Here is a 57,671-nt window from a genome sequence, read left to right as displayed (position 1 = left end):
CGCTCGATTGCATTGGTTTTGTAAGCACCTTCTGTGTAAAGGCTCATCAGCTCTTCCATAGTGAACTGCGAAAGAAACGCCTCCCATTTCTGATCATCATACGGCAGTCCTTTCAAGTCAGCTAGTTTAATGCCGTTATCCTGCCCTAGTTCCGGTGCGTTTGAGTCCGTTTTTGACACTTCTTTATTGGCTTCATCAAGCACAAATTGCGGGGCTTTGTCATTGACTTGTTTATCTGACGGATATGTACCTTCCCAGTCTCCGCGCGATAAATAGGTTTGGTCATTGGCATTGGCATCAAACAAGTTGCGGATTTCAGTACCGGTCTTTTCATCTTCTTTAATGACCAGTTTTTCCGGATTGTCATACGTCATCGTATGCACAATCTGATGAACGTTTTTAGCCAGTTTGATACCATATGTCCCTTTATCAAGTACAAAGGCCTGCTCTTTTACCGCATCATACGACGCCATCTCATTCGTGGCAAAACTCAGCTCGACAATCTGCGATTCTTTTGGCGCAAGCTCTTTCGTTTTGGCGTATGCAGCCAATTCGATGGCCGATTTTTCAATCCCGCCATTATAATAAGGAGCTGAAAAATACAGCTGCAAGACATCCTTGCCCGCAAGCTCTCCGGTGTTGGTTACTTCAACACTGACTGTGATGCGCTCTTTATCAAACTGCTCATCAACAATCCGCCAATCAAAATCAGTGTAGCTCAATCCGTGTCCATAAGGAAACTGAACGGCTTTGCGGTAGCCTTCTTCGTCATTTTCATAGTATGTTTCATAAAAACGATAGCCGACATAGATGCCTTCTTGATAATTGACAAAATGCTTGTCATGATTGGCATACGCATAGCTGCCAAAGTTCTCGGTTGCCGGTGCGGAACTGACTTCGTAAGCATACGTATCCGCCAGACGTCCTGACGGATTCACATTCCCGGCCAGAACATTACCAAGTGCACGCGTGCCGTACGGTCCCGGTGTTCCTACCCAGACGATGGATTTGATTGACGGGAACTTTTCCAAATACCCCAACTCAAGTGTGTTACCGGCATTGATGACGACTGTCACATTGTCAAAATTCTCAGCCACTTTTTTTATCAAGTCTTTTTTATTTTTCGTCAGCTGCAGCTGTTCGTCGGTCATATCGCTGCTTTCGACCCCTGAACTGGCGATTGTCAACAGCGCATGATGCGAATACTCTTGAGCCTGTTTCAGTACATCCTCAGTCAAATAATCCACAGCCGGTTCATCGCTGTCCTTGTCGCCGCTGGCCAACATCTTCACAATTGCCATCAGACCAGTATCGCTTTCACCCGTTGTGTCTTTGACGTCCGGCTGCTCCTGATAAAATTCGTACAGTTTCGGATTGTAAGAAATACCAGCCTCTTTCAAGCCGTCATACAATGAAATAGCACGGGAAGTGTCTGATCCGCCCGAACCGCCCCCGCCGTAGCGGAAATTAAATGAGGATGTGCCAAACACATTGACCTTTTTATCGGCAACCGGTAAAGACTGATCCTCGTTTTTCAACAGGACAATGCCTTCTTCCGCAATTTGTTCCGATAGCCTTTCACCTGCTTCCCGTGCGGCTTTACCTTCTTTCGTCCCCGGTGTAATCTCAATACCTTTGCCTGACATCGTTGATGCCATGTCGCTGACAGTCGGTCCGACTTTGGCAACCACGACTGCCACCAGCAAAACAAATACGGACCAGCCGATTGCTCTGGCAGGACGGTTTTTGATTTTACGGTACATTTTCCGTTCTTTCTTGGCAGCGCTCCTGCCCGGTTTGTCCATTGCTTTTAATTCTTCTTTGAACGCCGCTTGCGCCGCTTTTTTATCAGCTTTGTCAGACGCTTTGGCTTTGGCTCGCTCTGCTTCCGGCAGTTGATTGATTTCTTCTTTGCGTGCGCGCATCTTTTGTTTGTCTAGTTTGACTTGTTCGCTGATTCTGCGTTTCCGTTCTTTCCGTTTTTTTAACCAATCACTCATCATATTGCCCCCTTTTTTTATCCTGTCACCAGTTTAGTACAGCGCTTTCAAAGAGGCGTGGCAGAAATTGCTTAAAATAGGCTGAAAATTGCTTTTATGTTTTGGAGAAATCAAAAACAAAAGCAATTTTCAGCCTGTTAATTTAATTTTATGAACTCTGTAAAATTGATACCAAACAGCGGAACATTCATTTGATACACATAATCCTCCTGCATGTTTGCTTGTTTGACTGACCTGACCGGCTGATTGAATGTATTCAGATAGACCACATCGTCTAAAGACAATATTTGACAGTCGTCGATATCAGTCAGTGTCTTCTTGGCTTTTTTGTGTGCCGGTGTCAATTCTTGCTGAATAATCCGATAATCGCCGGACAAACCTGACATAACAAAGCGGAATGACAAACGCTGTTTAGTGACCGACTGCCGGCTGTTTTGTAAATGACTGTCATTTAGACTAAAAAATGCTGCTGTTTCCGCTTCTGGATAAACAGATAAAATACGGTAATTTCCCTTTTCCTTTGTGATAATGCAAAACTCGTTACGAAACACAATATCGTCATAGAGCTTTGCCAAAAAATGATAACAGTACCAGCTGTCCTGAATCAGTCCCTGATTGTCAATCAGCGCCATCTTCGCTGACAAAGCCTCAGGAAAATAGGTGAACAATTGCGACCCGTCCAGCGACACCGGCAAACTATACCGACTGTTTCCGCCGAATTCATTTAAGAACAGCCACAGCATTCGGTTTACCTGAATCAAACCTTGATACTGCTGAAAATAGTCATCAGTTTCATATTCATTGAACCGTGCCAGTATTTCCGCTTGATGCATGATATTTCTGTTTTGGCTAATGGTTTCGATGTATTTTGGTTCATTCAAGTTTTTCATTGCACGTACCAGTGATATTTGTCTCAGCATACCCCGGTCATCAACTGTGTAGACCTCCCCTACGCCGGAGTCGCTTGCCTCCTGCACATCAAAGGGCTGCATCGGAAAATGAATGAGCAGCTGTCCGGTCTCCTGAAAAACAGGAATACTGTCCCTGACAGGTACACACAGCTCCGCCCCGTTAGTATATTCATAAAAACAGCGGAATTCAATCCGCCAGTTGTCAAGGCGTTCGAAGTTTAGACGCAGGTAACTGGCAAACTGCCGGAGCAAGTCCACAAAATCTCCAGCTGCTGCATCAGTCAGCTGACAATAATCGTCATAGTCAATTGCACCAATCTGAATATAAGGCAGCATACCAGCTGCAAGAACAGCCGCAATTTCTCTACCGATCGGATTGAAATCAACCGTTTGCCGATTCTCTTGATTAATCTTTTTAACCAGCGGCTGTACTGCAACATAGCGGATACCCAGCTCTTTGTTCACACGTTCTAAATAGACCGGCAAATATTCAGGTTGCGTCTTGAGGAAGTAATCCGTTTGGTTAGTTTTCCGAGTGACGTGCTGCATGTCCACAGCTTCAGTGATAACCATCGTGTGACGCGTGTCAAACTCGTCCCGATCCTCTTCCGGCAAATAACTACGGAGCAGTTCATAAAGCCAGTCACTGCCGGTGTCAGTCTGTCGTGCTGCAATGCGGTCCTGCTGGCGGCTCTTGCGGTAAGCACTGGGACTCTCCTGATATTTTTCCTTAAACGCATCACTGAATGCCCGTAAACTGGCAAAACCGTTTTTTAAGGCAATATCTGTCAATGTTTCGTCGGTCTTTTCCAGCAATTCCAAACTGTGCAGCAGGCGGATTTCTTTCAAGTAACTGCCGACCGACAGGCCTATTTGCTGTTTAAACGAGTGTGCCAAGTAAAACTTGCTGACATAAAAACGTTCGGACAAGTCGGACAAACTGATTTTCTCGTGAAAATGGTCATTGATATAAGCAACTATCTGATTGTTTTTTGACGAAATTGGGACACCGTCATCAGCAGCCTGACTCTGATTTGGAATATGACGGAGCAGGAGTCCCTTCAAGCGGGACAGCTCCCCGTCGGCAATTGCCTGATATCCAGTTTCTTTTTTCAGCCACTCAATAATCAGACTGGCCAGACAACGGGCAATCAGCGGGTACGCATCTTGCCGGTACGCCCAAGAAAGCGGCCGGGTCAGTTGAAAAGCGACCGCTTCGTTTTGCAGACTGTTGAAATGCAGACAAACACTCACCACCGTGTTGTCCTTGCTGCCGACCAGCCCGATAATTTCTTTGTGGTTGACAAGATAGATGTCGCCGCTGTTCAACTGCCTGATTTGTCCATTTTGGATAATTTCCAGATGGCCGGCCAACACAAAATAGAGCGTCACATCCTGATTCATAAAAAAATCATGTTGAGTGATACGCTCAATTGTTACTGTGGCACCGTTCAGCTGAAATATTCGTTTGCTCTCCATCGCCGCTTCTATCCTTTTCTGAAATGACTGCCTCAATTTTATCATCGGCTGTTCGACAACGTCAATGTCAAACCGTAATCTCGATTTGGTTGCCCTCAATGCCGACGACGCAGCTCTCATAGTAGCCGTCACCCGTCGTGCGGGGACCGCTGATGACCTCAAATCCGTCTTGCTTTAACATGGTTGTCAGTTCATCGACTTTCTCCTTGCTGCCGACACTAAATGCGATATGAATCAGGCCTGTTCTTGCCAATGTTTTTTCCGCATCTTCCATCGCCGGCCGTGTCATGATTTCCAGCCTCGCGCCATCGTCAAATGAAAGAAAATAAGAGCGGAAGCCTGTCTGTTTATTATGATATTCATCATTTGAGACTGCTCCTAAATACGTCATAAAGAAGGCTCTTGCTCGTTCCAAATCATTGACATACATTGCTACATGTTCGATTTTCATTGCTATCCCTCCGTGATGTCATTTATTTTTGAGTATATTCCCGACAAAGGCTACCGCCTGCGCCACATCTTCGCTGTTCGGATGTCCTTTGGCGATACCGCCGATAAATCTAAAGGGACCATAAGTGTCATACCCTAAACAGCCATACACACCAAGCACTCTACAATTCTTTTGTTCAGCAAGTGCCGAGACCTTGTCCGCATATTTTCCGCTGTCCTTGCCGCATGTGTAAAGAAAAAACACATTTTTCCCCTCTGGCAGCCCTTCTGCAACAAACGCCTCGCTCGCCGCATACAATTTACCGAAGGCAACGCCGGACGCGATGCCGATGGTCTCATACTGCGACAAATCAGCACGCGCAGCAGCTGTCACGTCAATAATTGCTACGTGATGAGCAGCCGCTATCGCATCCACCAGTTTTTTAGTATTACCGTGATGGGTGGATTCATACACAATGATTGTTTTCATGTTTTCCCCCGAAAAAAGTCTTCTACCGTCCGTTTTATGAGAAAATCTGCCACAATTTTTCAAGGTCAAGTGTTTGCCGGCAGCCTGTCATACACAAGTTCTGCAAACTGGCCGTAGCGTTTGACGTCGGACAGGACAAACCGCCTGCTGTATGGGTGCTTCTGAAATAAAGGAATACCATCACCAAGAATGACTGGTGCAATTTGGATATACATCCTGTCGACTAATTGCGCCTCCAGCAGCGGTGCCAGCAACCCGCCGCCGCCGACAAGCCATATCCGCTTATCAGCTGCTATTTTTTGAATAAAGGTCACGACGTCTCCTGAAAACGTCTGTATCCCTTCCGCTTCAAGGTCATTACGGCTGGTGAACACATAGTTCGTAGTCGTCGGGTATATATCCGCTACAGAACCCAGCTTGCTGACCTCGTCAAACGTTCGCCTGCCCATAACTACGATGTCGATAGTCTTGTAAAATGCGTCATACTCTGTTTCTTCCGGAGAACCGGAGGCATGCAGCCATCCCAGTCCATGATTTTTATCAGCCAAATAGCCGTCCAGACTCACACACCCATAAAAAATAACGCTCATACGCTTCTTCCTCTCAAAGATATGACTTGATTTTCATCTACCCACAAAATAACATATTTATCAATAATGAGCAATTTCCTGACCGAATGATATCTGACATCAGCTGCTTATCAATGAACAAAATTGCTTGTCAAGTTTCAATAGATGCTTTTACTGTTTTCTACAAGAAGCGGCCAACTACTACTTACAAGCCTGTCACATCATAATCCATAAACACCCCACATTTTGTTTGTAAAAATGTTGTCCGTTCTTTTTTTGCTCACATGTTTAACATCGGTTTACTGGACAGTTGAAGCAACGAACACAACTCCTATGTATCATTTAGATAACTTTTGTTTTTAAATTATATAACATATCAGTCTTATGATATTTTTCTAAAAAATGTTATTTTTTCTTGACCACAAAAAAAGACCGTGCTATTATCAGGGGACTTAACAAACGCTAATTGTCGCTGCCGGGTGACATTAGGACGTGAAGTACGCTTCGTAGGCAATGCGAAGAAGCGTACTCCATGTCCTATTTTTTTTAGCATACTAAAAACACATTTTCAAAAAGGTGAGGATAACATCATGAGATTAATCAAGCAGTTCATTCGGGAAAATACATTCTTATTTTTTGGGACGTTAACACTTTTAGCAATTCAGTTTGCGACGATATTGTACATTCCCTATCTTGTTGCACATATTATTGATGACGGCATCATCATGAACGATTTTCATGTTGTTCGGAGACTTGGTATTGAAATGCTGATGGTTTCTATAGTCGGCGTTCTAGTTGCATTGGCGTGCAGTTACTACTCGTCTGTCATCGCAACCAAATTTGGGACCTCTTTGCGCTTATCTATTTTTAGAAAGGTGCAGCATTTAGCGGTGACTGACGTTGAAAACTACGGCACATCGGCACTGACATCCAGAATCACGTCTGACGTGGTCAATGTTCAGCAAGTCGTTGTCATGATTTTTCAGATGATTTTACCGGGGCCCATCGTTGGAATTATCTGTATCATCATGTCGTTTATGATTTCCCCCGAAATGGGGTGGATAGCGATGATTGTAGTCGGTTTGTTCATACTAGCCGCTGGTATTGTTACTTGGCTGTCGTTTCCATATTTGCAATCCATTCAGACCTATTTAGACCAAATGATGCTGGTTTTGAGAGAATTCTTTATTGGCGTCCGAATTATCAGAGCGTTTGACAACTCAACCTATGAAGAGAAACGAACAAACAATACATTTAAAGACTACGCAAACAATATGATTCACATTAATAAATTGTTTGCCTACTTAACGCCTGCCGCCTATTCATTGCTGGGATTCTCAATGATAGCTATTTTGTGGTTTGGATTGATAAAAGTCCCCTCCGGCGCTATACCGATTGGTCAGGTGACAGCTGTTATAGAATATACTACGTTGGCAATCCTGACATTTATCATGTCTGCTTTGGTCATCGTCATGTTGCCTAGAGCATATGCCGCTTTATTGCGGATAGAGGACATATTATCTTTCGACGAGACGATCAAAGATGTCAGCAAATCCCCGGATAATATAATTGACAGCGATACAAATAAAGTGATTACATTTGAAAATATCTCTTTTGATTACGATGGCCGGGATAATTATGCAATCAATGACATTTCGTTTTCAATCAGGCGCGGTGAAACTGTCGCTGTCATCGGAGCTACCGGCTCTGGCAAAAGCACGATTGCAAAATTGATTCTTAGACTATTTGACCCAAGTCATGGTACAGTCAAATATTTCGGGACAGATATCCGGCTGCTGTCTCAACATTTTTTGAGAGACAATATCAGTTACGTCCCGCAAAAAGCACTGCTTTTCAGCGGTACGATTGAAGCAAACATCAAATACCATAATCAGGATTTAAGCGATGAAGAGATGGTCCATGCGTCTAAAATCGCTCAGGCTGACGACTTTATCGCTAAACTGGACGACGGCTATAAGTCAACCGTTGCCAGAGGCGGAGCAAATTTCTCCGGCGGACAAAAGCAACGAATCAGCATTGCGCGAGCGTTGAGCAAACCTAGTCAGTTGTATATTTTTGATGATAGTTTTTCCGCCTTGGATTACAAAACAGATGCAACATTAAGAAGTGCCTTAAAGCAGCATTTAAAAGACAAGGCTCTTCTGATTATTGCACAACGAGTCAGTTCTATCATGCACGCTGATAACATTATTGTTATGGACAATGGCAGAATTATCGGGATAGGTCAACACGATGACTTGATTCAAAATAACGACACTTATAAAAAATTTGCTAAATCACAATTTATTATAGAATAGGAGTTTTCTTATATGATTAATATACTGAAGACGAAAACCAAAACTCAAAAAAATCGTGCCACCGAAAAGCCGCACGATATTAAACGGGCATTGTTCCTATTTGTCACGCTACTTCTAAGAACCAAAACTAAAATGATTGTCGTATTAATCATGGCAGCTTTGGGCAGTGTCATGTATACACTCATCCCTTGGTTTATGGGAATCGCCATTGACAATGTAGCAGCGTTAATATCCCAGTTCGGTATCGGAAATTTTACAGTGGGGCAGGTAATCGAAGTCATTACCGAACCGCTCCTTGCGCTGACAGCTGCTTCAGTGATAACGTTCATTGTCTTGTTCATTCAAGAAAGGATTATGGCCCGAGTCAGCGAAGAGAGCGGCACTTATTTACGAGAAATGATTACTGGCAAAATGACTAGATTGCCGTTGAAGTTTTATGACGATGTCAAAGTAGGCGAAATTTTGAGCAGAAATTCAGTTGATATTGAAAGAATTGCTGAAATACTGGTTGTAGGATTTAATCAATTCCTGTCGGCTGTTTTCAATATCATTATCGGCCTGGGATTGATGCTTTGGATCAACCCGAGGTTAACAGTCATTGTGCTGGTTTTAATGATAGTCAGCTCATATTTTACCGTAAAAATTTCTCAGAAAAGCCAAGCCTCTTTTGCTGAGAACTTCGAGACGTTAGGGGTGTTTAATAGTATTGCCGAGGAAATGTTCAGCGGTAATATGCTGATTAAAGTGTTTAATCAGCAAGAAGAATCTTTTGAAAAAATAGTTGAGGCGAATGAAAAGCAACATGAAGCGCATCTTAAAGCAATGTTCATGAATTACGCCATTTATCCGGCAATCCGTTTTCTGAACCAGATTGCATTTATCGTCAGTGCCGTATATGGCGGGTATTTGGCAATTCAAGGCTTTTTATCTGTTGGAGTAGTACAAGCCTATCTGCAGTATGTTTCGCAAGTTTCAGAGCCAATAACGGAAACTTCCTTTATTATTAATTCGTTTCAAGCATCATTGGCATCAATCGAGCGAGTATACCAAATAATCGATATGGATGATGCCGTGCCGGACACAGATCAGCCAGCCAATATTAGCAAACCCAAAGGCAGAATAGTCTTCAAAGACGTTGCTTTCGGATACAATGACTCCCACCTCATCATGAACGCTGTCAATTTTGAGACTAAACCAAAACAGATGATTGCGATTGTTGGACCCACAGGCGCCGGCAAAACGACGTTAATTAATTTGTTAATGAGGTTCTATGAAATCAATTCGGGAACAATCAGCTTCGACGGTATCGATATACGAGATATGACCCGAAAAAAAGTCCGTCAAATGTTTGGGATGGTTTTACAGGACACATGGCTGTTTGAAGGTACAGTTGCAGACAATATCGCCTATGGAAACAAACTGGCAACCCGCGAACAAATTATAAAAGCTTGCAAATTAGCCCAATGTCATCAATTTATTGAAAATATGCCTGACGGGTATGATACGGTCATTTCCAGTGAAGCAAGTATTGTCTCCCAAGGCCAGCAACAACTATTGACAATCGCAAGAACCGCTCTGGCAGACCCGCCTGTGCTAATCCTTGACGAAGCCACATCCAATATTGATACATTGACGGAAGTTAAGATACAAGAAGCTATTGCCAACCTTATGAAAGGACGGACCAGTTTTGTTATTGCTCACCGATTATCTACAATTCGTAACGCTGATTTGATTTTGGTCATGGATAAGGGAAATATTATAGAAACAGGAAACCACGAAGAGTTGATGCAACACGACGGAATGTATGCTGATTTGTATAAGAGTCAATTTTTAACTCACACGGATTCCCAAGTAAGAAGTCCTGCTTTCGCACATTAAAACTAATGCTCGTGAACCAGCTAATAAAAAGCAGAAAAACCGTATGATGTAGAGTTTTTCTGCTTTTTTATAAATAGTTTTTTTCAAATTTCTTTTATATGCGTCAGCCTGACAGCACTTATTTTTTTCTTCTTTTTTTCTTTTTCAATTTAGTTATCTTGTTTTGAATTTTCTTCTGCTGCCTCGCTAACAGTACATCTATATCCACGGTGTCGGATAATACATTTTCCTGCTGGCTATTGGTAAAATTTTCGTATGCAGCAAACTCGCGCAGCTGGTCATAATCAGAAACATCCACACCTTCTTCTTGTGCCCTCATCGCAAATTGCTTGGCCGTACCAAACAGCTCCGGGTTTTGTAAGACATCAAAAAATTCTTCTTTTGCTTCATTGAGTGCTTTTACAATTGTTTTTGCATTCCGGATATATCCCTTACTGCCTAAAAATTCGGTAAATGACACTAACGTCGGAATCACTTGTTTTGCTTCCTTTTCATTTAACAGAACTTTAGTTGGAAAATACCATGATACGATGTCATATGCTGCAGTTGCTGTCCACGATTTCGGTGTTTTAAGGTGATAGTTATACATGCTCTCCGAAAACAAATTGACATAAAAAGCAATGCTTTCATCTGGAGTTTTTGGTTCTAGTTGCACTTGCTGATTTTCTTCAAAGTATTCCTCAAGCCAGCCGTTCACCTGATTGTAAATATATGTCTCTGTTCGTTGTGACCATTCTGCCATGCTAATTTTACACTTCCTTCTTTCTCGGCTTTGCCGTAAATATTTTGCCAATACCTGAAAGATAGTTTGTCCTTTTCAGTACAAGCATACGCGTGCTATTATAACATGAAACATCATTTTGATAAGTACCGTACAAAATTATTTTTTCTTGAATCGCCTGTAAATGATACATCAATACAAGAGTTTTTAACCGGGATTAAAATCGAACCTGCTATACCAGCATATATTGCGTGCACTCAGCCCCTCAGTTACTGGAAATACACTTCCTTCAATGGCATATTAATAAAAACAGGACTTGCCTTACAGCAACAGCAAGTCCTGTTCTATTGATTTTACTATAAAAGTGACACACTGATATGAATGGAAATTAGCAAATCAAATATTTCTACCTAATTCGAATCCGTGCCAAATTGCAGCCCGGATATTGCCGATTGCGGCACCGTCTCCCATGTTGAAGACGTACGGAGAGATACAGCGCAGCTCTTCAAACAGCCCTTGTTTGGAGCGATAGCCGATAGCTGCCACAATATGACGGGTCGGCAGTGTTTCCTCTTTGCCGTCGTTTTCTATCACCAGTCCTGTTTCAGTGATTTCTTTAGCAGACGTTTTGGTCAATAGTTTCACTTCGTGGAATGCAAGCAGGTCGCGAAGCATCCACTCATTCATCGGGGCAAGCGGCTTGCCTGAACGTAAAATATCTTCCTGAACCTCCACAATTGTCACCTTTTTTCCTTGAAGCGACAAATGAAGGGCCAGTTCACAGCCGACCAAGCCGCCGCCTATGATGACACATTCTTCAGAAACAGGACTACGCTGCAGATACACATCCTCAGCCAAACACACATGATTTTTTTCCATTCCCGGCAGACTGAGGGCGATTGGTTCTGACCCCTCTGCGATGAAAATGGCATCTGCTTCCTGTTCGAGGATAAGTACTGCATCTGCCTTCGTGTTCAAATGCACGTCAACATGCAGTTTAGCCATTTGGTGCTTATACCATTCGACTAAATCCAAATCATCTTGCTTAAAGGACGGAATCCCTCCGATTAATAAGGCACCGCCTAAGCTGTCTTTTGCTTCGAACAGCGAGACATCGTGCCCTCTTAATGCACTGACGCGCGCGGCTTCCAAACCGGCAGGTCCGCCTCCGACAATAACTACTTTTTTAGGATGGCAAGCTCGTTCGATTTTTGTAAACGGCTCGCGCCCGCATTGCGGATTCACTGCACATGAGCCTCTGCCGCCTTCAAGCAGCCGACCGAAACAGCCGTCATGACACCCTAAGCAAGGACGAATGTCCATGAAGTCCTCAGTCATGACTTTATTGACATACTCCGGATCTGTCAGCAATTGCCTGCCTAAGCCCACGGCGTCTATTTTCCCGCTTTGAAGCGCATCAGCCGCCATATCCGGATTCTCCATCCGCCCTGCAACAATAACCGGCACTGTGGCAACTTTTTTCAGTTGTTCTGTCAGCGGCAAATACATGCCTTTATCAAAATACATCGGCGGGTGCGCCCAATACCAGGCATCGTATGTCCCTGCATCAGCGTCAAACGCATCATAGCCGGCTTCCTGCAAAATTTTTGCAGCTTCAAGCGATTCTGCGACATCTCTGCCCAGCTCTTCAAATTCCTCTCCCGGAACGGCACCTTGCCTCAACGCTTTGACATAACTTTTTATGCTAAAACGCAAGATTACCGGGAAATCTTTGCCGCATTTTTCTTTTATTGTCTGCAAGATTTCAAGCGGAAAAGTCAGTCGTCCTCTTAAATCTCCGCCATACTTGTCTGTCCGCTGATTAAACAACGACATGGTAAAACAATCCAGTAAGTACCCTTCATGCATGGCATGCACTTCTACACCGTCAAAACCGATTTTTTTAGCCAGCGATGCAGCTTCGCCAAAACTTTCAACAATTTTTTCCACTTCAGCTGTGGTCAATTCCCGGCATTCTTCATCTATCCAGCGGTTCATTATAGGCGATGGGGCAACATAGTCGTTCCCTTGTATAGCAGTTGGCAAAGCACTACGCCCCAACCCTGCTGTCAGTTGAAGAAAAATCTTTGTCCCGTAAGGATGGACTTTATCAACAATTTCTTTGCCTATTTTTTCATAGACATCTTCATTAGTATTAGGGCTTGGGAAAAATGCATCCCTATGCTTTTCAATCTCGCTTTCTACCCAGTTTGCCCCCGTAATAATCAAGCCTACACCGCCCCGAGCCCTTTCAGCAAAATAATCAACCGCATCGGGAGTGTAACTGTTCGTTTCGTCAGTCTGCGACAAAGTTCCCATCGGTGCCATACAAAACTTATTTTTGATTTCCACATTTCCTATCTTAAATGGCTGGAAAAGCGGTTTGTGTTTTAATTTCATGATAACGCTCCTTTTGTATACGCTTTCTTTGAAATCGTCGCCTTCTTTTGATAAAATATTCACAAGAAGTATCAAGCTAGCTTGCTCACATAAAGTATACCTGCCCTTGTCACATAATGATTGAAATCATACGTTAAATGTCTGTTGTTTTTACGCATTTTCATTGGAGTGAAATAAAATGAAACAAAATTTTTCCAAAGAATTTACTAACTCAGCGGATTATATCGCAGATCTGTCCCACCAGCATTACGGATTCAATATTGAACAACAGCGTCCGGGCAATGGTGGCATGCACCGCTCACGGGTCCACGTGATAGGAGACTTGACGATGACTTACAGTGACATCGGACCATCCACCGGAATTTTTGAAAATAGAAATAACCAGCATAAAATTATCGCCTTCCGCTTTATTAAATCCGGTGTCGAACAACATCAATACCGCGGAAAAAAAATCAAACTCTGCAGTAATCACTGCCTGATTTTCGAGTTAGGCCGCTGGTCGGTGTTCAGGCGGGAGACACGCGGGAAAGGAATCAATTTCTTTGTCCCCGTCACACTGGTTAACGAACACTTCCTGCAACATCTTCCTAGTCAACTGCTGCTGCAATGCGAGCACGGATTTGGGAAAATCATTCATGAACATACATTCACCATGGAAAAAGAATTGTTAAGCGAATCAGCCAATGTCAGGGAACAGCTATTTAAAAATTACCTTGACATGATTTATTATTGGCTTGGACAAAAAACTACGGCTTCCTCACGTGTACATAAACCTGATTTGGCAGCTATCCAACACTTTATTGCCAAAAATTTAACGAATCCCGATTTATGTTTACCGGAAATCGCCAGACATTTCAGTATTTCCACCAGAACCATTCAAAAACTATTTGAAAGTGCCAAATGCTCATTCAGTCAATTTCTCAACGAGCTGCGTTTGGAAAGGGCTGCAGAAGATTTACTTACCTCTTCGTTGAATATAACCGACCTTGCATACAAATGGGGATTTTGCGATACATCATACTTTTGCCGGAAATTCAAAGAAAAATACCACATGACACCAACTGATTTTTATCAAACATGGCAAAAGGCTCTTTGCAGGATCAGCAGCAATCCTCTAGTTTGCCCGGTGAAAACCAGTATTGTCTCCCCGTCGAAATCGGCAAACAGCCAACTGATTTAAGCATTCTCATGTGATACCTTCCATTTTTTGTGGCCTTTACCTGCGACGGAACTTGTTTATATGGTACCTGAATCCCAATTTAATTTTTTTACTGTACACAGTTTTTCTGCTTCTTAAGTCCCGACAACCATGGTTCAACGTGCTACTCTTGTGCTTGATGTCTTTATCACCGGCTGTTCATTTCCCTTCAAACCTCACTCCATCATTTACAAATCGAACATATGTTTGTATAATATGTCTGAAGGCATTACAAAAAATTAGTGAAGAAGCATCTCAGCCGATGACTCGCTGCATAAACAGCGTGAAAGAAGGTGAACTCATTGAGCTTTGATTACGCGCTTGAACCGCGCCGCGATATTTTATGCATTGATTTAAAATCATTTTATGCGTCTGTTGAATGTGTTGACCGCGGCTTGCATCCGCTTAGAACGATGCTGGTCGTCATGAGTCATGCCGACAACACGGGAGGTCTGGTACTGGCTTCTTCCCCAGCCGCCAAACAACACTTGGGGGTAAGCAATGTCACGCGGAAATACGATGTGCCGGAACACCCGGATTTGGTGATTGTACCGCCGCGCATGACTGTTTATATCGACAGGAATTTGCTGATCAACAATATTTACAGGCGCTACGTCCCGGATGAATTTTTACATATCTATTCTATTGATGAGAGTTTTTTGGATATAACCGGCAGTCTGACACTGTTCGGCAAAACACCTTATCAGCTGGCCCAAAAAATTCAGGAAGATGTGCAAACTGAAACCGGCTTGTATTGTACCATCGGTATCGGCGACAATCCGCTGCTGGCAAAACTTGCACTGGATAACGCCGCAAAAAACAGTCCGGATATGATTGCAGAGTGGCGTTATGAAAAAGTACCGGAAACTGTCTGGAAAATTAACGACTTGGCAGATATGTGGGGAATCGGTCAGCGGACTAAACGCCGCCTGAATATGATGGGTATAGAATCCGTTTATGACTTGGCGCATTATGACTACTATCGCTTAAGCGAACGGCTTGGCGTGATTGGCACACAACTGTATGCCAATTCATGGGGAATCGACCGCGCCAAATTAAATGAACCATGCAAGCCGCTGGAAAAATCTTACGGCAATTCGCAAGTACTGATGAAAGATTACACATCCCAGCGGGAAATCGAGATTGTCATCCGGGAAATGGCTGAACAAGTCGCGACCCGTATCCGCAGGCACGGCTGTCAAACGCGGTGTGTCAGTCTCAGTATCGGATTCTCCCGTGGTGAAAGCGAACGTGGTTTTTCGCTCCAAATGCAAATCCCGCAGACAAACCACTCAAAAAAACTCGTCCAGCAATGTCTGACGCTATTTCGCAAACGTTACCGAGGTGAAGCTGTCAGAAATATTGCCATCGCATATTCAAAATTGGTTTACACTGAAAATATTCAGTTGGATTTATTTGAAGATGCCCAAGCGCAAATCACCAGCGGCAACCTCGACAAAGCGGTTGATTTTGTGCGAAGTAAATACGGCTTCAAATCTATTTTCCATGCCAGCAGTCTGGAAGATGGAGCGACTGCCATTGCCAGAAGTTCCCTTGTCGGCGGACATGCCGGCGGCAACGACGGCTTGGAATAAATGCTTGAGCACGCCCTCCCCGACAAAAAAACTGCGCAGCAAAGAATGATTGCTGCGCAGTTTTTTATCTATTATCACAAACCGCCAAACGTTTGATGGGCTTCATTCAGCAACCTTTTTTATAAACTCTTTGACAAACAGGGCATCGGCTGGTGTCCCACTGCCCTCAATCCGGCGAATGACGGACAAACCGTATTCAGCTTCGATTTGTTTCCCCGCTCCGCAATAAAACCTGCCGTAGCGTTTATTCCCGTTGACAACGATGCCTTTTATCAAATGAGAATAATCCTTAATAAACTGTTTCGTCGTTTTGGGAATTTTTCCCAATCCGACATTGCGAGTGACCAAAATACACATTGTATCCAGCGTTTCATCCACACTCTGACAGGAATACCCCAAACCTTGTGCAAATTGTTTTCCTAAGCCTGTCCGGCTGTCATAAACTATTTTCATAATGATTCCCCATTTATATATATTATTTTAACAGTCCTTCTCTTTTTACCTGACGAACTGAGCTCTGCATCTTTTAAGATATAACTTGTGACTATCAGCAATCACCTCCTTTTCCAATTGATAATGGTTATCATTTATTTTTATTATATGCGTTTGATGAACATCTGTCTATGCGCAAGCATACAAAAAAACTACCCGTAAAAGTTCAACGGATAGTTTATATTTACATATGTTTTACCGACACAAAAATAGTCTAGCAAGTCGACATTCAGTTCATTCTCTATGGATTGAGTGCCGTTCGTTTTCTCAATCGCTGTCTTTACACGCTTGCTAGACCATATTCAATTAGTAAGGAATCTTTCAAACTCCCTCTCCTCTCTTGTCTCCCGACAAAATTCTCTGCCAGCCGTGATAAGCAATCATGGGCTGTGTTCACTATTCCACTGAATCGTTCGTTCAGTGGTATTAGGGAATTCATGTAACCCCTTACAATATATTTATATCATATCTTTCAGCTTTTTGCAACGGATTTACTTCCTGACTTTTAAAAAAAAAAGCAACAGCCCGACACCTGAAAAGATGTTGGGCTGCCCGGGTACCTCACACATTATTGTATTTTTTTCTGCATATACAGATAAAACGGAATGCCGACCGCCGTTAATATCAAGCCGATCATCGCCAGTTGGAATTGATTGATTAACGTCATAATCACAATGAATACACCACCGACAATTGCAATGGCAGGAATCACAGGATAAACAGGCACTTTGTACGGACGGTGCAAGTCCGGTTCTGTTTTTCTTAAAATAATTACCGCCACAAATACCATGGTGTAAAAAATCCAAATAACAAATATCAGCATATCTGTCAATACATCAAAGCCGCCGACCATCATCATGATGATGGCAATACCAAGCTCCAGAAAGCCGGCAATGTAAGGGACTTTATTTCTGTTAAGTTTGGCCAGTTTGTCTGAAAATGGCAGCTGCCGGCTGATTCCCATCGCATAAGGCAGACGCATACCGGTCAGCGTGTAGCCGTTAATTGTACCGTAAACTGAAACTAAAATACCTATCGTGACGATCCGACCGCCTAAGCCGCCGAAAATTTTCTGTGCTACTTCCATAGCGGCATTTTCATTGCCAGCCAAATCAGGAATCGCCATTGTTCTTAAATAGGCCCAGTTGACGAGTAAATAAACAATCATGATACCGAAAATACCGCCAGCGATGGCACGCGGCAAATCTCTTGAGGGATTTTTCAATTCTCCGGCGATGTTGCCGACATGAATCCAGCCGTCATACGCAAACATCGTAGCCAGCAGTCCCGCACCTAGAGCTGGCGCAAAACCGCCGACTCCGGCACCAGCCTGAACCGGGAACAGACTGACTTCTATCTGTCCTTCCTGAAACAATCCAAAAACCACAATCAAAGCAAGTGGGACCAGTTTGCAGACCAGTGTGATGGACTGGAACATGCCGCCTGCTTTGGAACCTAAAAAATTCAGCAGCATAATTGATGTCGCGGCAGCGATGGCAATTGGTACAATCATCGTGTCGGATAATCCGAATAAATTTTTGAACTGGGTACCGAAAATAATCGAAAGGGCGGCGACATTTGCCGGAAAATAAATAATCGCCTGCGCCCAGCCTAATAAAAAGCTGGCAAATTTTCCGTATGCCCTCTCCACATATCTGAGCATACCGCCTGTCTCAGGTATAGCCGCAGCTAATTCAGCCGCGGTCAATCCCGCACAGACACTGATTAAACCGCCCAGAAGCCATGAAAACATGTGCAAACTGGTGGAACCTGTCACAGAGGCGACACTGGCTGCTTTAAAAAATACCCCGGCACCAATAACAGTTCCCATAACCGTAGATAACGCAGGGAAAAAAGTCATCGTGCGTTTTAATTCACCCTCAGCGGGGCGGACTGAGTCTGTTTCGCTGACTCTCATATTTTTCCTCCTTGTATGCGTGAAACACTTCGGCTCAGCGCATCTTTTATCAATCTTTCCCTACAACAAACAGAGCACAGCCGGCATCCGGATGTATTTTCCGGATGCTGGCTGAAACATGGTGTGTCAAACAAGCGCTGCTGCGATTAAATGGTTGCCATGAGTTTTTCTGTCAATTTGGCAAGCATGTCCCTGGTCATAGCGTCCAAGTCATATTTTGGCGCAAAGCCCCATTCTTCTTTTGCACAGGTGGAGTCAATGGCATTCGGCCAGGAATCGGCGATGCCTTGACGGACCGGGTCGACATTGTAGGACATGGTAAATTCCGGCATGACTTTTTGAATCGATTTTTTTATTTCCTCCGGTTCAAACGACATCGCCGATATATTAAATGCATTGCGGTGAATCAGCTTCTCCGGGTCTGCGTTCATCAATTGGACAATCGCGTCAATGGCATCAGGCATGTACATCATGTCCATCGCCGTGCCTTCTTTGATAAAGCACTCATACGTCTTGTTTTTGATAGCCTCGTAATAAATATCCACTGCGTAATCGGTCGTTCCCCCGCCCGGCAGTGTTTTATAGGAAATCAGTCCCGGGAAGCGGACACCGCGTGTATCCACGCCGAACTTCGTATAATAGTAATCACACAACAATTCACCTGCTACTTTAGTTACTCCGTACATCGTTGTCGGGCGCTGTATGGTATCTTGTGGTGTATTGTCCTTCGGTGTGTTTGGACCAAACGCACCGATTGAGCTTGGTGTAAAGAATTTCAGGTTGTTTTCTCTGGCAACTTCGAGGGCATTGACCAAGCCGCCCATGTTCAGCTCCCAGCCCATTTGCGGTTTTGCTTCTGCCACTGCCGACAGCAAAGCAGCCAAATGAATCAATGTATCCACTTCATAGGACTGTGCCAAGTGATTCATCGCCTCACGGTCCATAACATCCAGCACTTCAAACATACCGCCTTCAACTGTCGGATCTCCTTCAGGCCGGCGAATATCTGTAGCAATGACATTTTCAATTCCAAGGTCCTCTCTGAGACGTGCCACCAATTCTGAACCGATTTGACCTAGACAGCCGGTAACTAATACTTTTTTCATCTGCTTATCTTCCCTTCTTAACTATTGTTAATGAATAATCCCCAAATCTTTGCCGACTTTTTCGTAAACAGCAACTGCTCTATCCAGCATTTCCTTGCTGTGACCTGCCGTCGGCATATTACGCACACGCCCTGTGCCTAACGGTACTGTCGGAAAAACAATCGGCTTGGCGTAAACACCATTTTCAATCAGTTTCTTCGAAAAAGTTTGTGCCAAGTTCTCGTCACCGACGATCACCGGCGTAATCGGAGTTTCTGACACACCGATGTCATACCCGATTTTTTTCAATTCCGTTTTGAAGTAGTCGGCTTTTTCCCACAACTGCTGGACATATTCAGGATGCTCCTGCATCAATTCAATGGCTTTGATACTGGCTGCAGCTGCACCCGGCGTAAGCGACGTCGAAAATAAGAACGGACGCGCTTGCGATTTCATCCATGCAATCAATTCTTTTGACCCCGCTACGTAACCGCCGACAACACCGATTGCTTTAGACAACGTCCCCATTTGAAAATCGATTTTATCCTGCATGCCAAAGTGTTTCACCGTCCCTGCACCTTTACCCATCACACCAGAACCGTGCGCATCATCAACGTACGTAATCAGATTGTATCTTTCGGCAATCGCCACAATTTCCGGAATGTGTGCAACATCGCCGTCCATCGAAAAGACGCCGTCAGTGATATACATGATTTTGTCATACAAGCCGCTGTCGACTGCCTCTTTCGCCTTCGCTTCCAAATCTGTCATATCCTGATGTTTGACGCGAATGATTTTCGCACCTGACAATCGGCAGCCGTCGATAATGGAGGCGTGATTCAATTCATCGGATAGTATCGCGTCCCCTTTTTTCATAACAGCAGAAATGGCGCCCATGTTACAGTTAAACCCGGACTGAAACGCAATGGCATCTTCGGTCCCTTTGAACTCGGCTATTTTTTGTTCCAGTTCACGATGCACCGCCAGTGTGCCGTTAATCGTCCGGACAGCTCCCGCACCAACTCCGTATGTCTGCGCCGCATTGATTTCCGCCTCAATCATGTCTTGTCTGCCGGCAAACCCCAAATAATTATTTGACGCCATATTAATGAGCTTTTTGCCGTCAATGGTGATTTCCGGACCATTCCCCCCATCAATCACATCAATTGTTGTCAGCAGACCTCGTTGTGCCAAATCTTCCAAATTTGTCTGAAGAAACTGTTGCAGTTTTTTTGAAGCCATGATGTTCCCCCCTTATAAAAATAATGGATAACTAATTTATTAAAAAACATCTGTCGTTGATTGTTCAAAAACAAAATGTTATTTATACGATATTCATTCCGCTGCAATAACCAAATGAAAACCCTTATATAAAAATTTTAAACAATCATTTTAGCGCTTTCAATCCGTTATGGAGAAATCTAATAAATAACTAACAAAACAGATGTTTCAAGTTTTTTTTCTCATTTTAAAACGGGGGATTTAACTGCCTTTACATTTGAAGTTTATAGTAACAGCACGTGAATTAATCATCATACTTCGCCGAATCGAATCGAAAAAATTATCTTTTGATATTTTTTTCTAAATAAACTTTTGACTGTTCATTAGTGAGTTTGCGGTGTTCAGATGATAAAATTATCGCTGTTTTCACACTTTATAACGAGAGTTCTCTCATTTTACGTGTAAATGGCAGCTTTTTCTTGTCTGAAGCAGCAATAATCATGAAGAAGTCCACGATATTTTTTTTATTGCCAAAAAATTTTTTTATGGTTTGTTGCAAAATCTTTTTTTTAACGTATAATTTTTATGTACCACTATAAGGAAACCTTGTTTCACTGATGTCACGAATGATATGCCCAGCCAGCGAACTGTTAAACCTGAGAAAGAAGCCATTGCAATTGCGAATGACACGGAATATGGATTAAGCAACAGATCAGCAATCTGAATGCTGCTACTCTCCATTCAATTTAACTGTCAGTTTATCTAAATTCTGTTATACTACTGGATAAGAAGCAGCCGAATAAACCGTTATAACTTGGCTCAGACGAGGAGTGAAAGCATGCGTTTATTTATCGCCATCACGTTTAATCAAGAGACCCGTAAAAAAATTCACACGGTGCAGCAGCGACTCATCCAGCGCGCAACCCGCGTGTCACCTGTCCCTCCGGAACAATTTCACCTGACACTCGTTTTTTTAGGAGAGATTGACAAACAGCAGCTGTCCCCTGTCAAAAAGGTGATAGCTGAGACAGATTTTTCACCAATGAAACTGCTCTTTGACCATGTCGGCCGTTTCCAGCGTAAAAGCGGGGATATTTGGTGGCTGGGCACAGCAGAACATGACACATTAAATAGTTTAAGGGCACATTTGGTTTCCCAGCTGGTTCAAAGAGAACTGCTGGTAAACAAGACGGCCTTCACCCCTCATGTGACTCTGGCCAGACATGTCCTAACAGAAGAAGCTGTATTACCATGCGACCTTTTAACAACCGGTTTTTCAACCGTCATAACGTCAATCAGTTTGATTCATTCTGCCAACATAGCCGGGAAAACAACTTATACAGAAATATTTCGAAAAACACCGTAAAATGCACCTAACACCAACATCAGGGAGGTATGCAACATGAAAAAAACAAATTTTGTCGTTGTGTTCTGGTTGATTCTTGCCATCATTTCTTTTGTCGTCTGCTTAATCAATCTCCAAATCATTTGGGATGCCATCGGCTATCTGATTTTTCCAGATAAAAACGACTTCTACTTCGACAGCAGCTACACCGGCAGACGCTTGATAAACTCTGTACCGATGACAATTATCACTATCATTTCTTTTTATCTCAGTTTAAGACAAGGCTTGAACATATATAAGGAAAACTGATCTGGCGGTTGACTGACTCTTCGGAGTCTTTTTTCGTTTTTTTTTTAAAAGGTAATCGCCTAATGAAAGCATAAGTGTATATTTCAGATTTTCTTTCGTCATCTAAACATGTTTTTTGATAAATTTTGAGTGCAATTTTATCTTTTTGTGCTATAATATAGATATCGGGAAGTGGCTCAGCTTGGTAGAGCGCTTGGTTCGGGACTAAGAGGTCGCAGGTTCAAATCCTGTCTTCCCGATTTTTTTATTGCAAAAAAAAAGTAGTGTCGGCCGTCAACGGCAAACACTACTTTTTTGTATGTTTCTTCAATTATTGATAAATCACTTCGAAATCCTCAAATATAATCTCCATATCCCATGAAAACTCGTATCCGACCCGACTGCCTTCATCTTTAAAAAAAGATATATGGTTTTTTTGCCACGACGCCAGATTTTTGTCTTCCCCTTCTCGTTTGCACATGTCATAGGTCATGTCTTTAAATGCCATTCTGGTTACATTGGTGGTTTGAATCACACAATACGGGTTCCCCTGCCAGTCAGTCACGATGGACAACTCCCCTATTTCCGGAAACGGTTCGTTTGCGAGCGCATATGCTTGTACACTGGAAGCGGTGGCCTTTTTCCGACCTTTTAAAACCAGTTCGAGCAATTCGTTAGCAGATTGTTCGTTACTGCCGAAATAAAATGCTTCGTAGTACACTGTATCACTTTGGCGGTTAGTTTCCACCAAAAATTCCTGCCAAAACTTATCTGTTTTTTGAGTCACTGCCTGCCTTCCTTTGCCTTTTTATGTCAATTTAATATAGCAGACTGACACGGCAAATACAATACTCTGTCAATGATTAAAAAGCTGATCAAGCAACCGCTTGTTTAATAAACGGTGTTTTTTATAAAAAATCCGCTGCTCGCTATCAAATAATTAGCGTTCCGGATGTCTATTAGTGTAAACTATTTTTACGAAAGAATAGTGATCATTAGATTTATGTCTTTCGAAAATCAAATACGAAGGAGTCATACTTATGACTGAAAACTATCAAGATTTGGAAGCCCGCTGTTCTGACAAGTACCGGAGCGACCGTTACCGTTCCCGCCAGTTCATCAGCAACAGATGCACTCTGAATGACTTGCAGGAATTGAAGCAACTGATTGCTGCAAGAGAAATTGAATTGAAACGAATCGTCCCATTGAGCCGTGCGCAATAAAACTCACTTTTAGTGAGTTTTTTTTGATATGATAATATACACACAAAAAAAGACGGCATAAATTTGATTTGCCCGCTTGACCTTGACCTTGCGTCATCCTTTATAGTGAAGGTGTCAGTAAAAAGGAGGAGAAAAAACATGACCTATACAGTCAAACAGCTGGCCGAACTGGCAGGTGTCACCAGCCGGACATTGCGGTATTATGACCAGATCGGTCTGCTCCATCCAATGACCGTCAATTCATCAGGATACCGCATTTATGGCGAAAAAGAAGTAGATATGCTGCAGCAGATTCTTTTCTTCCGGGAATTGGAGGTACCTCTTGATACAATTCGCCAAATACTGTCACAGCCGGACTCCGATTTGCTGACTATGCTTGCAAGCCATCACGCGGCACTCGTCGCCAAGCGCAATCGGCTGAATCGGCTGATAAAGACGGTAGAAAAAACGATAGCCGCACATAAAGGAGAGATTACAATGACGCAAACAGAAAAATTTGATGCCTTCAAACAAGAAATGGTGGCAAAGAACGAAGCAGCTTACGGCCGGCAGATCCGCTCAGACTACGGTGACAAAGCGGCGGACAAAGCCAATGCCGCATTTTTGAACATGACAGAAGCAGCCTATCAAGACCATTTAAAAACTGAAGCCGAACTGTTGGCTCTGCTGGCAGCCTTAGATATCAGCCAGCTGCCTTCTGAAGAAGCTGAAAACATCTTTTTGCTGCATAAAAAATGGCTGACAGCAGCATGGGGAGATTACTCGCCGGAAAAACATCAAGGTATCGCAGCAATGTATGCGGCGTCTGAAGAGTTTACGGACTACTACGATTCCCGCGCCGGAAAAGGTGCCACAGAAAAACTGCAGAAAATCATTACTTTTTACGCAAGTTAGCCGACTCAGTCTGAATGCCGCACTTTTTCTTTTTGCAAAGTCGTATGCATCAGCTATAATAAAACGTAAGAAGGAGCTGATTGCACATGAGTTATGTAAAACAGATAGTCACAGGAGTGATTGAGGAAAATTGCTACCTCATTTATAATGACGAACACCTGCTGATTGTTGACCCGGGAGATGAATTTAATTTAATCAAACAAGCGGTGGCGGATACTGGCAAGAAACCCGTCGCTATTTTGCTGACACACACGCACCACGACCACATCGGTGCATTGGAAGAGGCTCGCAATACGTATGATATTCCTGTGTATGTCAGTCCTTATGAACAGGATTGGCTGCAAAATCCGGAGCTGAACTTGTCCATCTACGGACCGAAACAAATCATCTGCCAGCCGGCCGAATATGAATTTGAATTAAAGAGCTACACACTCGGCGGCATGACCTTCAAGGTTGTGGCAACGCCCGGGCATTCACCGGGAGGCGTCAGTTTCGTTTTCGATGAGTTTGTCATTACCGGTGATGCTTTGTTCGCCGGCAGCATCGGGCGGACAGATTTGCCATTTGGCGACACACAAACACTACTGAACAGCGTCCGCACACAACTATTGACATTGCCGGAAGAGATGATTGCCTATCCGGGACACCGCAACCCGACAACCATCGGCAAAGAGAAACGGACCAATCCATTTTTTAATTAAACAATAAAACCTGTTAACACACGATTTTATGTTAACAGGTTTTATTCATTATGCTTTGGCCGTTGCCTGCCCGACAACTTCGCCGGCAGCTACTACGCCGGTTTTTGTCAGAGTATACTCGGCTAATGCATCCATATTGGTAATGACGACAATCATGTCATTGTGTTTATCAGATGCTTTCAGTGCGTCCAAATCAACCTTGGCAACAACTGTTTCAGCGCTGATGGTGTCCCCTTCGCTGACTAAAATGTTGAACGGCGCCCCGTTCAGCTCCACTGTATCCACACCCATGTGCAGCAGCACTTCCAGTCCGTTGTCCATTTTCAGTCCCAGCGCATGTTTCGTCGGAAAAATACTCAATACTTTCCCGGATACAGGCGCGTGAATGTCGCCGGATGTCGGAATGACGGCAAAACCATCTCCCATCATTTTTTGAGAAAATACCGGGTCGCTGACTTTGTCAATCGGTATAATCTCACCCGTTGCGACTGCATACAGATTATTATTGAAAACTTTCGCTTCTTTTTTCTTTTTCAAAAAACCAAACATTGCACTCTCTCCCAACCTTAGTTTCTATACATGTCTATAATACTACCACAAAAAAAGGAAAAGGGGGATATACAAATTATATTATAAGAATTTAATATTTTGTTGGAAAAACTGACTTTTCATGTATACTAGTCATATCCGATTATTTCTATCAAACAAAGGAAAGGATTGAACAATGGATATTATCAATATATTAAAAGTTATCTTTTTAGGCATTGTAGAAGGAATCACGGAATGGCTGCCGATCAGCAGTACGGGCCACTTGATTTTAGTCGATGAATTCATTCAGCTGAGCGCCAGTGATGCGTTTAAAGAAATGTTCAACGTTGTCATCCAGCTGGGTGCCATCATGGCTGTTGTTGTCATTTATTTCCGTAAATTAAATCCCTTTGCGCTCTCCAAGACGGCGCTTGAGAAAAACGAAACCTGGTCGCTCTGGTTCAAAGTCGTGGTTGCCTGTATTCCGGCGATTGTGATTGGCCTGCCGTTCGACGACTTTCTGGAAGAACATTTTCATAAGTTCATCCCCGTTGCGATTATGCTGATTTTGTTCGGTGTTCTCTTTATCATTGTTGAAAACCACAACAAAGGCAAAACACCGAAAATCAGCACCTTAAATGAGTTGACCTATCAAACGGCGTTGATTATCGGGCTGTTCCAAGTCTTGTCTTTGATGCCGGGGACGTCACGCTCCGGCGCAACCATCATCGGTGCGATTATAATCGGCTGTTCCCGCTTTGTCGCAGCTGAATTTACATTTTTCCTTGGCATCCCTGTGATGTTCGGTGCCAGCGGATTGAAAGTATTCAAATTTATCAGAGACGGCAATTCTTTTGGGCAGACTGAAATCGTGCTGCTGCTGATTGGCTGTCTAGTTGCATTCTTCGTATCAATCGTAGTCATTAAATTCCTGATGTCTTACATCAAATCCCATGACTTCAAAGTATTCGGCTGGTACCGAATCATTTTGGGAGCCATTTTAATCGGCTATTGGGTAATCACAAATTAAGAGCATAACTGCTCTTTTTTTTTTGCCCGCGGCCTTCTTAATTAGAATAATTATCATTGATAACAACTATCATTATCGTTTAGATTATAATTATTCTAATCTGTAACATTTTATGCTATAATGCATTATGAGGAGGTTGGGAACTATGATGACATTTATTAAACAACAAAAAGTAATGTTAGCAGCAATCACTTGTGGTGTTATGATGGTGGGCGGGCTGATTCTAGAGAAAAGCGGCTTTGCGTATTATCCTGCGATCTATATCATCGGTATGATTATCGGCGGCTATCAACAAACAAAAGAAGGAATTATCGATACCATTGAGAATAAGCATTTGAATGTGGACCTGCTGATGGCGCTGGCAGCAATCGGGGCTTGTACGATTCAATACTACTTTGAAGGAATCATGCTGACGTTTATTTTCTCAACCAGCGGTGCCCTGGAAGAGTACACTACGAGTAAAAGTAAAAAAGAAATCGAGAGCTTGATGGAAATCCAGCCGGAAACAGCACAACTGATGCTTGACAACGGTCAAACAAAAGAAGTGCCGGTGGAATCATTAAAAATCGGCGACAAACTGCTGGTTCCTAAAGGCGCGAACGTGCCGATTGACGGCACACTGCTGGACCAATACGCCACTTTAAATGAAGCGGCGATTACCGGCGAGTCATTGCCAGTCGAAAAAACAACGGCTGACAATCTGTTTGCCAGTACCAATAATCTTGGCAACTCCTTTACAATGACCGTTACAAAAGAAGCAAAGGACACCCTTTTCAGTAAGATTATCCGTCTGGTCAATGAAGCACAGAACACGCCGTCAAAAACGGCCAGCTTCCTGAAAGATTTTGAAAACAAGTATGTGAAAGTGGTGCTTGTTGCTGTACCGCTGATGATTTTCATTCCTTACTTCTTTTTGAACTGGACGTGGAACGAAAGCTTTTACCGCGGCATGGTCCTTTTAGTGGTGGCCTCGCCGTGTGCGCTGGTCGCTTCGGCAACGCCGGCAACACTGGCAGCTATTTCAAACGGGGCGCGCAATCAGGTGCTGTTTAAAGGCGGCATTTTTCTTGAGGCGCTGGCAGATTTAAAAGCGGTCAACTTTGATAAAACCGGCACACTGACAGAAGGAAAACCGGTCGTCACAGACGATGTGTTCGTTCCCGGTTTCGATGACGCACACACTCAAAATATTGTGACAGCCATCGAAGGAACAAGCACACACCCGCTAGCTCAGGCACTAGTGGCAAAATACAATTCCCACGGCATGAAACGCCCTGAGCAACTGATAGTCGAAGAAATCTCAGGTTTTGGGATGCAGGGAACAGAAGGCGAGACCATCTGGAAAATCGGTAAAGAATCTTTTGTCACGAATAAGCCGCTCAGCGAAAAAATTGCTGAGGATACCCGAAGATTTCAGGCTGAAGGCAAAACCGTTGTTTACATTTCTAAAAACGATGACATTGCCGCTTACTTTGCACTGCTCGACATGCCGAAGCAAGAAGCTGTCGACACCATTCGCTACTTTAAACAAGAAGGCATCCAGACGGTGATGCTGACCGGAGACCATGAAAAAACTGCTCTGGCCATCGCCAAGATACTCGATGTTGACGAAGTACATGCCAGCCATTTGCCGGAAGACAAGGCCGCATTCATCCTTGAACAGAAAAAGACACTGGGGACAAATGCGATGGTCGGCGACGGCATCAATGACGCACCTGCGCTTGCCAATGCCTCCATCGGTGTGGCTATGGGGCAAGGAACAGATGTTGCGATAGACGTTTCCGATGTCGTATTAATCAAAAATGACTTGCATAAACTCCAAATGAGCCACCAGCTGTCATTAAAACTGAAACGCATTATTACGCAAAACATTGTTTTCTCACTGTCGGTTATCGTCCTGCTGATTTTGTCGAACTTTTTCAAAATCATCAATTTGCCATTGGGTGTGATCGGTCACGAGGGCAGCACCATTCTGGTCATCCTCAATGGTCTGAGGATGCTGAAAAATATCCCTTTAAAGCATGAATCAGCACAGCCTACAGACAGTGAAATCGAAAAAGCCCGTCATTCATCTACCTATGCTTAACATAAACAAACAGGGAAGGTTCCTGCCTCACACGCAAGAACCTTCCCTATTTGTTTGCTTATTTAACTGTTTTTAATGACGAGGGCAGCGATCATATCCACCGTTGTTTCGCACTGGTCGATGATTTTTTCGAGCTTCTCGTAAACGTTTTTCCATTTTACAACTTCCAGCACATCTTTTTCGTTTGAAAACAAATCAAGAATCAAGCAGCCGTATAAATGGTCGCCCTGCTCTTCGATATCATTGACTTTTACAATCATCTGCCCCAGTGTTTTCGAATTTTTAAACTTGGGAAATTCTTCTACGACTACCCGCAACCCCTGAGACGCCTCATAAATATGCTGGACCATTTCCTCTGTTTTCGGACGCATAGCCGTCACGACAAAATTTTTCAGCAAAAACGGAATGGCATTGATGCCGTCCAGTACATCATCAATACAGTCGGTAATCATCGCAATGTCTTCTCGTTCGATAGGGGTAATAAAGGAGCGGTGCAACTCTGTCATGATTTCATCTACTTTTTCATCGCCCGCTTTTTCCAGCCCGCGGATCTCCTCAGCTTGTTGGCCGACGGTTTCCCAGTCATAGTTCATCACGATGGTTTTCAGTGCCAGAGCGGCTTCTTCAGTTATCACTGCCAGCTCAAGCATCGCATCAAAATAGTCGAATCCTTTTTTTCTAGCCATTACTTGTTCCTCCTAAAATATTGCTACAAACAGTTTTGCCATAAAATAGGCAATGGCGCCGCATCCCGGGAAAGTCAAGACCCAAGCGAGAATCATCTCTTTGACAATTTGCCAGTTGACACTGGAAATCCGCTTAGCTGCGCCGACCCCCATGATGGCGGTAGTTTTTGTATGTGTCGTTGAAACGGGGATACCGGCCATGGAAGCTGTCAAGAGACAGATTGCCGCACTTAAATCAGCTGAAAATCCTTGATATGTTTCAAGTTTCACCATATCCATCCCGACTGATTTGATAATGCGCATCCCGCCGACAGAGGTGCCGAAGCCCATGACTAGGGAGCACACCATCATGACCCAAATCGGGATAGTAAAATTGCCGGACGCACTGCGTTCCACAATGCCATTGTAGGACAAGCCCAGCATGAAAACACCCATAAACTTCTGACCATCCTGTGCACCGTGAAGAAAGGCATTCGCAGCAGCGCCAAATGCCTGTCCTGCAGTAAACATCTTGTTGGCTTTCCGCCGTTCCACATTTCTAAATATTATTTCAACCAGTTTGGTTACCAGGTATCCGCCCAGAAAACCAAAAACTGTCGATAAAACAAGACCAATTAACACTTTGCTCCATTCGGACATATTTACCGCATCCAGCCCGCCGAGCGTCATGGCAGAACCGGTCAGTCCGGCTATCAATGCGTGGCTCTCGCTTGTGGGAATCCCAAAATACCAGGCAGCCGTCGCCCAGACGACGATGGCAAACAACGAAGCGCAAAGAGCAACTTGCGCGGAATTGCCGGCACCTTCAAATCGGACCATATTGCTGATTGTTTCGGCGACTTGCGCGTTAAAAAGCGTCATCACCAACGCACCGAGAAAATTCATGAATACTGCCATCCAAATGGCAAATTTAGGGCGTAAAACCCTCGTTGAAATAGCTGTCGCTATGGCATTTGGCGCGTCTGTCCAACCGTTTACAAAAATGACACCGAGGACCAGTACCACCGTGATAACCAACGAAATACTCACAAAATCCCACCCTATCCTATCTTTATTACCAAACATTATCATCATAACATAAATGCACCTAAAAAAATCATCTTTTTGAAGATTCCATAAGAAATTTTTGTAATATCAGAAATAATATGATATAGTTTTGATAACTAGATTAAAGAATTAAGGAGATTATGTTTATGGCAACTGCCTCTAATCAATCAGACTGGAAAAAAACACTTTTACTGACCAGTCTGCCGCGCTGGGATGATTTGCCCGATATTGACATTTACATGGACCAGCTGGTCACTTTGGTCGAGCGCTATACGGCTACTTTGCGGGTCGATTCCGGCGACACCAAAATCATCACGCCGTCCATGGTGAATAATTACGTCAAACTAAAATTGATTCCAGCGCCGCAGAAGAAAAAGTATTGCCGGACCCAACTGGCCAGACTGATTGTTATCACTATTTTAAAACAGGTATTTGACATCCCGTCCATCAAGGCGGGGATTGAATTCCAAGTATCATTGAGCGATTCTAAAACAGCTTACAACTATTTTTGTGAGCACATTGAACAGACCATCCACTTCTTTATCGGAAGCAGAGATGAAGAAATTCAGCTGGAAGACTTGCGCAGCGACTTCACCCCTATTCAAATGGCTTGTACTACGCTGGTTGCCAAGCTGATAACAGAAAAAGAACTGCAGGCACTGCTGCAGCAAAAAACTGACGACGGAGAGAGATCATCATGAAAACACAAATTGCATTGCTGGTTGACTCGGGGATGGACGTCCCTAAATCAATACTTGAAAAAGAAGGTACTTATGTCATTCCTTTGCAGATTATCTACAAGGAGCGGACTTACACAGATAAAGTCGACATCACCTCTGCCGAGATTTATGCCCGGTTGGGAAGGGACATCCCTTCCACTTCCCTTCCGTCAGGTGAAATGATTGAAAAAATCATCAAACAAATCATTGCTGACGGATACAACGAACTGATTGTCGGCACCATTTCAAGCGGGCTAAGCGGGACGCACAATGTACTGAATATGATGTTGAAAGATTACCCGCAGCTGCGTTCTTTCGTGCTGGACACAAAAAGCATCGGTATCGGAGGCGGACTGCAGGCGGCGTATGCTAAAGAATTGATTGACAGCGGCATGCCGTTTGATGACATCGTCCCGATCCTTCAAAAACAAGTCGCACGTTCAGACGTCTTTTTCAGTATCCCAACACTGGAATACTTGAAAAAAGGCGGACGTATCGGTCTGGTCACATCAATCGTCGGGACAGCGTTTAATATCAATCCGATTATTTCTTGTAACGACGACGGCATTTACTACACGGTCAGCCGGGCCCGCGGCAGACGCAAAAGCATCGACAAGATGGTTCAAATCGTCAAAGAAACAATCGGTACCAGTACGTCTTATAATATGGCTGTCGCGTACGGCAATGACTTGGAGGAAGCAAAACAGCTGGCAGAACACGTCCGCAGCACGTTTCCGAATATCAATCAGTTTTTCTTCGATGAAGTCAGTCCTGCCTTAGGCGTTCATACCGGCCCGGGGGTTTTGGGCATCGCTGTGTCGTTATTAAAAGATTAAGCACAGGGGTAATTTTTAATTGCAAAGCACTGCTCATTTCTGTATAATGAGACTGTTGAATTATATTTGATTACTCAAGTATAATATCTTAGGTCGGAGGTGAAAGAGATGCCAAATATTGAATCGGCAATCAAGCGTGTCCGCACAAATGAAAAGTCACGCCTTGAAAACTCCCAGCAAGTCAGCAAAATGCGTACTGCTGTGAAAAAATATGAAAAAGCTGTTGAAGCAAAAGCTGATAATGTGGAGGAACTGTTCCGTTCCGCCATTAAAGGAATCGATGTTGTATCTGCAAAAGGTTTGATCCATCAAAACAAAGCGAACCGTGAAAAATCACGCCTCGCAAAAAAATTGGCAAACTAATAAAAACTTGATGAACAGAAGTAATACTACTTCATTCATCAAGTTTTTTTATTTGGTTTACAGCTGGTGGTCTTTCAATAGAAACAACTCAAAGACCAGCTGCTTGTCCATCTGACCCGTTTTAATACGGTAGTCATTCTCAACGAGTTCGTCGTAGATGCTCCCCAGCAGCGCCAAGTCCAGTCCTCTGACTTGCTGCATTGCTAGTTTGACACGATAAGGATGGATTTTCAGGACATCCACAATATGGCTCTGATTATAACTCATGGACATCAGCGTTTTAACTTGAGTCAGCAAGCGGAATTGACTAATCAGGATAGCGTTTAATTTGATTGGTTCTTCGCCGAGCAGCAGTAAATCCTGATAGAGCCGCATGGCCGCCTCTTTGTCCTGCTTCATGACATTGCTGACTAAATCAAACACGTTATGTTCCAGTGTTTTCGGTATCAAACCATCCACGACATCCTTGGTGATTTTCCCGTTTTGACCGACGTACAAAAACAATTTTGCCAGTTCATTCATCATCCGCGAAAGATCCATGTCCGATAAATAGACAAATTGTTCAAAGGCTTCGGGGGTGATGCTGAAGCCTTGATTTTCGATGTACTGTCTGACGTATTGTCGGATATCTTTTTCCTTTTTCATGTTGACGTCGACCAGCACTGCCTGTTTTTTTAACTGTTTGACCAGTTTTTTCCGCTCATCCAGTTTTTCATAGGGTGCCGTGATGACTAACGTTGTTTCAGGGGAAGGCTGCTGGATATATTCAAGAAGAGCGTCCAAGTTATGTACCGGTTCGGGTTTTGCTTTTTCGCCGGTCAAAAATGACGGATTTTCCATAAAAACGACTTTGGATTCTCCGAAAAACGGCAGTGTCTCAGCCTCCAATACCGCTTCGCTGACAGGGACTTCCGTCATGTCAAACGATATCACGTTGAACTCCCGGTCGTCTTCATTCAGCTGCTGCGCCACTAGTGTTTCTTTAAATGTATCGATTAAAAACTGTTCGGTACCAAGCAGTACGTAAACAGACGCTGTCTGTCCTTCTCTGATTTTCGCCAGTTCATTTTGTAGTGACATATGTTTTTTCATCCATTCTATTCATCTCTGATACTATCCTAACACGCACAGCTGTTCTTTGCCAAATTATTCCGCAGCTGTTTTTGGCGGAGACAAACCGGGAAGACCTGCCAGCCAAGTGTAATACACCATGCCGTGTTCATCTGTCCGGTAGATGCTGCTGCCGACTGCGTGCAACTCTGCCAGCACCCGTTGAGTCGGATGACCGTGCCTGTTTTGGTAGCCCGCCGAAATGATGCCCTCACGCGGCCGGATGTGTGCGAGAAATGCCGGGGAAGAAGACGTGTCGCTGCCGTGATGCGCTACTTTGAGCACATCGGCGGTTAATCCGGGGTAATCAGTTATCAGTTGTGCTTCCACTTCTTTTTCAATATCCCCTGTCAGTAAAAAAGTCGTGTCTTTGAAAGCGCCGTAAAGAACCAGCGAACCGTTGTTGTCCCCGCTGCCGTTGTCTTGCGGCGAAAGGACTTTGAACGGAAAGCGCCCGAAATAAAGCGTTGCTCCGGCTTTTAACTGCTGAAAATCTGTCGTCTGCGGGAATGAAAACAACGTCCGTGCCAGCACATCATCATGGGCTGCGCCTTGCGGAAAGGCGAGCGTCTTGATTTGAAAGGACTCGGCAACCCGCTGCAAATCACCCGAGTGGTCGGCATCAGCATGCGTGATAAAGACAGTCTCAAGACGCGAAACGCCTCTGCTTTTTAAAAAAGGTATCAGCGTGTAATCAGCATTAGACGTCTCCCTCTTGCTGTGCCGCCACGCTTCCTGTTCAAAGTTTAATCTGCCGCCGGTATCAATGAGGTAGTTGCCTTGATGGAAGGGCAGCTGGATAAAAATCGCGTCGCCTTGGCCAACATCCACAAATGCAATCATTCCTTGCGGCGAGAGATATTTCCAATTGCCGGCTGCAAGCAGACCTGCACACAAACCGGCTATCAAAACAGGCCGCCTGCTTTTGCGCTGACACTCACGCAAAAGACACACAATCAAGAAAATCATCACCAGCGTCAGAAAAAGCGGCGCCCGGCCGACAACGAACTTTGAAGGAAGTATATGAGTCAAGTACGTAATTGCCGACTGCAATGCTTGTAACGATGCTTCCAAAACATTTACCGGCATACTTCCGCCTATCCCCTGCCAAACCCAAGATACAATGAATGCGCCTAACAAGAGAGGGAACAAGACATACAGCACCAGCGGCGCCAACAACACGCCAAAGAGCAGGCTGAAAACTTGCCAGTCATGAAAATAATGCCAGACAAACGGCAGCGAGCAGCCTGTCATCACTGCAGAAAAAGCAAACTGTCTGAGGAGCGGCCGTTTTATGTGGGCCAGACTATCTCTGGACATCATCAAGCAGAATGTCATAAAGTACGAGAGCTGTCCGCCTGCTGTCAGCAGCAAGTCGGGATACCACAGGGAATGTCCCGCCAGTGTGAGGGCAAAACAGTCAAGGGACGACAGCTGCCACTGATAGCGGCGATTGGCACGAAGCAGGGCTGTCTGGATGCCTGCACGCACCAAGCCGCTGCCGGCACCGCCCATTACCATAAAACAGCAGATTGCACATAATTCGAGCCAAAATACTGTTTCCTTTGTGATACCGCTGCGTAAAAACAAATAACTGAACAACCTGAGAAACACAAACAAGTGCATGCCGGACAAGCTGAACAGATGGACAATCCCCAGCAACTCCCATTGTTCACTCATGTCTTTGAAGTCATCGTCTTTCAATCCGAACAGCAGGCAGTTTAAATAGGCCGAGGTATATTCGGGAAAATGCCTGTCAACGGCTAACTGGCAGATGCGGCGGAGCCGATAGCTGTGTGCCAATACATGAAACGGCGGCACATTTCTTTTCACGGCGCTGTCAATCCGGTTGATCCGGAAAATCGTTTGAATGCCTTTGGCAGACAAATACTCGCGGTGATTAAAGCCGCTGAGATTGCGCCTGCCTCTCGGACGGTCGTAGTTTCCAGCTGCTGTCACTGTCAGCCAATCGCGGCATGCGGCCCACTTTTCCTTTTCCTGCTTATTTTGAAAAGTATAATACCCCATGAGTGGCGTGCCGCTGTTAAGCTCCTGCATTATAAATTGAACCCTGTCGCCTGTTACGGCAATCGAGTCGGGACGCACATGGGCAGTGATCATTGCTGAGCGGTTTGCCGGGAATTCCTGCTCTTTAGGGTCATCTGCCAACCCGTGAACTGCCAGAACAAGACAAGCAAAAAGCCCGCCAAACAAAGCCGAAAGAATCAGTTCTTTCCGCCTCGTTGAGCAGACTTTCAACACCACTATAATTAACAACAGCCATGACAGCCAATGCGGCCGGGAAAATACCGCACAAACGGCTGCGATTGTCCCCATCGGGAAAATCAGGTATCCTTTGAGCGAAAAATCAGTCGAGAATCTCATCGTCATCGCCAAACTGAAGTTCGGCGAAATATTTTTTTGAAAGTTTGACCTGTTCGACACTCGCGCCAACCCGTTCAATCAGCTGGCTGGCGTAATCATTATTCCGGTAATCTTTCAGGTAGTATATCTTTTTGATACCGGCCTGTAAAATCATCTTGGTACACTGCAGGCAAGGGAAATGGGTCACATAAATTTCCGCTCCCACTGTTTCCACGCCGAATTTTGCGCACTGCAGAATGGCGTTCATTTCCGCATGAATCGTCCGCACACAATGTCCGTCGACCAAGTAGCAGCCTTCGTCGCAGCAGTGCACATCGCCGCTGACCGAGCCGTTATACCCGCCTGCTATGATGCGTTTGTCCCGCACAATCGTTGCTCCCACTGCCAAACGCGTACAAGTACTGCGCATCGCCAGCAGAATACTTTGCCCCATGAAATACTGGTCCCAAGGAATCCGTTCAAAACTCACATTATCAACTCACTTTCTCTTGACAGCACTACCTATATTGTAATCAAATCTTTCAAACTTTCAAATGTTTTTTCCCCGATGCCTGAAACATCCATCAATTCTTCGATATTCTTAAAAGAACCGTGCTGTTCCCGATACTGAATGATTTTTTCCGCTTTCTTTTCCCCGATACCGTTCAACTGCTGCAGTGCGGCACTGTCTGCTGTATTGATATTCACTTTTCCTTGATTTTCTGCCTGACTGGTCGGCGTTGTTCCCTGCATTGCCGCCTGCAATGTAGCAGACGTCAGCTGCTCGCCTTTTTCCGGTACATAAATAACCATCTGATCGCTGACCAGCTGCGAATAATTGACCTGTGACGTGTCGGCGTTTTCCAAAAAACCGCCCGCCCTCTCCACCATGTCTATCAGCCGCATATTCTCCGAGATGGCATACATGCCCGGCTGCTTGACTGCACCTTTGATGTCGGCATATCCTTGAGGTTGACTGCTGGCTGTTGCTTCTGCCGGCTGTTCTGATGAACTGAACAACGTCTCAAACTCTTGGCTTGTGCCATCTTTCTCACGGACAGCAAGTCGCCGTGCGAGCAGGACCACACAAACCAGCAGGACAACGGTCGTAATTACCAAGCCGACTTGAAACCATTTTTGATAACGTTGGAAAATTGTGTGCATTTTGCATGCCCTCCTCTATAATAAAGTTACGAAACTAAAAAAGATTTTGATGAACTGTCAGCTTTTTTATGTTTGTGACGTATATATAGATAGAAGGGATTGATGTGCGGTGAATGAAGTTGATAAACAAATCATTGATTTGATGACACAAAAAGATTTTAGCGGACTCGAATTATTGATTGAGACTTACGGCTATCATATTGTCCAGTCTATCCGGCGGATTTTGACTAAGCCAAATGAAGCAAGCGAAATCACCGCTGTCGAGAATGATGTTTTTTACAAAATATGGAAAAACAGCCACTTGTTTGATGACCGCAAAAGTTCGCTCAAAACGTGGGTGTGCACCATTGCCAAACGCGAAGCACTTGATTACAAGCGGCAAATGGTCAGGCGTCGGGATGTGGTACCGTTTGAGGAAATTGAAGACAGCAGTTTTATTGAAGAACAGTGGCTTGCCAAAGATGAATTTTTACAGTTGATTGATGTGCTGAATCTTGAAGACCAGCTGATTTTTTTGAAGTACTTTTTCTATCAGGAAAAAGGTGTCGACATCGCAAAGGATTTACAACTCAGTACTGATACCATTTATTCGCGGTTGAACAGGGGCAAGAAAAAAATCAGGGAAGCATGGCAAAAGCAGCAAGAAAAGGGGATTGGCAATCATGCTGAATAGACATAATTTATTTAAATCGTTCACCAGATTCATCGCTGGAAAAGAGACCGCAAACGACCTCTCCCACCTGCAGAAAAAAGAACTTTTCCAGCAGACACAACAATACATTATTGTGCGGGAGGTGCTTGACGACTTGGCCGATCAGCTTGAACAGGGGGAAACAATCGCAGCCTATTTCCCTATCACAAATGAGGAGAACAGCTCATTCACCGGCACAGGGCTGATGGGAATGATGTACGTCAAAACGGACAAAGGCAAAGCTTACCGTGACCAATTCAATGATTTGCGCGGAAACCGTCTGTTGGTTTTAACGGACAGACGAATGATTTTTCTCGTCATCCTTGAATTTATCGAAAACCGTTTGTACTATAGCTATCCGTATGACAGCCTGCCGGGCATTCAGCTGGAAAAACAGCGGGCCGGTTTCTTTAATTGGCAGTCTGTCAGGCAAGCAGCCAGCAGACAAACCGAATGGTACGTGCTTGATTTCCAGTCGGACAATCACATTTTCCATGAAATACTGACTGTTAAAGAAGGCGCACTGTTTCTGGAAACCGCCCGCAGCATCCCGGCACTCCGGGACATCGTCATCAACAACGAGGTCCACCGGACGAATCGCTTCGATTATGTCTTCAGCAATCTGAAACTGGCCAAACAATTACTCCAGTTTGCAAGTTGGGGACTGGTCGCCTTATTCCTTTTCATCGTCGTGATGTTTATACTGAGGCTGTTTTTCGGCATCGGGATGTTCGACTATCTGCAGCAGCTCATCTGACTGTGCTTAGAGCAGCTGCAGGGCAAAAAAGACTGGGATACGCTAATGGTATCTCAGTCTTTTTTTGTTCGGCCGTTTTCAGTTGGCTTAAATAATCCAGCGCCTCAGTCACTGTATTCACCGGAACCACTGTGATTGCCAGCTGGTTGTCGCGGGCTGACTGCTGTGCCTCCTGATAGTTCGTCAGATTAGTTTCGGGGTCTTTGGTGTCATCCGGGGCGAAAAAGACCGTGGCACCTGCCCGGTCAGCCGCAATGACTTTTTTGTCTGCACCGCCGATTCTACCCACCGACCCGTCAGCTGCAATTGTCCCGGTGCCGGCAATGGTTTGTCCGTTGCGCAAGTCCTGCCCCGTCAGCAAGCTGTATAGTTCCAGTGTGAACATCAGCCCTGCCGAGGGCCCGCCGATGTCCTCTGTATCAAATTGAACCTCGGCATCCATAGCTATCTCAGTGTGGTCAGTCAGTCCGATACCGATGCCCGGCTTGCCTGTTTCACGCATTTTTATCAGCATTTCTTTGGCATCTTGACGTCTGCCGTCCCGCTCAAACGATACAGTGACTTTATCTCCGACATGTTTGGACTGGACATAATTGATAAACTCTTCAGATGTTTGAAATGGTTTGCCGTCGATGGCATAAATCGTATCCCCGATTGCCAAGTCTTCCTTAAAATTTGATTCGTCGTCAATACTCAGGACATATACGCCCCGGTAGTCAATACGGTATGGTTTGTCCGCCAAATCCAAGGCAACTTTGATTGCTGTGTTTTGCGAGGACGTCATGTAATACTGCTGAATCCGGTCGTATGCTTCACTGTTGTTGTCGCCCATCAGCTCTTCGCGGCTGACCAGCGTGCTGCCCGGTTCAAAAAAAGACTGCACCAGCCGCGGCCAGGTCACCCGTCTGACGGCTACCGTGGTCATCATGAAGGCTCCGTCATGGTTGTCTTGTTTGCCGTCCACTGTGACAAAATGCTTCAAATTTTCGGCGGTGCCCGGTACCTCCACAAAATACGGCAAAGGTACCCATGCACTCAATCCCAATATAATAATCAAGCCGATTGCCAGCCGTTTTAATATGGCTCTTGTTTGTGTTTGCTTCATCCTGTACGCCGCCTACCTGTTAAATTTTTCAGCAAGTGCCTGCGCTACGCCTTCCGGCACAAACAGCGAGACATCCCCCTGAAATTTCGCAATTTCTTTAATCATCGTAGAGCTGATACTGCTGTACTCGTCATCAGCAAGCAGCAAGATGGTTTCAATATCCTCTGCCATTTTCCGGTTCATGAACGCAATATTTTTTTCGTATTCGTAATCCATGCTGTTGCGGATGCCGCGAATCAGAAAAGAAGCACCGATGGTATGCGCCATGTCGACCGTCAGTCCTTCCGGATGTGATACGACGCTGACATTGCTCAGATGGGCGACAGCCTCTTCCGTCAATCGAATTTTCTCTTCCGGTGTAAAGAGCGACTGTTTGCTGGTATTGGTGGAAATACCGACGACCACCTCATCAAACAGCTGTGACGCTCTTGTCACGGTATTCAGATGCCCGTTCGTAAACGGGTCAAAACTGCCTGGAAATAATGCTTTTCTTTTTCCCATGTTGCTACTCTCCTTGATCATAAATCACAATTTCGGTGATGCCGTAGCGCTGCCTTTTTTTCAAACGTAACCCCGGCAGCTCATCCGGCAGTGCGACCACTTTATCCGTTTCGCACACAATCAGCGCCCCGTCAGTCAAGAGCTGATGGGTCTGCATAAATTGAATTTGCGGAACGATTGTTTGTTTGGCATAAGGCGGGTCCAGAAACACCAGATCGAACTGCTGCCTTTTCGCTGCCAGTTTTTGCAGCGCCTGATCGGCATGGCATTTCATGATATGAAACTTGCCGCTTTCTTTCGTCAGCGTAATATTTTCGCGGATAACGTTGACCGCCGGATAATGATTGTCGACACAAAAAGCCGTCTCACAGCCCCGCGACACCGCTTCGATTGCCAAATTCCCGCTGCCGCTGTACAAATCCAAAACGGTGCCGCCGTCGAAGTACGGACCAATCATATTAAATAAAGCCCCTTTGATTTTATCAGATGTGGGGCGCGTCTGCTCTCCTTTTAAAGAAACCAGCTTTCTTCCCTTATATTTACCTGCTATCACACGCATCGCTTCTGCTCCTGTCACTAAACTTAACCATTATTATAACAATCTTTGCACAAATAAAAAAGCGTGAAGTGTTCTTCACGCTAGTCATCTGCCGTATCAGCGAGTTGGATACGCGTATTGAGCTCTTCAACCTCAAACCCGTCATCTTCCTCCAGCTTGGTCCGGACTCTGTTCCCCAGACGGTTGTCAAAGTTCATGTTAATATCCGGGCGAAAAGACGTTTCCACGCGCCTCACAAAGAATAATTTGTTCAGGCGGCTGGTCGTCCGTTCGACATCCTCTTCATTCACATAAAGAATGACATATTTCATTTTTCTGGAGACATGATGAATGAATCCGAATTTCCGTAAGTTCCGCAACTGCTTCAAACTGTATACCCAAACAACCAGTCCGCGCCTTTTCTGCACAACCAGTTCATTTGGTAATTTCTGTTCATTGGTCAACATGGCAGCTACCTCCACACCCCCTGCTCGCAAATTCAAAAAATGGATTACCTGCATCCACTTTAATTGTATCAGAAATACTATTGCTGATGTCCACACACATATTGTCAAGCAGCTCCTGGAGAGCCGTTTCGCTCATCCTGAACGCCGCCACTGTATCATCCAAATCCAATGCCCGTTTCTTTTGACGCAGCTCCCGTCTTTTTTGAGTAAAATCGGGCGCATACGTACCGAAACGTTCGATTCTCTCAAACGATTCTTTGGCTTTAACAAACGCGTTTATTTTTTCAGCCGCAGCCCGGCTGGCCGCCAGTGCCTGATATTTTTCAAGATAGTCGTTCGCCAATGAACTGGTTAATAGTTCATCTGCCAACTGTTCAACGCTGTCTTCTAATGCCATTACTTCATCTGTATATATCATGAGCTGCTGTCACTGCTTTCTGTTTTTTCTGAGCTTTGGACCTGTGTATCCGTGTCAAACAAGATAAACATGACATTTCGGTCAAAAGCAACCCCCATACGTGTGTCAGACTTGTGGGACAGCTCTGTTGCAGTGAGGTGGTTGCTTAGCCAGTCCATCAGCAGAAACGGCACATCAAACGCCGGAGCGTAGCCTATGCCATGGACTGTTTGGCTGTCAATCCGGCTGCTTTGAATCATCCTGTCGGTTTCATCACTCGCTAAGGCAAAAGGTGTTTCAAACGAAACCGCCGTCTCCTGCGACTGCCACATTGTCCGCCGGGCCTTGTCCTGTAAAATCTCGTCCGGTGTTTCGATAAGCGTCTTCAGTGCTGCTTCAGCTTTGTTGGTCAGGTCATTATCCAGCTGGTACGTTCCCAGTTCCCCTGTTTCGCGCAACATATTCAGAAGCATCACCATTTGTGCCGCACTGTCCCGGTTCACTGTTTCCCAACGGTCATCCGCAACTGGCGGATGCGGCAAAGGATTGGCCGATACGAGCTGGTAAGGCATCAGCTCCAGCAGCTGCTGCTTGTCAAGATAACGAATCCCGATAATCCGGCCATTGTCCCTGTCCAGATGAAGAATGGCAAACGCCCCGTTGTTGAATGCCACTAACGGACGGTAATTCATGTCTTCCTCAGACAATTCCACATCGTATGTCTCGTCATTGTAGTCAAACGAAAAATTGGAAAAAATCGTGGTGATTTCAGAGATGTCCGTTAACGTCATGTCTTTGCTGAAAGGCGCCGTATCATTCTCACTGCCAAGTGAAAAGATGGTGACTACCTTTTGGTCCCTGACGCCGATTTGGATATAATTGTCCGGATTATCCCCATAAACCAGCCATTCAAACCCGAGGGGCGACTGCCAGATATTCCGGACATTCTGAAAATCCTCCATCAGCTCGTCTTTCGATTTGCCGATGTAGCCTGCCAGGCCGCTCGTATTCAGTTCATAATAGGGAAGCGATTTATGGACAGATGGGGAGAGACGACTATCAGCCGGTTCTTTTGGTGCTTCCACTTGGTTTCTTAAAAAAAGAACCGGCTCCATATATACAGCGATTAACGCGATTAAAAAAGCTAGTATAAAATGTAATAGTCGTTTCACCGTCTCAGCACCTGCTTATCGTTTCTAAAGTGTCAATTCAATGAGCAAATCGCCAGATTGAATCGGCTCGCCGTCAGTCACATGGACCAGCTTCACAACACCGGCGGTATTGGCATGGATTGTCGTTTCCATCTTCATCGCTTCTGTGACCAGCAGCGCCTGCCCTTTTTCGACTTTGTCGCCATTTTTGACAAGGACTTCCAATACTGAACCGGACATCGTTGCTCCGACGTGTCCTTTATTTGTCGGCTCGGCTTTTTTCTTAAGGACAACGGTCGATTTCACGTTCATGTCTTTGACGACAAATTCTCTGCGCTGTCCGTTCAAATTGAAGAACAACACACGGTTGCCTTCCAAATCTGGTGCGCCGATATCGCTCAATTCTATAATCAATGTTTTGCCTTTTTCGATTCTGACTTCGACTGTTTCGCCGACACGCATCCCTTGGAAGAAGGTCGGTGTATCAAGCACTTCGATGTCAGCAAAGCTCTCATACATCTTAGTATAGTCCAAAAAGACTTGCGGGTACATTAGATAGCTCAGCACTTCCTCGTGTGAAGGCGGGTACCCGACCAGTTTTTCCAGTTCGGCGGCAACTTCGTCAAAATCAACCGGCTCTGTCAGGCTGCCCGGACGCACGTCAATCGACGGCCGTCCGTTCAAGATGATGTCTTTCAATTCATGAGGGAATCCGCCTGTCGGCTGTCCCAGATCACCTTGGAAGAAACTGATGACCGACTCAGGATAACTGAGTTCTCTGCCCCGTGAGAAAATATCTTCCTCTGTCAATTCATTTTGAACCATGAACAGCGCCATGTCGCCAACAACTTTGGAAGACGGCGTCACTTTCACAATGTCGCCAAACATCCGGTTGACTGTCGCATACATGACTTTGATATCATCCCACTTGTCTTCCAGACCAACGGCTTTTGCCTGCTGCTGCAAATTGGAATACTGACCGCCCGGCATTTCATGCAAATAAACTTCTGTCTGCGGTGCGCTGACGCCATTTTCAAACGGAGCATAAAACTCGCGGACGTCTTCCCAATAATGATTGATTTTTTGCACATTTTCAATATTCAATGATGGCGTTCTGACGTCATCTTTCAGCGCATAATACAAACTGCTCATGCTTGGCTGGCTTGTTGCCCCGCTCATAGCACTCATGGCAACATCAACAATATCAACACCCGCCTTAACTGCTGAAGCGTAAGTAAAGATGCCATTGCCGGCTGTGTCATGCGTGTGTAAATGAATCGGTACGTCCACTGTTTCTTTCAACTCGGAAATCAGCCGGTAAGCTGCCTGCGGACGCAGCAAGCCTGCCATATCCTTGATAGCGATGATGTGCGACCCCATTTTTTCAAGTTCTTTAGCCATCTCTTTATAGTAAGCCAAATTGTATTTAGGCCGGCTGTCGTCCATCACATCGCCGGTATAGCAAATGGCTGCTTCAACGATTTTGCCGGTATCGCGCACATACTGAATGCTTTTTTCCATTTGCGGCAGCCAGTTCAAACTATCGAAAATACGGAACACATCAATGCCCTGCTCGGCAGAATGCGTGATAAACTCCTTCAAGACATTGTCCGGATAATTTTGATAGCCCACTGCATTGGAACCTCTAAAAAGCATCTGGAACAATGTGTTCGGCATCAGCTTACGCAGTTTGCGCAGCCGCTGCCATGGATTTTCATTTAGAAAACGGTAAGCGACATCAAATGTGGCGCCGCCCCACATTTCACTTGAAAACAACTCCGGAATCGCTTCATCGGTTTGTTTGGCGATACGTTTAAAATCCGTTGTCCGGACCCGTGTTGCCAAAAGGCTTTGATGGGCGTCTCTGAAGGTCGTGTCTGTCAGCAGCACTTCCTGTTTGTTTTTCACCCAGTCGACAACGGCATCCGGCCCTTGACTGTCCAAAATATTTTTAGCTGTCACAACATCCTGTTTCAGCACCAGATTTTTCGGCAGACGGGCAGCATGCTTAAATTTCTTCTCAGTCTTTTCAATTCCCGGAAAACCATTGACTGTTACTTCGCCGATGTATTTCATCGTTTTATTGCCCCGGTCGCGCACACGGCTGAATACAAACAATTCAGGCGAACTGTCAATAAAGGTCGTCTTGGCGTCTCCGGTCCGAAATTCCGAGTGGGAAATCACGTTGGCCAGAAACGGGACGTTCGTTTTGACGCCGCGAATCCGGAATTCTTTCAACGCACGCAGCATTTTTTGAATCGTAGCATCAAATGTGATGGCATGAGTACACACCTTTACAAGCAGTGAATCAAAATAAGGTGTCACGACCGCACCGGAGAAGGCATTCCCCACGTCCAGTCTGATACCGTAACCGCCCGGTGACCGGTAGGTGTCGATTTTGCCGGTATCAGGCATGAAGTCATTCAGCGGGTCTTCCGTCGTAATCCGGCACTGGATAGCATAGCCGTGGATGCGCAAATCTTCCTGCTGAGGAATACCGATATCTTTGTGCAAATCATCTCCCATGGCAATGCGCAGTTGTGCCATGACAATATCAACATCGGTAATCAGCTCTGTAATGGTATGCTCTACCTGCACGCGCGGGTTCACTTCAATAAAATAAAAATCCTGATCGTCTACCAGAAACTCGACTGTGCCGGCATTGACGTAACCGACATGCGTCATCAGCTGGACAGCTGCCTGACAGATTTTCTCGCGCATGGTGTCATCCATGGACACGCACGGCGCTACTTCCACAACTTTTTGGTGGCGCCGCTGGACAGAGCAGTCCCGTTCAAACAAATGAATCACGTTGCCGTGTGTGTCTCCCAAAATCTGCACTTCGATATGTTTCGGGTTGTCGATATAACGTTCGACATACACTTCATCACTGCCGAAAGCTGCCTTGGCTTCGCTTTTCGCCCTTTCATAACCTTCAACGGCTTCTTCAGCATTGCGTGCCACACGCATGCCGCGGCCGCCGCCGCCCAATGCGGCTTTAATCATCAGAGGATAACCGTGCTGGTTCCCGAAGGAAACCACTTCGTCGGCTGAGGCAACCGGTCCGTCCGAGCCGGGTATCGACTGGACACCGGCAGCTATGGCCGCTTCTTTGGCTTTGATTTTATCGCCGAAAATATCCAAATGGTGTAATGAAGGTCCGATAAAAATCAGGCCTTCTTGTTCACAACGTCTTGCGAACTCCAAGTTTTCTGATAAAAATCCGTACCCTGGATGAATGGCTTCGGCTCCCGAATCTTTTGCGATTCTGATAATATCTTCGATATCCAGATAGGCTTCAATCGGCTTTTTCCCTTTTCCAACAAGGTAAGCTTCGTCAGCTTTGAAGCGGTGGACAGAGTTCTCATCCTCCGCAGCATAAATCCCGACGGTGGTGATATTCATCTCCGTACACGCACGAAACACCCGGATAGCAATCTCACCGCGATTGGCTACTAAAACTTTTTTCATCACACTCATCCTCCTAATTAATCCCGAGAGTTCAACAATTGTTTATTCTCCTGAAATGTCGTCTTCAGCATCTCGATTTGACGATAGTGCTGGCGACGCTTTTCATCAGCACTGATGTTCAGGGCAAAGCCGACAGCTATCGACAACACAATCAAACTTGAGCCGCCCTGACTCAAAAACGGAAACGTCACGCCTGTCAGCGGAATAATGCCGGCGATGCCGCCCACGTTGACAAACGTTTGAATCAGAATCATACTGCCGATACCGATACACATCAGCGAGTTGAATGCATTTTTCGAGCGGATACCGATCAGAAAAATACGTAAAATTAAAAACAGCAGCAGCCCCAGCAGAACAAGCGCAATCAGCAGACCCAATTCTTCAATCACAATTGAAAACATGAAGTCAGTCTGGGCTTCAGGAAGAAACCCTTTTTTCTGAATGCTGTTGCCTATTCCCCGACCAAACCAGCCGCCGTTATTAATCGCATAATAAGAATTGATCATTTGCAGACCATTGTTCAGGGGGTCCGAAAAAGGATTGACAAACGTTTCAAAACGCCGATAGATGTATTTCAGTCTACCCGGGAAAAAAATCCCCCTTGTCAAAACAATCAGCTGAACCATGATAAAACTTAACACCACACCCCCGCCGCCGACGACCAGCGTGTACATATAGTTGACACCGCTGGCAAGCAGCATAATGAGCGTAATCAGCACTAAAATTGCCGCACCGCCGAAATCCGGCTGGATGAGGACTAAGAAAATCAGTCCGCTGACCAGGACAATCGGCTTTAAGGTTGCCTCTTTAAAATGCTGGTTAATCATATCTTGGCGTCTGGCAAGAATGTAAGCCAAATACCAGACGACCATGATTTTCAAAAATTCAGCCGGCTGGATACGCACTGGACCAAGACTCAGCCAGCCCATTGCACCACCAGCTCTTGAACCAAGACTTGTAAAACGCGTCAGAAGCAACATAAAACTAATGACTGCAATAGCAAACATGATAAAGCGCCGGTTTTGAAAGACAGACACTTTCATTTTATAAATAAACATCACAGCAACCAGTCCCACGACGAGATAAGCTGCCTGTCTGATTGCCGCCGACGCCGGATTGGCACCATCCTGCATCAGTTTATACGAGCTGGCACTGTATACCATGATGATACCGACAATCGACAGTATCAAATAAGGAATCAGCAAACCATAATCTAAATAAAAACGCTTTTTGACCTTTTTGGGCAAAGCGTGCACATCCTCTCATTACTAACTCTAAACTTTTCTATCCTTTTTGTTCATCATAAACTTCATTATAAATGTCACTGTATACTTCGTTTAATTCCTTTTCCAAATCAACCATCAGCTGATGCCCTTCAGCCTGTGTAATGATACCTATCTTGACCGCAAACTCCACCTGCTTGGAAAAACCGTACATTTGCGTGTCGATAACCTCTTCAAAGGCTTTGCATTGGGCAATACACTGGTGGTTCTGCTGATTGCTCACCAGGTTTTTAATCCGTTCAGCGTCTTTGTACAAAATGGCAACTGCTTCTTCAACTGGAATAAGATTACTCATCGGGATGCCCTCCTTTAGTTTATCCATTATATCATAAAAAAAATCTTTTTTAATAGTTTCTGGAAATTTTTAAAGACACTTACTATTTTAAAAGCCTTTAGCGCACTGCTGCACTAAAGGCTTTCTTTGCCAAATGATTGATAGCGCTTTTATTTACAAGGGCTCAACATACTGGCGCTGAGATACTTTTCCCTCGGCAATGTCGGCGTGTTTAAAACAGCTGTAACACTCAAGCTCCGCACTACCGATAAACTCCAGCCAGTATCCGTCCTGATGCTCAATGTGCACCACGACATGCTCAATCCCGCAATGATGCGTGACTGCAATGGGACTGAAAGGTTCGCCGTCTCCTGTCAGCACATGAACCAGACTGGCTGCGCAGACCGCCGTACCGCTAGGGCGTGTCAGACCTAGTCCAGGCTCAAAGGTTTTTAAAGACAGTTCAGAAGGGCTTGTCCGTAAAATAAAACTGACACTGACCCCTTCTGGAAACAACTGGTCATCACGGTTGGCTCTTTCGCCGATTCTTGCCAAATCAGCATCTAAAAAATCGGCCTCTTCCACAAACGAAAGCACATGCGGAGCAGGTGTCGCAATGGCAATAAACAGATGGTCGGCTGACAATTCCGGAATAGGCTCATTGATCAGCGTTAATTTTTGACGATAATTCATCGGCAGCGTCTTCAATTGGAAACTGACCGGTTCTATTTGAATACGGAACGATTGTCTATTATTAGATAGCGATGTGTGCTTTTTCACAAACAAATCAGCATGCATGCAGCGGATATGAAACTCGTCCAGTTGATGCTTCCGCGACAGATAGGTTGCGGCAACTTGCAGACCATGTCCGTCTAAGCGGACTTCCTTTCCACTCTGATGAATAAAACGCACCTTGGCAAGGGAATAATGGTTATCCGCCGGTTCCACGACCAGCAGACTTTTGACGCCTGACTTTTTACAGCCATGCGAAAGGCATAACTGTTCACTCAACAACATGATGTCCTCATCAGACAAAGGGCGGGACAATTTTGCCTGATCAAGCAGATAATAGTCCATCATGGCACTCCGGGCTTTGAGCAACTGCACCTTCATTTCAGAAAGACACTCCATTCTTTGACTTTATTCTAATGAAAAGGTGAAAGAATTACATTCTTTCACCTTTAACTTCATCCTTATTTGGCAGCATCATAACGTTTGTTAACTTCATCCCAGTTAACAACATTCCAGAATGCTTTGATATAATCTGGTCTGACGTTGCTGTATTTCTTATAGTATGCATGCTCCCACACATCAAGACCCAAAACAGGTGTTTTGCCTTCTGTCAGAGGAGAATCCTGATTTGCAGTGGACATGATTTCCAATTTGCCGTCATTGACAACTAGCCACGCCCAGCCGGAGCCGAAACGCCCTGTTGCAGCCGCAGTAAATTGCTCTTTAAATGCATCAAAACTTCCAAATGCTTCATCAATTGCAGCCTTGATTTCACCAGTTGGTTCACCGCCGGCATTTGGTGCCATGATTTGCCAGAAAAAGCTGTGGTTTGCGTGTCCGCCGCCATTGTTGCGAACAGCAGTCCGAATGTCTTCTGGAACATTGGCCAGGTCTGCAACCAGCTCGTCAATTGATTTAGACCCCAGTTCTGGATGTTTTTCAATCGCAGCATTCAAGTTAGTCACATAAGTATTATGATGCTTCTCATGGTGAAGATGCATAGTCAACTCGTCAATGTGCGGCTCTAGGGCATCATAAGCGTATGGTAGATCTGGTAAGTTGTAAGTCATTTAAAAGCCTCCTAAAAGTTTATAGTTATGGTCGTTCACAAATCAACTATACCATTAAAAAAAAATATTTTCAAAAAAACCGCCTAACATTTAGTGACTTTAAAAACTTGTATTACTCCTTTAAACAGTTTAGAATGGAAGATATGTCGTAAATTATATCGAAGGAGTAGCTATGAGCAATTTTCAACTATTTAAAGCAGCTTTTATTAAGCCGCGCATGCTATATTATGCCAGTCAGAAAAAGCTGCCCAGAGTCTTTCTTTACATGTTATTTCTCAGTCTTGTCATGAGTTTGCCGATGGTGAACCAGTCCTACAAATTTTTCCAGACATTACAGCAAGACGGTGAAAAAATTGTAAAAAAGCTGCCTGAGTTCAGCATTACTGATAATCAGTTGACCACCAGCGAAAAAGACGCCGGATTTATTTACCAGTCGAATACAGTCGTCTTTACGTTTGATCCGGACGGGAAACGTACGAAAAAAGAAATCGAAGCCGATATCAGCGACTTGACATTCGGGATTGCCTTTTTAAAAGAAGAATTCGTTCTGGTTCTGCCGACGCTCAACAGTTCCAGCGAACTGCTTGATACAAATGTCATCAGTTTTCCCTATTCTGCACCGCAGATGAGCGATGTGGACAAAGCTTTTTTAACAGATGTCCTGACATCCAAAAACAATAACTTGATGATTATCGGTGTGACATTCTTAATCGCCATCTGGATTGTTTTCTTCAGCTTTCTATTCAATATGCTGATACTGACCTTTATCACTAACTTATACAGCAAGTTTAAAGTGAAGGGGTTGCGATACATTGATAATTTTAAAATCACTGTTTACTGCGCAACTTTGCCGGTTTTTTTGATTACTGTATTGCAGCTGTTGATGCCGACGCTGAATGTCAAAAATTTTATTCTCGTACTCACACTCTTTATGTACTTTAGAATTTTTGGCCCGCCGCTCATGACCGGAAACAATCCGCCGCCGGAAAACAAATAAAAAATGTCGCCGTCAAACCGGATTGACAATGCTGATTTTCTACCCAAGCCGTTTGCCTGGGTAGATTTTTTTTGCTTTGATTATAAGTTATAAGATAGACGTTAGCCTAGTTTGGCATTCAATCGTGTGTGATACAGAAGCTGTACAACCTAAAAAAAACGGAGAAGGAAAGCTGCTCCTTACTCCGTTTTAACAAGGTGTTCTTTTAAATCAACGATTCATAACCGCATTACTTATTAATCTGTGTATACAGATAAGTCGGCTCTTCCTGTCCTTCTGCCACATCGACCGTCAAAAGATACGGACCGAAGAACCAGTCATCAGCCTCTTCGAAAAAATAAGAAATGCCTGCTTCGGTTACCACGACAGAAGGATTTTCTGGTTGAGCAATGGCCACTCCTGTAGAAAAACCAACATGGGCATTTGTTGAACCGCCATATTTTCCAAAAAAGCGTACCCCGTCGCCGGCCTCTAATCCCATTTCATCAGCAAACCATTTCTGTGCACGTGCTGTCACTGTCAACTCCGCCATAATTTACCCCCTATTTGTCATTCAATTTATTCTAACATAAAAAAAAAGAAAACAGCGTATTAATGCTCGCTGTTTTCTACTCCATACTGTTGTCAAACAGTTCCACGTCTTCATTCGTCCCCACCACAAGCAGGACATCATCTTCAAGAATCCTCTCGTCTGCCGCTGGGGAAACGATGAGTTTTTTCTTGCCTCTTCTGATTGCTACAATCGTCAGATTAAAATTTTGACGGAAATTGATTTCACCGATTGTCCGGTCAAAAAATGCCCGGTTCGTCATCACGACCTCAGCCAGTGTATAATCTTCTGACAATTCGATAAAGTCAAGAATGTTCTTGGACGTTAATTTGTGTGCCAGACGAATCCCCATGTCTCTCTCCGGGTGGACGACAACATCCGCACCGATTTTTTCCAAAACCCGTGCATGATACTCATTCTGTGCTTTAGCCGTGATTCTCGGCACGCCCATCTCTTTGGCCATTAACGTCACCAAAATACTCGCCTGGATGTCTTCGCCAATCGCAATGATGACGTGATCAAAATTTCTAAGTCCCAGTGACCTCAGCGTGATTTCATCCTGAGCATTGGCCACGACCGCATGAGTGGCAATATTCATGTATTCGTTGACCCGGTCCTCGTCATTGTCGATTGCCAGCACTTCCTGGTCCGATTCAATCAAGGTGCGGCAGACACTGCCGCCAAAACGTCCTAATCCAATAATTGCAAAAGTTTTTCTCATGACACTTTCTCCATTCACACTACATTAATAAAAATTATTTCACAATGCCATTTTTAAACGCATAAATCGCTGCCTGCGTCCGGTCTTCCACATCCAGCTTGGATAAAATATTCGACACATGCGTTTTGACAGTTTTCAGCGTGATGAAGAGCTCGTCTGCGATTTCCTGGTTGCTTTTACCTTCAGAAATCAGCAGCAAAATCTCCCGTTCACGATTGGTGAGATCTTCATGCAGTTCATGCTGATTTTTCTTCGTCAGCCGCTCCATCATTTTACTGGTCACTTCCGGTTCCAGCACTTTTTCGCCCCGATAAGTCGCACGAATCGCATTGGCAATTTCTTTGGCTGATGAGGTTTTCAACAAGTAGCCGGCTGCTCCCGCTTCGATAGCCGGATACACTTTTTCATCGTCAATAAAACTGGTAACAATCAATATTTTTGCTTCCGGCCAATCAAGCAGTATTTTTTTGGTGGACTCGATACCGTCCATCACATCCATAACCAAATCCATCAAGATAATATCCGGGCGCAGATCAAGCGCCTTCTCATATCCTTCCAACCCGTTAACTGCTTCGCCAACAACTTCAATATCTGATTGAATAGACAAATAGGATGAAACACCTAAGCGTACCATCTCATGATCATCTACCAATAGCACTTTAATCATTTTCTCCATTCTCCCCTATCACTGGTACCTTGATTTCAACACTTGTCCCTTGTCCTTCGAAGCTGACGATTCGGTGTGTACCGCCCATTCCTGTCACACGTTCACCGATGTTGTTCAAACCGTAACTACCGACTTTTTTTTGTGTCATATCAAAGCCGATACCATCGTCAACCACGCGAAGCAATACAATATTTTCCACTCTATTCAAATAGACTTCCAGCGTGCTGGCTTTAGCATGGCGCAGCGCATTCGACAGCAGCTCTTGGACGATTCGAAACAAATGATCCTCGATGCCGCTTTCCAGATGGACGTCTTCGATATCCCAAATCAATTTGATATTGATTTTTGACTGCAGCTCGACCAGAAGCTGCTTAATGCCTTGTTTTAATGACTTTCCTTCAAGATTAATCGGGCGCAGATGCAAAAGCAGCGCACGCATCTCTGATTGCGACGTATTGATGATGCTTCCGACCATTTCCAGCTGTTTTCGCAGCGGTTCGGGAATATCGCTGTCTTCTGCCGCTTCATTCAACGCAGACAACATCATCGTTGCGGCAAACAGCTGCTGACTGACCGAGTCATGCAGCTCTCTGGCAAGGCGGTGGCGCTCAGCCTGAAGGATATCTTCCTTTGATTCCCCGTCCACCATTTGCGGCTGTTTGCTGTAGTATTGCAGGTCCTTTGACATACTCGTCATTTTCACTCGAATATCAGTGATTGCCTGTTCGATTTGCATGAGATATTCATTATCTGTGTCGTTGAAATACTGCCTCTCCAATAACGGGCTGTCATAATTACCTGAAACAAGCAATTGTAATTTTTCTTCTATTCTACCATAGGTCTGACGTCTGACAAAATACATAATCAGCATGACCATGCCGCTCACCACAACCGCAATCAGCAGCACATAAACGATAATCGGCACCATCACCATTTTGGTCGTGAACAGCTCCATCAGCCACTTTTTTTGGTGCTTGGCATAAAAATAAGAATATAAGGTCACAATCAGCACCAGAAAAGTCAGCAGGAACGTATAGAGAAACATCAGCCACTGATTCCGATTCATCATACGCGAATCACCTCAATATCACCGAACAGTGTATTGGTGATGATCTTCAGCCGGCGCGGTGCATCATCATAATCATCGGAAAAAATCTTGATGGATTCATTTCTCAAATGATAGACTTTTTTCTGAAAAACAACATCTCCGGCAATGGATGAATGTTCCAGCATGATACCAATACCTGTAGGCACCAAAATCCTCGTCCGGCCCAATCCTTTACGAATCAAAATCACATTGTCTTCTTTGGGTAAGAGCGTATTGCCTAAATCGACAATTGTATCCCCTGATAAGATAGACATATTGATGTCATCCCACTCATATGTGTTGCTGCCGATGCGGGTATTACCAAACCACTTTCTCTTAAAGCGCCGCCCGTTTTTCAAATCGCTTTCCGTCGTATTGACAATTACCATTTTTTTCTTATTCCAAGGAATGCCGCTAAACAGTGCAACGCCGGACACTTCCACCCCCTTCAAGCCAATGAAGAGAACAGCAAAAATAATCATCAGCCAAAAAGCCGGTGTGTTGAATAAGCACAATAGAATGACTACCGCGCTCGCCACCCTTTGAAACTGATTGAATGATGTTTGACGTACTTTTTTTAAGGCATAAACCAGATTAATAACAGAAAAAATCAATAAGATAAGAATCGGCACGTTATTCAGGAGCTGGCTCAGTGCCCATAGACCAAGCAGCAATTCTCCTATGATAAAAAATCTCCATGAGCTTTCCATTTAGTATGCTCCTTTTCCACGAACTTTCATACTTAAGTATAAGCAACTTGACCTTTAAAAAGCAACGCCCCAAGGTCGAAGTTGGACTACGACTTTAGTCTGATTTAAAAAAAAGTTATGCCGTGACAGCATAACTTAGGAAATTTTTAAAATTTGAACGTTCATGTCCCCGCCTGGTGTGCTGATGGTGATTTCTTCATTAATTTTTCTGCCGATTAGCGCTTTGGCGATAGGCGAATCATTTGAAATCTTTCCAGAAAACGGGTCGGCCTCCGCACTCCCGACAATTGTATACTGTTCTTCTTCGCCGTCAGGCAGTTCCATAAACGTCACCGTCCGACCAAGAGAAACCGTATCTTTATCGACTGCATTGTTGTCGATAATCTGCGCGAACCGAATCATGTTTTCCAACGTCGTGATGCGGCCTTCCACAAAAGCTTGTTCGTCTTTTGCTGATTCATACTCTGAATTTTCGGATAAATCGCCAAAACTGCGGGCAACTTTGATGCGCTCCACAATTTCCTTCCGCTTAACTGTTTTTAATTCTTCCAGTTCTCTTTCCAGTTTTTCTTTGCCTTCTATTGTCATTGGATATACTTTTTCCATTTGGTTCTCACTTCTCCTTAAAACTTTTATGACAAACATAAAATGAATAGCTTTTCCAAGTTCTCTTGGAAAAGCTTTCACATTCTCTAACATTCAACAGAATAACACGTTATTGTTGAAAAGTAAATAGCTTAAACGAGGATTATTTTATCTTTTATCGTCAATATATTGCTTTTTCTGATCAAGATGTTCCTCGTATGTCTTCGCATAATAGACATTGCCGTCTGTCACATCTGCCAGGAAGTACAAGTAGTCATTATACTCCGGATTCAACACTGCTTGAATCGCTGCTTCGCTGGGACTGTTAAACGGGCCCGGCCCGGTCCCTTTGTTGATGTACAGATTATACGGCGAGTCGGTTTGAGTGTCCTTGTTTGACAAGTGGACCTTGTGTTTTTCCATTGCATACAAGACGGAAATGTCCGACTGCAGCGGCATGTCCATATCCAGACGGTTGAAGAAGACTTGCGCAATATTGCGTCTGTCCTCGTCGCTGACACCTTCCTTCTCCACCAGAGAAGCCAATGTCAAAACTTGCTGAGTAGACAATTTCTTTGTCTGATGAATTTCATCAAGTTGTGTTTGGTATTGTGACAAGACATTGTTCGTCTTGACCACCATCTGCTCAACCAGATCCTCCAACTTGCCTTCCTTGTAATAGTTATACGTAGCAGGAAACAGATACCCTTCAAGACGGTAGCGCACATCTTTGGCACTTTTGGCACTCATCAACAGCTCAGGGTATTTGCCAGCCAGTGTATTGAAGTATTTTTCATCCTTCATCAAATTCAGAAAATCATCACGCGTCACATCTGTCTTTTTTGCAAACAAATCAGCAATTTCACTGATTGAGTACCCTTCCGGAATCGTCAAGCGGGCATCAGCCAAAGCTTCCGGTTCATCGGTGCCGCCTTCTTTCAGCATCTGCGTGATTTCTTTCAGCGTCATATTAGGCGCCATTTGATAAAAACCTGCCTGAAAGTCTGAAAGGTTATTGGTTTTCACATAATAGCTGAAGACAAGACCACTTTTGATGACCTTGCTTTGTTCAAGAATTTGACCGATGTCCTTACTGGTGCTGCCAAGCGGCACTTCCACCTGAACCAGTTTTTTATTGGACGTATCCAGAGGTTCCAGTCCTGCTTTGAAGTAGCGGTAACCGGTAAAGGCGGCTATAAGCAAAGTCACAATCAAAACAGTGACAACCGCGCCGACAATTTTACGAACCACTCGGTTTTCGCGCTCACGTTCCTGATATTGCTCGCGCGAGCGGCGCTTTCGGGACATTTGCGTATCATGCTGATCTTTATTTGTCATAGTGTTTTATGTACTCCTTGGTTTACTGAAAATATCTTCTGCATTATATCACATTTTGCAGAAAAAGGTAGCTATTGTCAGGATAAATCAATGTTACATCAGAAATAAGTCCAAGTTAAAATACAGTTATGAATTTTTTGCTCTTACTTTCCGATTCTTTTTAGACAATAACCGTTTTAAGTTGTAGCGGATTAAACCTTCCTTATTATACATGAAATCGCTTGGAAATAAAAATATATTTTAATTATGCCTGTTTAATACGTCATTAACCGCTTTTTCGCGTCACCTTACGAACCGTCTGCCAGCATGTCCGGAACAATTTGGCCCAGTTGACACTTGACAATCCGGCTGTCAGCACAACACTCAACAAAATAACAATTAAAAAAGTCCATGAGTTAAACGGCAAAGACGCCACATCTTTGGAACGCAGCCCCTTGACCACAAACCCATGCAGCAAATACGTATACAGCGTGTTTTGCCCCCACTTGGTAAAAACATATCTTTTGCGGGGTACAAAGGTAAAAAAGGCAAATATAGCGCATAAACTCATTGTATAAACCAACAAACGGACAACGCCGCCGACTTCCGGGTTCTCCAAAAAATGGTCATATGGCTGCGAGCCAAAAAACCAGTATTTATTTGCTTGTTCCAAGCGTCTGATGATGTTGCCCAGCAATAAAAAAATCGCCAGCCCATAAAAAATCATGCGCCGTTGCCGGACGCGTTGAAATTGTGCTGGAGTCGCATAAAATCCCAGTAGAAAAAAAGGGAAAAATACAATCGTCCGCGACAAGCTTAAAAAACTGTCAATGCCGTCTGCATAGCCGGCCAGCATGCCAAAAGAAAATGCCAAAAAAAGACCGAGCACCGGCTGTATGTTGCCGAAAACCAATAGCAGCAGCTGCCAGAAAAACATACTCAGCAAAAACCAAAGCGACCACTTCGGATTAAACAGAGATAGGTGTACGCGGCTGTCCAAATTAATCAGCACATTGAATAAACTGTAAATAATCTGAAAGCAGATATAAGGAAAAAGCAGTTTTTTTACAAGCTCCCGATAATAGCCCTTCCGTGCATAATGTTTTGAAAAATACCCGGATATCAGAACAAAGGCGGGCATATGAAACGTATAAATAAAGTAATACACATCCTCCAGTACGCCGTGTGTTGCGACAAAAGGCTGAATCAGGTGTCCAAATATCACCAGAAAGATAAGAATAAGTTTGGCGTTGTCAAAATAAGGGTCACGCGCTGCTTGTTTATCTGACACAAAATCCCTCCTGTTAAATTATCATATCCTTTTCTGCATTTAAACGCAATATATGATATCAACAGCGATTTCTTGCGATTAAAGTCACTCAAACAGTAAATATCCACCCGTGAAAACGGGTGGCTTTTTAACAGCCCTAGAAGGGCTCACCACTCGCTAGCCCCTTAAAAGGGGCTTTTCAAATGACCACCAACCGCTCACAGCCTTATCTCTTTTTAATT

56 protein-coding genes and 1 tRNA gene (1 of these 57 running past the window's edge) are annotated in these 57,671 nt (G+C 44.5%); 19 read left to right on the top strand and 38 right to left on the bottom strand.

All coding sequences use genetic code 11. From position 1 onward, the window contains the following. The 5 genes from CBF27_RS02450 to CBF27_RS02430 form a co-directional block, all read right to left on the bottom strand. Window positions 1-2,000, bottom strand: partial view of a glycoside hydrolase family 3 protein gene (locus CBF27_RS02450; protein WP_170174980.1) — the 5' portion only. Its footprint begins 769 nt before the window's first position; only the first 2,000 of its 2,769 coding nucleotides appear in the window; it begins with the start codon at window positions 1,998-2,000; its stop codon lies beyond the left edge, outside the window. A gap of 137 nt (window positions 2,001-2,137) precedes the next feature. Further along, window positions 2,138-4,510 carry a helix-turn-helix transcriptional regulator gene (locus CBF27_RS02445; RefSeq protein ID WP_126812062.1) on the bottom strand — a complete coding sequence of 791 codons (2,373 nt, stop codon included), beginning with the start codon at window positions 4,508-4,510 and terminating at the stop codon, window positions 2,138-2,140. Then, the gene (locus tag CBF27_RS02440) at window positions 4,458-4,841 is read right to left on the bottom strand and encodes a VOC family protein (RefSeq protein WP_126812060.1); all 384 of its coding nucleotides are present in this window, start codon (window positions 4,839-4,841) and stop codon (window positions 4,458-4,460) included. Before CBF27_RS02440 ends, CBF27_RS02445 begins: the two co-directional genes overlap by 53 nt. 18 nt (window positions 4,842-4,859) lie before the next feature. Continuing rightward, window positions 4,860-5,309 carry a flavodoxin domain-containing protein gene (locus CBF27_RS02435; RefSeq protein ID WP_126812058.1) on the bottom strand — a complete coding sequence of 150 codons (450 nt, stop codon included), beginning with the start codon at window positions 5,307-5,309 and terminating at the stop codon, window positions 4,860-4,862. 65 nt (window positions 5,310-5,374) lie between these two features. Further along, on the bottom strand, window positions 5,375-5,899 hold the full coding sequence (locus tag CBF27_RS02430; RefSeq protein ID WP_126812056.1) for a dihydrofolate reductase family protein: 525 nt from the start codon (window positions 5,897-5,899) through the stop codon (window positions 5,375-5,377). Window positions 5,900-6,468: 569 nt separating this feature from the next. Between CBF27_RS02430 and CBF27_RS02425 the strand changes: the two genes are divergently transcribed. Both CBF27_RS02425 and CBF27_RS02420 read left to right on the top strand, forming a co-directional pair. Next, window positions 6,469-8,196: an ABC transporter ATP-binding protein gene (locus CBF27_RS02425; protein ID WP_126812054.1), complete on the top strand. Its 1,728-nt coding sequence runs from the start codon at window positions 6,469-6,471 to the stop codon at window positions 8,194-8,196. A gap of 12 nt (window positions 8,197-8,208) precedes the next feature. Further along, window positions 8,209-10,074 carry an ABC transporter ATP-binding protein gene (locus CBF27_RS02420; RefSeq protein WP_245985921.1) on the top strand — a complete coding sequence of 622 codons (1,866 nt, stop codon included), beginning with the start codon at window positions 8,209-8,211 and terminating at the stop codon, window positions 10,072-10,074. 118 nt (window positions 10,075-10,192) lie between these two features. Here CBF27_RS02420 and CBF27_RS02415 read toward each other — a convergent pair whose 3' ends face one another. Together CBF27_RS02415 and CBF27_RS02410 are read right to left on the bottom strand one after the other, a co-directional pair. Further along, a complete protein-coding gene (locus CBF27_RS02415) occupies window positions 10,193-10,816 on the bottom strand; it encodes a hypothetical protein (RefSeq protein WP_126812052.1) in 624 nt (207 codons plus the stop codon). 375 nt (window positions 10,817-11,191) lie between these two features. Further along, window positions 11,192-13,195, bottom strand: a complete 2,004-nt coding sequence (locus tag CBF27_RS02410) for an oxidoreductase (RefSeq protein ID WP_126812050.1) — start codon at window positions 13,193-13,195, stop codon at window positions 11,192-11,194. Window positions 13,196-13,373: 178 nt separating this feature from the next. Here CBF27_RS02410 and CBF27_RS02405 point away from each other — a divergent pair, with 178 nt between their 5' ends. Both CBF27_RS02405 and CBF27_RS02400 read left to right on the top strand, forming a co-directional pair. Beyond that, a complete protein-coding gene (locus CBF27_RS02405) occupies window positions 13,374-14,375 on the top strand; it encodes a helix-turn-helix transcriptional regulator (protein WP_126812047.1) in 1,002 nt (333 codons plus the stop codon). Between the two features lie 320 nt (window positions 14,376-14,695). Next, entirely contained in the window at window positions 14,696-15,988 is a 1,293-nt protein-coding gene (locus tag CBF27_RS02400) for a Y-family DNA polymerase (RefSeq protein WP_126812045.1), read from the top strand. Window positions 15,989-16,090: 102 nt separating this feature from the next. Here the strand turns inward: CBF27_RS02400 and CBF27_RS02395 are convergent, their stop codons facing one another. Then, the gene (locus CBF27_RS02395) at window positions 16,091-16,441 is read right to left on the bottom strand and encodes a class Ib ribonucleoside-diphosphate reductase assembly flavoprotein NrdI (protein WP_126812043.1); all 351 of its coding nucleotides are present in this window, start codon (window positions 16,439-16,441) and stop codon (window positions 16,091-16,093) included. 607 nt (window positions 16,442-17,048) lie between these two features. Further along, window positions 17,049-18,398 carry an APC family permease gene (locus CBF27_RS02390; RefSeq protein ID WP_126812041.1) on the bottom strand — a complete coding sequence of 450 codons (1,350 nt, stop codon included), beginning with the start codon at window positions 18,396-18,398 and terminating at the stop codon, window positions 17,049-17,051. Window positions 18,399-18,413: 15 nt separating this feature from the next. Between CBF27_RS02390 and CBF27_RS14470 the strand changes: the two genes are divergently transcribed. Then, a complete protein-coding gene (locus CBF27_RS14470; protein ID WP_281273640.1) occupies window positions 18,414-18,548 on the top strand; it encodes a hypothetical protein in 135 nt (44 codons plus the stop codon). On the opposite strand, the gene CBF27_RS02385 is transcribed toward CBF27_RS14470, so the two are convergent. After that, window positions 18,545-19,504 carry an L-threonine 3-dehydrogenase gene (locus CBF27_RS02385; protein ID WP_126812039.1) on the bottom strand — a complete coding sequence of 320 codons (960 nt, stop codon included), beginning with the start codon at window positions 19,502-19,504 and terminating at the stop codon, window positions 18,545-18,547. The two genes, CBF27_RS14470 and CBF27_RS02385, sit on opposite strands and share 4 nt — an antisense overlap. Window positions 19,505-19,531: 27 nt before the next feature. Beyond that, entirely contained in the window at window positions 19,532-20,725 is a 1,194-nt protein-coding gene (locus CBF27_RS02380; RefSeq protein WP_126812037.1) for a glycine C-acetyltransferase, read from the bottom strand. A gap of 817 nt (window positions 20,726-21,542) precedes the next feature. Here CBF27_RS02380 and thpR point away from each other — a divergent pair. From thpR to CBF27_RS02365, 3 genes are all read left to right on the top strand, one after another. Further along, complete coding sequence (gene thpR, locus CBF27_RS02375) at window positions 21,543-22,070, top strand: RNA 2',3'-cyclic phosphodiesterase (protein ID WP_126812035.1); 528 nt, start codon at window positions 21,543-21,545, stop codon at window positions 22,068-22,070. Window positions 22,071-22,106: 36 nt separating this feature from the next. Beyond that, window positions 22,107-22,358 carry a hypothetical protein gene (locus CBF27_RS02370; protein ID WP_126812033.1) on the top strand — a complete coding sequence of 84 codons (252 nt, stop codon included), beginning with the start codon at window positions 22,107-22,109 and terminating at the stop codon, window positions 22,356-22,358. A 165-nt stretch (window positions 22,359-22,523) separates the two neighbouring features. Beyond that, window positions 22,524-22,597, top strand: a tRNA-Pro gene (locus CBF27_RS02365). A 71-nt stretch (window positions 22,598-22,668) separates the two neighbouring features. On the opposite strand, the gene CBF27_RS02360 is transcribed toward CBF27_RS02365, so the two are convergent. Next, window positions 22,669-23,124, bottom strand: a complete 456-nt coding sequence (locus tag CBF27_RS02360; protein ID WP_126812031.1) for an ASCH domain-containing protein — start codon at window positions 23,122-23,124, stop codon at window positions 22,669-22,671. A gap of 253 nt (window positions 23,125-23,377) precedes the next feature. Between CBF27_RS02360 and CBF27_RS02355 the strand changes: the two genes are divergently transcribed. From CBF27_RS02355 to CBF27_RS02345, 3 genes are all read left to right on the top strand, one after another. Continuing rightward, window positions 23,378-23,560, top strand: coding sequence for a hypothetical protein (locus CBF27_RS02355; protein WP_126812029.1), 183 nt, complete (start codon window positions 23,378-23,380; stop codon window positions 23,558-23,560). A gap of 138 nt (window positions 23,561-23,698) precedes the next feature. Further along, window positions 23,699-24,454, top strand: coding sequence for a MerR family transcriptional regulator (locus CBF27_RS02350; protein ID WP_126812027.1), 756 nt, complete (start codon window positions 23,699-23,701; stop codon window positions 24,452-24,454). Between the two features lie 86 nt (window positions 24,455-24,540). Further along, on the top strand, window positions 24,541-25,155 hold the full coding sequence (locus CBF27_RS02345; protein WP_126812025.1) for an MBL fold metallo-hydrolase: 615 nt from the start codon (window positions 24,541-24,543) through the stop codon (window positions 25,153-25,155). A 48-nt stretch (window positions 25,156-25,203) separates the two neighbouring features. Here the strand turns inward: CBF27_RS02345 and CBF27_RS02340 are convergent, their stop codons facing one another. Then, window positions 25,204-25,704 (bottom strand): PTS sugar transporter subunit IIA, encoded by a 501-nt coding sequence (locus tag CBF27_RS02340; protein ID WP_126812023.1) that lies wholly within the window; start codon window positions 25,702-25,704, stop codon window positions 25,204-25,206. A 175-nt stretch (window positions 25,705-25,879) separates the two neighbouring features. On the opposite strand from CBF27_RS02340, the gene CBF27_RS02335 reads away from it, so the two are divergent. Together CBF27_RS02335 and CBF27_RS02330 are read left to right on the top strand one after the other, a co-directional pair. Then, a complete protein-coding gene (locus CBF27_RS02335) occupies window positions 25,880-26,713 on the top strand; it encodes an undecaprenyl-diphosphate phosphatase (protein ID WP_126812021.1) in 834 nt (277 codons plus the stop codon). Between the two features lie 148 nt (window positions 26,714-26,861). After that, window positions 26,862-28,799 (top strand): heavy metal translocating P-type ATPase, encoded by a 1,938-nt coding sequence (locus CBF27_RS02330; protein WP_126812463.1) that lies wholly within the window; start codon window positions 26,862-26,864, stop codon window positions 28,797-28,799. 62 nt (window positions 28,800-28,861) lie between these two features. Here CBF27_RS02330 and CBF27_RS02325 read toward each other — a convergent pair whose 3' ends face one another. Further along, window positions 28,862-29,485, bottom strand: coding sequence for a DUF47 domain-containing protein (locus CBF27_RS02325; RefSeq protein ID WP_126812019.1), 624 nt, complete (start codon window positions 29,483-29,485; stop codon window positions 28,862-28,864). Window positions 29,486-29,497: 12 nt separating this feature from the next. Beyond that, complete coding sequence (locus CBF27_RS02320) at window positions 29,498-30,550, bottom strand: inorganic phosphate transporter (RefSeq protein ID WP_126812461.1); 1,053 nt, start codon at window positions 30,548-30,550, stop codon at window positions 29,498-29,500. A 128-nt stretch (window positions 30,551-30,678) separates the two neighbouring features. On the opposite strand from CBF27_RS02320, the gene CBF27_RS02315 reads away from it, so the two are divergent. The 3 genes from CBF27_RS02315 to rpsT all read left to right on the top strand — a co-directional run bounded on the left by CBF27_RS02315 (window position 30,679) and on the right by rpsT (window position 32,450). Continuing rightward, window positions 30,679-31,233 (top strand): DUF1836 domain-containing protein, encoded by a 555-nt coding sequence (locus tag CBF27_RS02315; RefSeq protein WP_170174979.1) that lies wholly within the window; start codon window positions 30,679-30,681, stop codon window positions 31,231-31,233. Continuing rightward, a complete protein-coding gene (locus CBF27_RS02310) occupies window positions 31,227-32,087 on the top strand; it encodes a DegV family protein (RefSeq protein WP_126812015.1) in 861 nt (286 codons plus the stop codon). The genes CBF27_RS02315 and CBF27_RS02310 overlap by 7 nt, the downstream gene beginning before the upstream one ends. 108 nt (window positions 32,088-32,195) lie before the next feature. Continuing rightward, window positions 32,196-32,450, top strand: coding sequence for a 30S ribosomal protein S20 (gene rpsT / locus CBF27_RS02305; protein ID WP_126812013.1), 255 nt, complete (start codon window positions 32,196-32,198; stop codon window positions 32,448-32,450). Window positions 32,451-32,507: 57 nt separating this feature from the next. Here rpsT and holA read toward each other — a convergent pair whose 3' ends face one another. From holA to CBF27_RS02285, 4 genes are all read right to left on the bottom strand, one after another. Continuing rightward, the gene (gene holA / locus CBF27_RS02300; RefSeq protein WP_126812011.1) at window positions 32,508-33,530 is read right to left on the bottom strand and encodes a DNA polymerase III subunit delta; all 1,023 of its coding nucleotides are present in this window, start codon (window positions 33,528-33,530) and stop codon (window positions 32,508-32,510) included. A gap of 66 nt (window positions 33,531-33,596) precedes the next feature. Beyond that, window positions 33,597-35,945, bottom strand: coding sequence for a DNA internalization-related competence protein ComEC/Rec2 (locus CBF27_RS02295; protein WP_170174978.1), 2,349 nt, complete (start codon window positions 35,943-35,945; stop codon window positions 33,597-33,599). After that, window positions 35,929-36,414 carry a ComE operon protein 2 gene (locus tag CBF27_RS02290; RefSeq protein ID WP_126812007.1) on the bottom strand — a complete coding sequence of 162 codons (486 nt, stop codon included), beginning with the start codon at window positions 36,412-36,414 and terminating at the stop codon, window positions 35,929-35,931. Before CBF27_RS02290 ends, CBF27_RS02295 begins: the two co-directional genes overlap by 17 nt. Window positions 36,415-36,446: 32 nt before the next feature. Continuing rightward, window positions 36,447-37,088, bottom strand: a complete 642-nt coding sequence (locus CBF27_RS02285) for a helix-hairpin-helix domain-containing protein (protein WP_126812005.1) — start codon at window positions 37,086-37,088, stop codon at window positions 36,447-36,449. Between the two features lie 109 nt (window positions 37,089-37,197). On the opposite strand from CBF27_RS02285, the gene CBF27_RS02280 reads away from it, so the two are divergent. Both CBF27_RS02280 and CBF27_RS02275 read left to right on the top strand, forming a co-directional pair. Next, a complete protein-coding gene (locus tag CBF27_RS02280; protein WP_126812003.1) occupies window positions 37,198-37,761 on the top strand; it encodes a sigma-70 family RNA polymerase sigma factor in 564 nt (187 codons plus the stop codon). Continuing rightward, complete coding sequence (locus CBF27_RS02275) at window positions 37,751-38,536, top strand: hypothetical protein (RefSeq protein WP_126812001.1); 786 nt, start codon at window positions 37,751-37,753, stop codon at window positions 38,534-38,536. The genes CBF27_RS02280 and CBF27_RS02275 overlap by 11 nt, the downstream gene beginning before the upstream one ends. Here CBF27_RS02275 and CBF27_RS02270 read toward each other — a convergent pair. The 11 genes from CBF27_RS02270 to CBF27_RS02220 form a co-directional block, all read right to left on the bottom strand. Next, a complete protein-coding gene (locus CBF27_RS02270) occupies window positions 38,529-39,641 on the bottom strand; it encodes a SepM family pheromone-processing serine protease (protein ID WP_126811999.1) in 1,113 nt (370 codons plus the stop codon). The two genes, CBF27_RS02275 and CBF27_RS02270, sit on opposite strands and share 8 nt — an antisense overlap. Before the next feature lie 12 nt (window positions 39,642-39,653). After that, the gene (gene coaD, locus CBF27_RS02265) at window positions 39,654-40,142 is read right to left on the bottom strand and encodes a pantetheine-phosphate adenylyltransferase (protein ID WP_126811997.1); all 489 of its coding nucleotides are present in this window, start codon (window positions 40,140-40,142) and stop codon (window positions 39,654-39,656) included. Between the two features lie 4 nt (window positions 40,143-40,146). Then, complete coding sequence (gene rsmD / locus CBF27_RS02260) at window positions 40,147-40,701, bottom strand: 16S rRNA (guanine(966)-N(2))-methyltransferase RsmD (RefSeq protein WP_126811996.1); 555 nt, start codon at window positions 40,699-40,701, stop codon at window positions 40,147-40,149. 80 nt (window positions 40,702-40,781) lie between these two features. Then, on the bottom strand, window positions 40,782-41,147 hold the full coding sequence (locus tag CBF27_RS02255; protein WP_126811994.1) for a YlbG family protein: 366 nt from the start codon (window positions 41,145-41,147) through the stop codon (window positions 40,782-40,784). Then, window positions 41,134-41,565, bottom strand: a complete 432-nt coding sequence (locus tag CBF27_RS02250; RefSeq protein ID WP_126811992.1) for a YlbF/YmcA family competence regulator — start codon at window positions 41,563-41,565, stop codon at window positions 41,134-41,136. Before CBF27_RS02250 ends, CBF27_RS02255 begins: the two co-directional genes overlap by 14 nt. After that, window positions 41,562-42,716 (bottom strand): CAP-associated domain-containing protein, encoded by a 1,155-nt coding sequence (locus tag CBF27_RS02245; RefSeq protein ID WP_126811991.1) that lies wholly within the window; start codon window positions 42,714-42,716, stop codon window positions 41,562-41,564. The genes CBF27_RS02250 and CBF27_RS02245 overlap by 4 nt, the downstream gene beginning before the upstream one ends. 24 nt (window positions 42,717-42,740) lie before the next feature. Beyond that, window positions 42,741-46,166 (bottom strand): pyruvate carboxylase, encoded by a 3,426-nt coding sequence (locus tag CBF27_RS02240; protein WP_126811989.1) that lies wholly within the window; start codon window positions 46,164-46,166, stop codon window positions 42,741-42,743. A 17-nt stretch (window positions 46,167-46,183) separates the two neighbouring features. Next, entirely contained in the window at window positions 46,184-47,413 is a 1,230-nt protein-coding gene (locus CBF27_RS02235) for an FtsW/RodA/SpoVE family cell cycle protein (protein ID WP_126811987.1), read from the bottom strand. Between the two features lie 37 nt (window positions 47,414-47,450). Further along, window positions 47,451-47,744 carry an Fpa/YlaN family protein gene (locus CBF27_RS02230; RefSeq protein WP_126811985.1) on the bottom strand — a complete coding sequence of 98 codons (294 nt, stop codon included), beginning with the start codon at window positions 47,742-47,744 and terminating at the stop codon, window positions 47,451-47,453. A 153-nt stretch (window positions 47,745-47,897) separates the two neighbouring features. Further along, window positions 47,898-48,836, bottom strand: a complete 939-nt coding sequence (locus CBF27_RS02225) for a diaminopimelate epimerase (protein ID WP_126811983.1) — start codon at window positions 48,834-48,836, stop codon at window positions 47,898-47,900. An 80-nt stretch (window positions 48,837-48,916) separates the two neighbouring features. Further along, window positions 48,917-49,525: a superoxide dismutase gene (locus CBF27_RS02220; RefSeq protein WP_126811981.1), complete on the bottom strand. Its 609-nt coding sequence runs from the start codon at window positions 49,523-49,525 to the stop codon at window positions 48,917-48,919. 172 nt (window positions 49,526-49,697) lie between these two features. Here CBF27_RS02220 and CBF27_RS02215 point away from each other — a divergent pair, with 172 nt between their 5' ends. Beyond that, complete coding sequence (locus CBF27_RS02215) at window positions 49,698-50,522, top strand: DUF1189 domain-containing protein (protein ID WP_126811979.1); 825 nt, start codon at window positions 49,698-49,700, stop codon at window positions 50,520-50,522. A 229-nt stretch (window positions 50,523-50,751) separates the two neighbouring features. Here CBF27_RS02215 and CBF27_RS02210 read toward each other — a convergent pair whose 3' ends face one another. The 8 genes from CBF27_RS02210 to CBF27_RS02175 all read right to left on the bottom strand — a co-directional run bounded on the left by CBF27_RS02210 (window position 50,752) and on the right by CBF27_RS02175 (window position 57,450). After that, window positions 50,752-51,054, bottom strand: a complete 303-nt coding sequence (locus CBF27_RS02210) for a HesB/YadR/YfhF family protein (RefSeq protein WP_126811977.1) — start codon at window positions 51,052-51,054, stop codon at window positions 50,752-50,754. A 76-nt stretch (window positions 51,055-51,130) separates the two neighbouring features. After that, window positions 51,131-51,793, bottom strand: coding sequence for a potassium channel family protein (locus tag CBF27_RS02205; protein ID WP_126811975.1), 663 nt, complete (start codon window positions 51,791-51,793; stop codon window positions 51,131-51,133). Between the two features lie 34 nt (window positions 51,794-51,827). Beyond that, the gene (locus tag CBF27_RS02200) at window positions 51,828-52,460 is read right to left on the bottom strand and encodes a response regulator transcription factor (RefSeq protein ID WP_126811973.1); all 633 of its coding nucleotides are present in this window, start codon (window positions 52,458-52,460) and stop codon (window positions 51,828-51,830) included. Next, window positions 52,453-53,529 carry a sensor histidine kinase gene (locus CBF27_RS02195; RefSeq protein WP_126811972.1) on the bottom strand — a complete coding sequence of 359 codons (1,077 nt, stop codon included), beginning with the start codon at window positions 53,527-53,529 and terminating at the stop codon, window positions 52,453-52,455. Before CBF27_RS02195 ends, CBF27_RS02200 begins: the two co-directional genes overlap by 8 nt. After that, window positions 53,526-54,257: a cell wall-active antibiotics response protein LiaF gene (gene liaF / locus CBF27_RS02190; RefSeq protein WP_126811970.1), complete on the bottom strand. Its 732-nt coding sequence runs from the start codon at window positions 54,255-54,257 to the stop codon at window positions 53,526-53,528. The genes CBF27_RS02195 and liaF overlap by 4 nt, the downstream gene beginning before the upstream one ends. Window positions 54,258-54,392: 135 nt before the next feature. Next, entirely contained in the window at window positions 54,393-54,863 is a 471-nt protein-coding gene (greA, locus tag CBF27_RS02185; RefSeq protein ID WP_126811968.1) for a transcription elongation factor GreA, read from the bottom strand. A gap of 147 nt (window positions 54,864-55,010) precedes the next feature. Further along, window positions 55,011-56,180, bottom strand: a complete 1,170-nt coding sequence (gene mltG, locus CBF27_RS02180) for an endolytic transglycosylase MltG (RefSeq protein WP_126811967.1) — start codon at window positions 56,178-56,180, stop codon at window positions 55,011-55,013. A gap of 265 nt (window positions 56,181-56,445) precedes the next feature. Next, window positions 56,446-57,450, bottom strand: coding sequence for an acyltransferase family protein (locus CBF27_RS02175; RefSeq protein WP_126811965.1), 1,005 nt, complete (start codon window positions 57,448-57,450; stop codon window positions 56,446-56,448). Between the last annotated feature and the right edge of the window lie 221 nt (window positions 57,451-57,671).

Source organism: Vagococcus acidifermentans, assembly GCF_003987655.1.
Taxonomy (GTDB): Bacteria; Bacillota; Bacilli; order Lactobacillales; family Vagococcaceae; genus Vagococcus_B; species Vagococcus_B acidifermentans.
The sequence above is the reverse complement of the archived record's forward strand: the minus strand, read 5'-3'. Positions and strand labels throughout refer to the sequence as shown.

Coding starts and splice junctions, on each gene's coding strand:
- CBF27_RS02415 (WP_126812052.1), bottom strand. CDS start 10,816: ATGGCAGAATGGTCACAACGAACAGAGACATATATTTACAATCAGGTG.
- CBF27_RS14470 (WP_281273640.1), top strand. CDS start 18,414: ATGCGTGAAACACTTCGGCTCAGCGCATCTTTTATCAATCTTTCCCTA.
- coaD (WP_126811997.1), bottom strand. CDS start 40,142: ATGGGAAAAAGAAAAGCATTATTTCCAGGCAGTTTTGACCCGTTTACG.
- CBF27_RS02410 (WP_126812050.1), bottom strand. CDS start 13,195: ATGAAATTAAAACACAAACCGCTTTTCCAGCCATTTAAGATAGGAAAT.
- CBF27_RS02315 (WP_170174979.1), top strand. CDS start 30,679: ATGGCAACTGCCTCTAATCAATCAGACTGGAAAAAAACACTTTTACTG.
- rsmD (WP_126811996.1), bottom strand. CDS start 40,701: ATGCGTGTGATAGCAGGTAAATATAAGGGAAGAAAGCTGGTTTCTTTA.
- CBF27_RS02330 (WP_126812463.1), top strand. CDS start 26,862: ATGACATTTATTAAACAACAAAAAGTAATGTTAGCAGCAATCACTTGT.
- CBF27_RS02380 (WP_126812037.1), bottom strand. CDS start 20,725: ATGGCTTCAAAAAAACTGCAACAGTTTCTTCAGACAAATTTGGAAGAT.
- CBF27_RS02200 (WP_126811973.1), bottom strand. CDS start 52,460: ATGATTAAAGTGCTATTGGTAGATGATCATGAGATGGTACGCTTAGGT.
- CBF27_RS02230 (WP_126811985.1), bottom strand. CDS start 47,744: ATGAGTAATCTTATTCCAGTTGAAGAAGCAGTTGCCATTTTGTACAAA.
- CBF27_RS02385 (WP_126812039.1), bottom strand. CDS start 19,504: ATGAAAAAAGTATTAGTTACCGGCTGTCTAGGTCAAATCGGTTCAGAA.
- CBF27_RS02205 (WP_126811975.1), bottom strand. CDS start 51,793: ATGAGAAAAACTTTTGCAATTATTGGATTAGGACGTTTTGGCGGCAGT.
- thpR (WP_126812035.1), top strand. CDS start 21,543: ATGCGTTTATTTATCGCCATCACGTTTAATCAAGAGACCCGTAAAAAA.
- CBF27_RS02215 (WP_126811979.1), top strand. CDS start 49,698: ATGAGCAATTTTCAACTATTTAAAGCAGCTTTTATTAAGCCGCGCATG.
- CBF27_RS02285 (WP_126812005.1), bottom strand. CDS start 37,088: ATGCACACAATTTTCCAACGTTATCAAAAATGGTTTCAAGTCGGCTTG.
- CBF27_RS02420 (WP_245985921.1), top strand. CDS start 8,209: ATGATTAATATACTGAAGACGAAAACCAAAACTCAAAAAAATCGTGCC.
- liaF (WP_126811970.1), bottom strand. CDS start 54,257: ATGGAAAGCTCATGGAGATTTTTTATCATAGGAGAATTGCTGCTTGGT.
- CBF27_RS02425 (WP_126812054.1), top strand. CDS start 6,469: ATGAGATTAATCAAGCAGTTCATTCGGGAAAATACATTCTTATTTTTT.
- CBF27_RS02345 (WP_126812025.1), top strand. CDS start 24,541: ATGAGTTATGTAAAACAGATAGTCACAGGAGTGATTGAGGAAAATTGC.
- CBF27_RS02255 (WP_126811994.1), bottom strand. CDS start 41,147: ATGTTGACCAATGAACAGAAATTACCAAATGAACTGGTTGTGCAGAAA.
- mltG (WP_126811967.1), bottom strand. CDS start 56,180: ATGACAAATAAAGATCAGCATGATACGCAAATGTCCCGAAAGCGCCGC.
- CBF27_RS02405 (WP_126812047.1), top strand. CDS start 13,374: ATGAAACAAAATTTTTCCAAAGAATTTACTAACTCAGCGGATTATATC.
- CBF27_RS02250 (WP_126811992.1), bottom strand. CDS start 41,565: ATGATATATACAGATGAAGTAATGGCATTAGAAGACAGCGTTGAACAG.
- CBF27_RS02240 (WP_126811989.1), bottom strand. CDS start 46,166: ATGAAAAAAGTTTTAGTAGCCAATCGCGGTGAGATTGCTATCCGGGTG.
- rpsT (WP_126812013.1), top strand. CDS start 32,196: ATGCCAAATATTGAATCGGCAATCAAGCGTGTCCGCACAAATGAAAAG.
- CBF27_RS02355 (WP_126812029.1), top strand. CDS start 23,378: ATGACTGAAAACTATCAAGATTTGGAAGCCCGCTGTTCTGACAAGTAC.
- CBF27_RS02445 (WP_126812062.1), bottom strand. CDS start 4,510: ATGAGAGCTGCGTCGTCGGCATTGAGGGCAACCAAATCGAGATTACGG.
- CBF27_RS02325 (WP_126812019.1), bottom strand. CDS start 29,485: ATGGCTAGAAAAAAAGGATTCGACTATTTTGATGCGATGCTTGAGCTG.
- CBF27_RS02335 (WP_126812021.1), top strand. CDS start 25,880: ATGGATATTATCAATATATTAAAAGTTATCTTTTTAGGCATTGTAGAA.
- CBF27_RS02225 (WP_126811983.1), bottom strand. CDS start 48,836: ATGAAGGTGCAGTTGCTCAAAGCCCGGAGTGCCATGATGGACTATTAT.
- CBF27_RS02395 (WP_126812043.1), bottom strand. CDS start 16,441: ATGAAAATAGTTTATGACAGCCGGACAGGCTTAGGAAAACAATTTGCA.
- CBF27_RS02270 (WP_126811999.1), bottom strand. CDS start 39,641: ATGAAGCAAACACAAACAAGAGCCATATTAAAACGGCTGGCAATCGGC.
- CBF27_RS02340 (WP_126812023.1), bottom strand. CDS start 25,704: ATGTTTGGTTTTTTGAAAAAGAAAAAAGAAGCGAAAGTTTTCAATAAT.
- CBF27_RS02295 (WP_170174978.1), bottom strand. CDS start 35,945: ATGAGATTCTCGACTGATTTTTCGCTCAAAGGATACCTGATTTTCCCG.
- CBF27_RS02370 (WP_126812033.1), top strand. CDS start 22,107: ATGAAAAAAACAAATTTTGTCGTTGTGTTCTGGTTGATTCTTGCCATC.
- holA (WP_126812011.1), bottom strand. CDS start 33,530: ATGTCACTACAAAATGAACTGGCGAAAATCAGAGAAGGACAGACAGCG.
- CBF27_RS02435 (WP_126812058.1), bottom strand. CDS start 5,309: ATGAAAACAATCATTGTGTATGAATCCACCCATCACGGTAATACTAAA.
- CBF27_RS02350 (WP_126812027.1), top strand. CDS start 23,699: ATGACCTATACAGTCAAACAGCTGGCCGAACTGGCAGGTGTCACCAGC.
- CBF27_RS02275 (WP_126812001.1), top strand. CDS start 37,751: ATGCTGAATAGACATAATTTATTTAAATCGTTCACCAGATTCATCGCT.
- CBF27_RS02195 (WP_126811972.1), bottom strand. CDS start 53,529: ATGATGAATCGGAATCAGTGGCTGATGTTTCTCTATACGTTCCTGCTG.
- CBF27_RS02390 (WP_126812041.1), bottom strand. CDS start 18,398: ATGAGAGTCAGCGAAACAGACTCAGTCCGCCCCGCTGAGGGTGAATTA.
- CBF27_RS02440 (WP_126812060.1), bottom strand. CDS start 4,841: ATGAAAATCGAACATGTAGCAATGTATGTCAATGATTTGGAACGAGCA.
- CBF27_RS02320 (WP_126812461.1), bottom strand. CDS start 30,550: ATGTTTGGTAATAAAGATAGGATAGGGTGGGATTTTGTGAGTATTTCG.
- greA (WP_126811968.1), bottom strand. CDS start 54,863: ATGGAAAAAGTATATCCAATGACAATAGAAGGCAAAGAAAAACTGGAA.
- CBF27_RS02430 (WP_126812056.1), bottom strand. CDS start 5,899: ATGAGCGTTATTTTTTATGGGTGTGTGAGTCTGGACGGCTATTTGGCT.
- CBF27_RS02210 (WP_126811977.1), bottom strand. CDS start 51,054: ATGGCGGAGTTGACAGTGACAGCACGTGCACAGAAATGGTTTGCTGAT.
- CBF27_RS02220 (WP_126811981.1), bottom strand. CDS start 49,525: ATGACTTACAACTTACCAGATCTACCATACGCTTATGATGCCCTAGAG.